Source organism: Halomonas sp. BC1 (assembly GCF_002078135.1).
GTDB classification, from domain to species: Bacteria; Pseudomonadota; Gammaproteobacteria; order Pseudomonadales; family Halomonadaceae; genus Vreelandella; species Vreelandella stevensii.
Window position 1 is genome coordinate 1 of record NZ_LFGS01000002.1, and the last position, 55,513, is coordinate 55,513.

At 60.2% G+C, this 55,513-nt stretch carries 56 protein-coding genes and 1 pseudogene (1 of these 57 cut by a window edge); 33 read left to right on the plus strand and 24 right to left on the minus strand.

Annotated features, from left to right (window positions below):
* The first annotated feature begins 170 nt into the window (after positions 1 to 170).
* Positions 171 to 1,238 (plus strand): 23S rRNA (cytidine(2498)-2'-O)-methyltransferase RlmM, encoded by a 1,068-nt coding sequence (rlmM, locus tag B7L72_RS00130; RefSeq protein WP_081191897.1) that lies wholly within the window; start codon positions 171 to 173, stop codon positions 1,236 to 1,238.
* Positions 1,239 to 1,268: 30 nt separating this feature from the next.
* Here the strand turns inward: rlmM and B7L72_RS00135 are convergent, their stop codons facing one another.
* A complete protein-coding gene (locus B7L72_RS00135; protein WP_016914310.1) occupies positions 1,269 to 1,556 on the minus strand; it encodes an antibiotic biosynthesis monooxygenase family protein in 288 nt (95 codons plus the stop codon).
* A gap of 28 nt (positions 1,557 to 1,584) precedes the next feature.
* On the opposite strand from B7L72_RS00135, the gene tusA reads away from it, so the two are divergent.
* Positions 1,585 to 1,836: a sulfurtransferase TusA gene (gene tusA / locus B7L72_RS00140; protein WP_039179343.1), complete on the plus strand. Its 252-nt coding sequence runs from the start codon at positions 1,585 to 1,587 to the stop codon at positions 1,834 to 1,836.
* 60 nt (positions 1,837 to 1,896) lie between these two features.
* Here the strand turns inward: tusA and B7L72_RS00145 are convergent, their stop codons facing one another.
* The 3 genes from B7L72_RS00145 to B7L72_RS00155 form a co-directional block, all read right to left on the minus strand.
* Positions 1,897 to 2,604, minus strand: coding sequence for a hypothetical protein (locus B7L72_RS00145; protein WP_081191899.1), 708 nt, complete (start codon positions 2,602 to 2,604; stop codon positions 1,897 to 1,899).
* Positions 2,605 to 2,716: 112 nt separating this feature from the next.
* Positions 2,717 to 3,730, minus strand: a complete 1,014-nt coding sequence (locus tag B7L72_RS00150) for a DUF3080 family protein (protein ID WP_081191901.1) — start codon at positions 3,728 to 3,730, stop codon at positions 2,717 to 2,719.
* A 4-nt stretch (positions 3,731 to 3,734) separates the two neighbouring features.
* A complete protein-coding gene (locus B7L72_RS00155; protein WP_081191903.1) occupies positions 3,735 to 5,153 on the minus strand; it encodes an MATE family efflux transporter in 1,419 nt (472 codons plus the stop codon).
* A gap of 136 nt (positions 5,154 to 5,289) precedes the next feature.
* Here B7L72_RS00155 and B7L72_RS00160 point away from each other — a divergent pair, with 136 nt between their 5' ends.
* Positions 5,290 to 5,871 (plus strand): elongation factor P hydroxylase, encoded by a 582-nt coding sequence (locus tag B7L72_RS00160; protein WP_081191905.1) that lies wholly within the window; start codon positions 5,290 to 5,292, stop codon positions 5,869 to 5,871.
* On the opposite strand, the gene B7L72_RS00165 is transcribed toward B7L72_RS00160, so the two are convergent.
* Both B7L72_RS00165 and B7L72_RS00170 read right to left on the minus strand, forming a co-directional pair.
* Positions 5,868 to 6,347, minus strand: a complete 480-nt coding sequence (locus B7L72_RS00165; RefSeq protein ID WP_016914304.1) for a hypothetical protein — start codon at positions 6,345 to 6,347, stop codon at positions 5,868 to 5,870. The two genes, B7L72_RS00160 and B7L72_RS00165, sit on opposite strands and share 4 nt — an antisense overlap.
* 14 nt (positions 6,348 to 6,361) lie before the next feature.
* Positions 6,362 to 7,222, minus strand: a complete 861-nt coding sequence (locus B7L72_RS00170; protein WP_081191907.1) for a TatD family hydrolase — start codon at positions 7,220 to 7,222, stop codon at positions 6,362 to 6,364.
* Positions 7,223 to 7,477: 255 nt separating this feature from the next.
* Between B7L72_RS00170 and B7L72_RS00175 the strand changes: the two genes are divergently transcribed.
* Genes B7L72_RS00175 through B7L72_RS00195 form a run of 5 tightly spaced genes read left to right on the plus strand, consistent with a single transcriptional unit; the run spans position 7,478 to position 14,343 of the window.
* Positions 7,478 to 8,707 (plus strand): ABC transporter substrate-binding protein, encoded by a 1,230-nt coding sequence (locus tag B7L72_RS00175; RefSeq protein ID WP_081191909.1) that lies wholly within the window; start codon positions 7,478 to 7,480, stop codon positions 8,705 to 8,707.
* Between the two features lie 6 nt (positions 8,708 to 8,713).
* Positions 8,714 to 10,288 (plus strand): fatty acyl-CoA synthetase, encoded by a 1,575-nt coding sequence (locus B7L72_RS00180; protein WP_081191911.1) that lies wholly within the window; start codon positions 8,714 to 8,716, stop codon positions 10,286 to 10,288.
* Positions 10,288 to 11,430 carry an acyl-CoA dehydrogenase family protein gene (locus B7L72_RS00185; protein ID WP_081191913.1) on the plus strand — a complete coding sequence of 381 codons (1,143 nt, stop codon included), beginning with the start codon at positions 10,288 to 10,290 and terminating at the stop codon, positions 11,428 to 11,430. Before B7L72_RS00180 ends, B7L72_RS00185 begins: the two co-directional genes overlap by 1 nt.
* 36 nt (positions 11,431 to 11,466) lie before the next feature.
* Complete coding sequence (bktB, locus tag B7L72_RS00190; RefSeq protein ID WP_081191915.1) at positions 11,467 to 12,651, plus strand: beta-ketothiolase BktB; 1,185 nt, start codon at positions 11,467 to 11,469, stop codon at positions 12,649 to 12,651.
* Positions 12,652 to 12,690: 39 nt separating this feature from the next.
* Positions 12,691 to 14,343, plus strand: coding sequence for a fatty acid--CoA ligase (locus B7L72_RS00195; protein ID WP_081191917.1), 1,653 nt, complete (start codon positions 12,691 to 12,693; stop codon positions 14,341 to 14,343).
* A 4-nt stretch (positions 14,344 to 14,347) separates the two neighbouring features.
* On the opposite strand, the gene B7L72_RS00200 is transcribed toward B7L72_RS00195, so the two are convergent.
* Entirely contained in the window at positions 14,348 to 15,361 is a 1,014-nt protein-coding gene (locus B7L72_RS00200) for an AraC family transcriptional regulator (RefSeq protein ID WP_081191919.1), read from the minus strand.
* 153 nt (positions 15,362 to 15,514) lie between these two features.
* On the opposite strand from B7L72_RS00200, the gene B7L72_RS00205 reads away from it, so the two are divergent.
* The gene (locus tag B7L72_RS00205) at positions 15,515 to 17,434 is read left to right on the plus strand and encodes an ATP-binding cassette domain-containing protein (RefSeq protein WP_081191921.1); all 1,920 of its coding nucleotides are present in this window, start codon (positions 15,515 to 15,517) and stop codon (positions 17,432 to 17,434) included.
* 64 nt (positions 17,435 to 17,498) lie between these two features.
* On the opposite strand, the gene B7L72_RS00210 is transcribed toward B7L72_RS00205, so the two are convergent.
* Positions 17,499 to 17,951 (minus strand): universal stress protein, encoded by a 453-nt coding sequence (locus B7L72_RS00210; RefSeq protein ID WP_016914281.1) that lies wholly within the window; start codon positions 17,949 to 17,951, stop codon positions 17,499 to 17,501.
* A 141-nt stretch (positions 17,952 to 18,092) separates the two neighbouring features.
* Here B7L72_RS00210 and B7L72_RS00215 point away from each other — a divergent pair, with 141 nt between their 5' ends.
* The gene (locus B7L72_RS00215) at positions 18,093 to 18,626 is read left to right on the plus strand and encodes a preprotein translocase subunit YajC (RefSeq protein ID WP_081135137.1); all 534 of its coding nucleotides are present in this window, start codon (positions 18,093 to 18,095) and stop codon (positions 18,624 to 18,626) included.
* 46 nt (positions 18,627 to 18,672) lie between these two features.
* Here B7L72_RS00215 and slyA read toward each other — a convergent pair whose 3' ends face one another.
* Both slyA and B7L72_RS00225 read right to left on the minus strand, forming a co-directional pair.
* Positions 18,673 to 19,125 carry a transcriptional regulator SlyA gene (gene slyA / locus B7L72_RS00220; protein ID WP_081191923.1) on the minus strand — a complete coding sequence of 151 codons (453 nt, stop codon included), beginning with the start codon at positions 19,123 to 19,125 and terminating at the stop codon, positions 18,673 to 18,675.
* A 71-nt stretch (positions 19,126 to 19,196) separates the two neighbouring features.
* A complete protein-coding gene (locus B7L72_RS00225; RefSeq protein ID WP_081191925.1) occupies positions 19,197 to 20,354 on the minus strand; it encodes a DUF5924 family protein in 1,158 nt (385 codons plus the stop codon).
* Positions 20,355 to 20,646: 292 nt separating this feature from the next.
* On the opposite strand from B7L72_RS00225, the gene fadB reads away from it, so the two are divergent.
* Together fadB and fadA are read left to right on the plus strand one after the other, a co-directional pair.
* Entirely contained in the window at positions 20,647 to 22,833 is a 2,187-nt protein-coding gene (gene fadB, locus B7L72_RS00230) for a fatty acid oxidation complex subunit alpha FadB (RefSeq protein ID WP_081191927.1), read from the plus strand.
* A gap of 24 nt (positions 22,834 to 22,857) precedes the next feature.
* Positions 22,858 to 24,036, plus strand: a complete 1,179-nt coding sequence (gene fadA / locus B7L72_RS00235; RefSeq protein ID WP_052196417.1) for an acetyl-CoA C-acyltransferase FadA — start codon at positions 22,858 to 22,860, stop codon at positions 24,034 to 24,036.
* A 78-nt stretch (positions 24,037 to 24,114) separates the two neighbouring features.
* Here fadA and B7L72_RS00240 read toward each other — a convergent pair whose 3' ends face one another.
* The 3 genes from B7L72_RS00240 to B7L72_RS00250 all read right to left on the minus strand — a co-directional run bounded on the left by B7L72_RS00240 (position 24,115) and on the right by B7L72_RS00250 (position 25,696).
* Positions 24,115 to 24,576 (minus strand): flavodoxin family protein, encoded by a 462-nt coding sequence (locus tag B7L72_RS00240; protein WP_016914275.1) that lies wholly within the window; start codon positions 24,574 to 24,576, stop codon positions 24,115 to 24,117.
* 93 nt (positions 24,577 to 24,669) lie between these two features.
* Positions 24,670 to 24,888 carry a hypothetical protein gene (locus tag B7L72_RS00245; protein ID WP_016914274.1) on the minus strand — a complete coding sequence of 73 codons (219 nt, stop codon included), beginning with the start codon at positions 24,886 to 24,888 and terminating at the stop codon, positions 24,670 to 24,672.
* Positions 24,875 to 25,696 carry a type IV toxin-antitoxin system AbiEi family antitoxin gene (locus tag B7L72_RS00250; RefSeq protein WP_016914273.1) on the minus strand — a complete coding sequence of 274 codons (822 nt, stop codon included), beginning with the start codon at positions 25,694 to 25,696 and terminating at the stop codon, positions 24,875 to 24,877. Before B7L72_RS00250 ends, B7L72_RS00245 begins: the two co-directional genes overlap by 14 nt.
* A 505-nt stretch (positions 25,697 to 26,201) precedes the next feature.
* Between B7L72_RS00250 and B7L72_RS00255 the strand changes: the two genes are divergently transcribed.
* From B7L72_RS00255 to B7L72_RS00300, 10 genes are all read left to right on the plus strand, one after another.
* Entirely contained in the window at positions 26,202 to 26,756 is a 555-nt protein-coding gene (locus tag B7L72_RS00255) for a hypothetical protein (RefSeq protein WP_081135122.1), read from the plus strand.
* Between the two features lie 53 nt (positions 26,757 to 26,809).
* Positions 26,810 to 27,286, plus strand: coding sequence for a YbhB/YbcL family Raf kinase inhibitor-like protein (locus B7L72_RS00260; protein ID WP_026001743.1), 477 nt, complete (start codon positions 26,810 to 26,812; stop codon positions 27,284 to 27,286).
* 94 nt (positions 27,287 to 27,380) lie between these two features.
* Complete coding sequence (locus B7L72_RS00265) at positions 27,381 to 27,722, plus strand: zinc ribbon domain-containing protein YjdM (protein WP_081191929.1); 342 nt, start codon at positions 27,381 to 27,383, stop codon at positions 27,720 to 27,722.
* 233 nt (positions 27,723 to 27,955) lie between these two features.
* Complete coding sequence (locus B7L72_RS00270; RefSeq protein WP_016914269.1) at positions 27,956 to 28,420, plus strand: SUF system Fe-S cluster assembly regulator; 465 nt, start codon at positions 27,956 to 27,958, stop codon at positions 28,418 to 28,420.
* 69 nt (positions 28,421 to 28,489) lie between these two features.
* On the plus strand, positions 28,490 to 29,932 hold the full coding sequence (gene sufB / locus B7L72_RS00275) for a Fe-S cluster assembly protein SufB (protein ID WP_016914268.1): 1,443 nt from the start codon (positions 28,490 to 28,492) through the stop codon (positions 29,930 to 29,932).
* Positions 29,933 to 29,971: 39 nt separating this feature from the next.
* Complete coding sequence (gene sufC, locus B7L72_RS00280) at positions 29,972 to 30,721, plus strand: Fe-S cluster assembly ATPase SufC (RefSeq protein ID WP_016914267.1); 750 nt, start codon at positions 29,972 to 29,974, stop codon at positions 30,719 to 30,721.
* Positions 30,718 to 32,058: a Fe-S cluster assembly protein SufD gene (gene sufD / locus B7L72_RS00285; protein WP_016914266.1), complete on the plus strand. Its 1,341-nt coding sequence runs from the start codon at positions 30,718 to 30,720 to the stop codon at positions 32,056 to 32,058. Before sufC ends, sufD begins: the two co-directional genes overlap by 4 nt.
* Before the next feature lie 14 nt (positions 32,059 to 32,072).
* Positions 32,073 to 33,338: an aminotransferase class V-fold PLP-dependent enzyme gene (locus tag B7L72_RS00290; RefSeq protein WP_081191931.1), complete on the plus strand. Its 1,266-nt coding sequence runs from the start codon at positions 32,073 to 32,075 to the stop codon at positions 33,336 to 33,338.
* Positions 33,339 to 33,346: 8 nt separating this feature from the next.
* Positions 33,347 to 33,916, plus strand: a complete 570-nt coding sequence (sufT, locus tag B7L72_RS00295; RefSeq protein WP_016914264.1) for a putative Fe-S cluster assembly protein SufT — start codon at positions 33,347 to 33,349, stop codon at positions 33,914 to 33,916.
* Between the two features lie 18 nt (positions 33,917 to 33,934).
* Positions 33,935 to 34,717, plus strand: a complete 783-nt coding sequence (locus B7L72_RS00300; protein WP_016914263.1) for a SanA/YdcF family protein — start codon at positions 33,935 to 33,937, stop codon at positions 34,715 to 34,717.
* 32 nt (positions 34,718 to 34,749) lie between these two features.
* On the opposite strand, the gene B7L72_RS00305 is transcribed toward B7L72_RS00300, so the two are convergent.
* The 4 genes from B7L72_RS00305 to B7L72_RS00320 form a co-directional block, all read right to left on the minus strand.
* The gene (locus B7L72_RS00305; protein ID WP_016914262.1) at positions 34,750 to 35,196 is read right to left on the minus strand and encodes a hypothetical protein; all 447 of its coding nucleotides are present in this window, start codon (positions 35,194 to 35,196) and stop codon (positions 34,750 to 34,752) included.
* A gap of 88 nt (positions 35,197 to 35,284) precedes the next feature.
* Positions 35,285 to 36,193 carry a 30S ribosomal protein S6--L-glutamate ligase gene (rimK, locus tag B7L72_RS00310; protein ID WP_081191933.1) on the minus strand — a complete coding sequence of 303 codons (909 nt, stop codon included), beginning with the start codon at positions 36,191 to 36,193 and terminating at the stop codon, positions 35,285 to 35,287.
* Between the two features lie 42 nt (positions 36,194 to 36,235).
* Positions 36,236 to 36,676: an ATP-dependent zinc protease family protein gene (locus B7L72_RS00315; RefSeq protein ID WP_016914260.1), complete on the minus strand. Its 441-nt coding sequence runs from the start codon at positions 36,674 to 36,676 to the stop codon at positions 36,236 to 36,238.
* Positions 36,677 to 36,740: 64 nt separating this feature from the next.
* Positions 36,741 to 37,790 (minus strand): DUF3549 family protein, encoded by a 1,050-nt coding sequence (locus tag B7L72_RS00320; protein ID WP_081191935.1) that lies wholly within the window; start codon positions 37,788 to 37,790, stop codon positions 36,741 to 36,743.
* A gap of 284 nt (positions 37,791 to 38,074) precedes the next feature.
* Here B7L72_RS00320 and B7L72_RS00325 point away from each other — a divergent pair, with 284 nt between their 5' ends.
* Complete coding sequence (locus B7L72_RS00325) at positions 38,075 to 38,407, plus strand: YqcC family protein (RefSeq protein ID WP_016914258.1); 333 nt, start codon at positions 38,075 to 38,077, stop codon at positions 38,405 to 38,407.
* Between the two features lie 99 nt (positions 38,408 to 38,506).
* Here the strand turns inward: B7L72_RS00325 and B7L72_RS00330 are convergent, their stop codons facing one another.
* From B7L72_RS00330 to B7L72_RS00355, 6 genes and pseudogenes are all read right to left on the minus strand, one after another.
* Positions 38,507 to 39,133, minus strand: coding sequence for an OmpW/AlkL family protein (locus B7L72_RS00330; protein ID WP_081191937.1), 627 nt, complete (start codon positions 39,131 to 39,133; stop codon positions 38,507 to 38,509).
* 254 nt (positions 39,134 to 39,387) lie between these two features.
* Entirely contained in the window at positions 39,388 to 40,878 is a 1,491-nt protein-coding gene (gene putP / locus B7L72_RS00335) for a sodium/proline symporter PutP (RefSeq protein ID WP_081135106.1), read from the minus strand.
* A gap of 354 nt (positions 40,879 to 41,232) precedes the next feature.
* Entirely contained in the window at positions 41,233 to 44,424 is a 3,192-nt protein-coding gene (gene putA, locus B7L72_RS00340; protein ID WP_081191939.1) for a bifunctional proline dehydrogenase/L-glutamate gamma-semialdehyde dehydrogenase PutA, read from the minus strand.
* A gap of 269 nt (positions 44,425 to 44,693) precedes the next feature.
* A pseudogene (locus tag B7L72_RS00345) lies at positions 44,694 to 45,532 on the minus strand (helix-turn-helix domain-containing protein).
* Positions 45,533 to 45,556: 24 nt separating this feature from the next.
* On the minus strand, positions 45,557 to 45,910 hold the full coding sequence (locus B7L72_RS00350) for a hypothetical protein (RefSeq protein ID WP_016914253.1): 354 nt from the start codon (positions 45,908 to 45,910) through the stop codon (positions 45,557 to 45,559).
* Positions 45,911 to 46,139: 229 nt separating this feature from the next.
* Positions 46,140 to 46,547: a CBS domain-containing protein gene (locus B7L72_RS00355; RefSeq protein WP_081191941.1), complete on the minus strand. Its 408-nt coding sequence runs from the start codon at positions 46,545 to 46,547 to the stop codon at positions 46,140 to 46,142.
* Between the two features lie 150 nt (positions 46,548 to 46,697).
* Here B7L72_RS00355 and B7L72_RS00360 point away from each other — a divergent pair, with 150 nt between their 5' ends.
* The 8 genes from B7L72_RS00360 (at position 46,698) to B7L72_RS00395 (ending at position 52,982) form a co-directional block, all read left to right on the plus strand.
* On the plus strand, positions 46,698 to 47,285 hold the full coding sequence (locus tag B7L72_RS00360) for a YqaE/Pmp3 family membrane protein (protein WP_081191943.1): 588 nt from the start codon (positions 46,698 to 46,700) through the stop codon (positions 47,283 to 47,285).
* Positions 47,286 to 47,364: 79 nt separating this feature from the next.
* Positions 47,365 to 48,234 (plus strand): carboxylate/amino acid/amine transporter, encoded by an 870-nt coding sequence (locus tag B7L72_RS00365; protein WP_081191945.1) that lies wholly within the window; start codon positions 47,365 to 47,367, stop codon positions 48,232 to 48,234.
* 108 nt (positions 48,235 to 48,342) lie between these two features.
* A complete protein-coding gene (locus B7L72_RS00370) occupies positions 48,343 to 49,275 on the plus strand; it encodes an NAD(+) kinase (protein WP_081191947.1) in 933 nt (310 codons plus the stop codon).
* A gap of 1 nt (position 49,276) precedes the next feature.
* Positions 49,277 to 50,263: a metallophosphoesterase gene (locus B7L72_RS00375; protein WP_081191949.1), complete on the plus strand. Its 987-nt coding sequence runs from the start codon at positions 49,277 to 49,279 to the stop codon at positions 50,261 to 50,263.
* Positions 50,264 to 50,462: 199 nt separating this feature from the next.
* Complete coding sequence (locus B7L72_RS00380) at positions 50,463 to 51,314, plus strand: rhomboid family intramembrane serine protease (RefSeq protein WP_039179472.1); 852 nt, start codon at positions 50,463 to 50,465, stop codon at positions 51,312 to 51,314.
* A gap of 25 nt (positions 51,315 to 51,339) precedes the next feature.
* Entirely contained in the window at positions 51,340 to 51,624 is a 285-nt protein-coding gene (locus B7L72_RS00385; protein ID WP_026001740.1) for a YeaC family protein, read from the plus strand.
* Positions 51,608 to 52,474, plus strand: a complete 867-nt coding sequence (locus tag B7L72_RS00390) for a DUF2797 domain-containing protein (protein ID WP_081135091.1) — start codon at positions 51,608 to 51,610, stop codon at positions 52,472 to 52,474. Before B7L72_RS00385 ends, B7L72_RS00390 begins: the two co-directional genes overlap by 17 nt.
* A gap of 82 nt (positions 52,475 to 52,556) precedes the next feature.
* Positions 52,557 to 52,982 carry a CopD family protein gene (locus tag B7L72_RS00395; protein WP_016914244.1) on the plus strand — a complete coding sequence of 142 codons (426 nt, stop codon included), beginning with the start codon at positions 52,557 to 52,559 and terminating at the stop codon, positions 52,980 to 52,982.
* A 21-nt stretch (positions 52,983 to 53,003) separates the two neighbouring features.
* Here the strand turns inward: B7L72_RS00395 and B7L72_RS00400 are convergent, their stop codons facing one another.
* Positions 53,004 to 53,462, minus strand: coding sequence for a DUF2231 domain-containing protein (locus B7L72_RS00400; RefSeq protein WP_016914243.1), 459 nt, complete (start codon positions 53,460 to 53,462; stop codon positions 53,004 to 53,006).
* 37 nt (positions 53,463 to 53,499) lie between these two features.
* Between B7L72_RS00400 and coxB the strand changes: the two genes are divergently transcribed.
* Complete coding sequence (coxB, locus tag B7L72_RS00405; protein ID WP_039179480.1) at positions 53,500 to 54,561, plus strand: cytochrome c oxidase subunit II; 1,062 nt, start codon at positions 53,500 to 53,502, stop codon at positions 54,559 to 54,561.
* On the plus strand, positions 54,558 to 55,513 hold the 5' end (the start) of the coding sequence (gene ctaD / locus B7L72_RS00410) for a cytochrome c oxidase subunit I (protein WP_081191951.1). Its footprint extends 1,570 nt past the window's final position; only the first 956 of its 2,526 coding nucleotides appear in the window; its start codon is at positions 54,558 to 54,560; its stop codon lies off the right edge, out of view. Before coxB ends, ctaD begins: the two co-directional genes overlap by 4 nt.

Here is a 55,513-nt window from a genome sequence, read left to right on the forward strand (position 1 = left end):
CGTGTTCGGGGCTTTTTGCGTTTGGCACTTGCGCAAAACCTTCATGGCTCAGGCTGTGGGGGGGGTATGCGTTGATAGGCTGCCTTGGGGAGCCGTTGTTGCTTCGCTGCGATGTTATCATGTGTTTTCGAGAGGGCAGTGACGGCTCCATGTTTACAGAGAGGTGAAAGGTGAGTGACACGATACCCACGGCGTGGCTGGTCTATTGTCGACCCGGTTTCGAGGGCGATACGTTGGCGGAAATGCAGCATCATGCCAAACAGCAGGGGGTGAACTGCGAACCAGCCCATGGGGCCGGATGGGTCAGCTTGACGCGACAGGATGGTGAGGCGATCAATGACCTGCACCGCCAGGCAGCTTTCCAGCATCTCATCTTTGCCAGGCAGAGTCTGGCAGCCCTGCCGCCCTTGGTGCTGTCCCGTGAGGATCGTCTGACCGCCATTCTCGATCAGGTCAAAGCCAGCCGTTGGAGCTTTGAAGAGATTTGGCACGAAACACCGGATACCAACGATGGCAAAGCGTTGTCGGGGTTGATCAAGGCGCTCACTCGCCCGCTGCAAAACACGCTGAAAAAGCGTGGGTCGCTGCGAGGCAAGGCTGGCGGAAGGCGGCTGCATATTTTCTGGACGGACGGAGACCGTGTGCAGCTCGGCATGAGCTTCCCTGACAATCGTAGCGAACTATTGAACGGAATCCGGCGGCTACGCTTTCCCTCCCGTGCGCCAAGCCGCTCGACGCTGAAGCTGGAAGAGGCCTGGCACGAATTCATTCCACGCGATCAGTGGGATACTCGCCTGGCGGAGCACATGCAGGCAGCCGACCTGGGGGCGGCGCCAGGAGGCTGGACATGGCAGCTGGTGCAGCGGGGCATGTACGTCTATGCCATCGATAACGGGCCCATGGACAAAGCCCTGATGGCGACTGGTCAGATCGACCACCTGCGTGAAGACGGCTTTACCTGGGAGCCACCTCAGCGTCTGGATTGGCTGGTGTGCGACATCGTGGACAAGCCTGTACGGGTATTGGCCATGGTAGAGCGTTGGTTGACGCGTAAATGGTGTCGTGAGGCTATCTTCAACTTGAAGCTGCCCATGAAGAAACGCTGGGATGAAGTGACGCGCTGCCTGACGACGCTGGAAGCCTCGTTGGCGTCAGCGGGGGTAAGCGCTAAAATAAGTTGCCGTCACCTCTACCATGATCGGGAAGAGGTGACGGTGCATGTCAGGTTGCTACACTGAGAAGGTGTGCTTGACTGGCTGAACGCTCGCCTAGTACCCCGGCTCATAGATACGAATGGCCTCATCTTCGGTGAGAAGGGGCAGAATGCGCTGCATGGCCATGGCGCGCGCTTCGCTGGCGTGCCACTCTTTCCAGGCGCGCAGGTCACGCCATTTGGTGATCATCAGCCGACGGTCGGTGTGGCCGCGCTCTACCAGCGTTTCACCACCAACGAAGCCACGAATGCCCAATGATACGCGCATGGCTTCGCGTGCGGCCTGCTCGTATTCATCTTCCAGGCCGGGCATGATGCGTCGTTCAATGATGACTTTTATCATAGTGTCTGTTTCCTAACCGAGAGAGTCGATGACTGATCCTACACAAGCCCCCAGTGCTTTCGATGCCGAATTGGACACCACCGGGCTGTACTGCCCAGAGCCCATCATGCTGATGCACAACAAGGTGCGTGACATGGCGTCGGGCCAGGTGCTGAAGGTGGTGGCGACGGACCCTGCGACGACGCGCGATGTCCCCAAGTTTTGTCAATTCCTGGGGCACGAGCTTATCGAGCAACAGGGCTCAGACGACCACTACGTCTACTTTATCCGTTTGGCGTGATACTGGGGAGCCCCGGCAAGGCATGCATAGACCATGGTGCAATGCCTTGCCGGGGTGGCTTCAAGAGCGATCGTCGCTGTCGGAGACCACCATCATGGCCAATGCTTCCAGTGTGGCGGGGTCCTCTTCGAGGATACGATTAGCGATGTGGCGCTGGAAGAAATAGACGGTGTGATGGCGCGAGTGGGCGTCATACAGGCAGTTATCACCCAGCAGGATCGGCATCAGAGTGGCTTTTTGCTCGTCAGCCAGCAGCGCGTCGACGCTGCCGTCGCTGTACAGGCGCCATCCGTAGACCGGCTTCATGTGCCAAGGAGCATTGGGCCGGTTCATGCACAATGCATGGGTTCCCAGGGTATCGGGAAGTTGCTGGATCAGCGTCACTTCACCGGACGCCTCATACTCGAAATAGCCTGCCGCCGCGACCAGTTCGTCGTACTTGTGGTCGGGGGGAACATCGAAGACTTCATCGGTTTCGGGGTCACGGTAACCGACGAAGCAACCGCTTTCCTCGCTGTCCAGCTCATGGCAGGCCGCCAGAGACTCCATCCAGGGTACCAGCCCGGTAATGCTGCCATCTTCTCTCAAGCCCCAGGCCAGAATGGGGAGACCATAGTAGGTGTCGGGACTCGCAGCGAGCTGGTAAACCATTTCCAGTCCGTCCAGCTCCGGAGCCAGACGAACGAGATATTTTCGCGCCTGCTGACGCTGACGCACGGTATCCAGGTCGATGACCTGGGCAGAGCGAGTTGACAGGGGTGAGCCCATGGTGTCCCTCCTTGTACTGCGTGGTCACGACATTGGCAGACAGTGATTTTCATCTGCCGCTACCTTCACCAATAGCACACCTTTTCTGGAAGGTTAAGCATGACGAGCATATTTAATGCTGTGTGCAGGGCGCCAGGGTAAGCGCCAACTGGCGATGATGCGCCAGAGCCCGTTGAAACTGCTGCCAGGGGGCCTCCGGGTTCTGCATGTCGAGCCAGGTCTGCTGGTAGTCAGACACCGCTGGCGGTGGGCTGACGGCATGGGTATCGAAAAGGCTATTCACCGACACCAGCCACTGCTCTGCGCGTTGCTCCAGCTGGTCTACCCAGTCAGGCAGGGCTTCTGACCAGCAGGTGCTCACTGCGTCTGGTTCGGCCTGCGCGATAGCCGCGTTTAGCTCGTTCAGGCGCTGCTCAGCCAGCAGCAAGGCGCGCAGCACTTCGGCAGTCAGCGGACGCTGCTGGAGCGTTTTGAGATGGTTTTCCAGGGTCGAGGAGTCGTGTTGCCAGGCCTGATTGAACTGCTGGGTAATCATCTGCTCAAGATAATCCAGTGCTGCCCGCTGTTCTGCCCAGACTTGATCGGGGAGCGTGTGCAGAGGGTGACTGGCGCGAGCGAAACTCTTCTCCCACTCTTCCGAGGCAAAGATGGCGTTCCAGGTTGCAAAGGGCAGCTGCTCGGTTTTGAGCTGGGTCAGCTGTGCCAGGCGATGGGCGTCATCGTCACCGAGCCGTTCAGGAATATCGCTGTTCCAGCAGTGATCCAGGCGTTGCCACAGCGTGCGCTCGTAGATCCATTGCTGGCTGGGCGGTGCGACACGGCCTAGCTGGTTGTTTCTGGCAGCAATCAGGGAGGTGATCTGACACTCGCGTAACGCATAGATATTGAGCATGCCTTCGCGTATCTCCGGCAGCTCGATCACGCGCTGGCGTCGGTCGGGAAAGGCGCCTATGTTACGGGGCTGGTGGCGTTCAGGAGCGGAAATGCCGAGCTCCTCGGCAGTCGAGCGCTGGTAGGCCGCCCAGGCCTCGTCCGCGCTGTTGTCGCCGCAGCCAGCCAGCACCAGGCTGGCCGACATGACGACGGGCATCACGAGGCATGAGCGGTAGAAACTTGAAGGCCGCATGGGGTCACTCCCGTTGACTGATTCGATGTAATCGCCAAGCCAGCAAGATGGCCGCTGTCGTGAGCCCTGCAATCAGGCCGATCCAATAGCCGTGTACCCCCAGCGGCTGTGACTCACCCCCCATGCCATAGGTTCCCAGCCAATGACCGCCCCCCAGCCCGACGATCCAGTAGGAAAGAACGGTGATCACCATGACGATGCGGGTATCCTTGTAGCCTCGCAGCGCGCCGGCCAGATTCACTTGCAGCGAGTCCGACAGCTGAAAGATGACCGCCAGAGCGATGATCGTGAGCGCCAGGGCCTGAATGTCGCTATTGGAGGTATACAGGCTGATGACCGGTGCGGCAGTGAACCAGAGCAGCGTGCTGTTGAACGCGGCGACGATCACGCTGATCACGACACCGTTCCAGGCAACCTTGCGGGCCAGGGAAAGGCGCTGCTGCCCCAGCGTATTACCGACACGCACCGTCAGTGCCATGCTCAGTGACATGGGCAGCATGAACAGGATCGAGGTGTAGCTCAGCGCGATCTGGTGAGCCCCCACGGTCACTTCACCAAGGCTGGCAATGAACAGGGCGATCAGCGTGAACAGCGTCACTTCGACAAAAATCGCGACGCCGATGGGCACCCCGACCACGAGCAGCTCACGCACGCCTGACCACTGTGGCCAGGTGGCGCCATGCCACAAGGAAACGCTGCGGTATACCGTGCCACGACGCGTGTAGAGAGCCATGGCAATGACCATGGTCCACATGGAGAAGGCCGTGGCAATGCCACAGCCAAAGGCGCCCAACGCGGGTAGCTGCTGCAGCGTATCCGGCAGCGCGGCGCCGAACAGGCTGACCAGCCCATCACCCCCGTAGATCAGTACATAGTTGCTGGGAATATTGACGGCCAGGCCAATCAGGCTGATCCACAAGGCTGGCCGGGTATGGTTCATGCCATCCGAAAACGCTCTCAATGCCTGAAATAGCGCGATACCTGGCATGCCGAAGGCCACCGCGCTCAGGTAAGCAGCCGACTCGCTGGCCACTGCCGGTGGCACGTTCATCAGCTCGAAGATCGGCATGACGGTCGTACGCAGCAGCAGGGCGGCCAACAAGCCCAGCGCCAGCGCCACCCAGAGCGCCTGATGTACGGCGGGACGAATGGCGCCGTTGCGTTGCCCTCCCAGCAGTTGAGCCACGATGGGCGTCAGCCCCATCAGCGTGCCGGTCATGAACAGCATCAGAGGCATCCACAGGCTGGAGCCTACCGACACCGCCGCCAGCGACGTGGCGTCATGTCGCCCGGTCATCATCACATCGACAACGCTCATGCCTGCCTGAGCAAGCTGTGCACCACAGATAGGCAGCGCCAGGGCCATGAGTGTGCGTGTTTCAGGCCAGTAAATTTTCTTGATATCGCTAGTGAAGCCGCCCAAGGATGGTTCCTATTTAGCAAAGAGACCCAGGAAAAGGCGATAGAGTAGCAGGAGTCGCTATACCTTGCGCTCTCCTCTTTAGCCAGGGATGGGTCCCTCGTTATACTAGTGCAACGTTCATGAATGAGATAACGGTGTGACTGACCCGCAAGAGCGCTGGACGCTCGACGATATTACTGCGCTGTTTGATGGGGTGTTTGCAGACCACTATCAGACTCGGCTGATTCGCGGTGGCGATGAGCCGCTTTACCGCCCGATGAGTGAGCAGACGCCTTACCATCAGGTGATCTTTGCACGAGGCTATTTTGCCAGTGCGTTACATGAGATCAGCCACTGGTGCATCGCAGGCGCAAAACGCCGCCAGTGGGAAGATTATGGCTACTGGTATTACCCGGACGGGCGCACGGCGGAACAGCAACAGGCATTCGAACAGGCCGAAGTGTCCCCTCAGGCGTTGGAGCAACTGTTTACCCAGGCGTGTGGCCGTACGTTCCATGTCAGTGTGGACAATCTGGGCGGCGCGGGCGAGGTGGACCGGGAGGCTTTCGCAAGACGCGTGGCAGCGAGGGCCGAGCGCTATCGGCAAGAGGGACTGCCCCTGCGCGCCAATGCGTTTCGGACGGCATTGGCGCGCTACTATCAGCACCAGGACACGCTGGAGCAGGCGATTCGGCAGGGGCACCGCCTGCTGGACGATGCTCTGATGAAAGTGGGTTAGTCAGCCTCGGACAACTGCTGATGCAGGGTCAGCATGACCTCGATTTCGTGCTCGGGGCGCATGGGTTCTAGGCCCAGGTCGTTGAAGGTATCACTGCGCAGGCGGTGCCATTCGCTTGAGCTGAGGGTTTCATACAGCACTTGTGCGGGTGCCAGCTCCACAAAAGGGTCCAGTCCGTAGGTGTCGAACAAGCGGGCAAGGGCGGCCTCATCTTCGCCGTTGTCGCTGGTGTACAGCGTGGCCGAGAAATGGTCGTTCTCCAGCTCGCGGATCACATCCAGCGGGCTGACCCCCAGACTCTCCAGCTCTTCGATGCTGTAAGCCCCCATGACATTGCTGTCTTCGGTAATCCAGCTGTCATCCGGCTGGATCAAGGTCTGCTTGATGCGCCCATCGGGCAGTGACCATGCAATCGACAGCGGCAAGCCATTGTCTTCACCTATCTCTATGGCAATAAAACCGGGGTAGTCGGCCATGGTTGTCGTTCCTTCTAGGTATCCGTGTCGATACGGAAAAATTGCAGGGCGGTCCGAGTGGTCGCCGCCGCGAGTTCAGTGTCACTCACCTGATGCCAACGAGCAATTTCCTGCACGATCCAGGGCAGCAGGGCAGGCTCATGGCGTCTGCCTTTCAGCTTGGCGGGCAAATTACGGGGCAGCAAGTAAGGGCAGTCGGTTTCGACCATCAATCGATCCAGCGGGATCTCGCGCACCAGGTCACGCAGGTGATGCCCGCGCCGCTCGTCACAGATCCAGCCCGTCAAGCCGATGTGCAGGTCCAGCTCCAGATAGCCCCGCAGCGTTTCACGGTCTGCGGTAAAGCAGTGGATCACCGCGTGGCTGATATCGTCGCGCCAGTGGTGCAGGATCTCACGCATGCGCTGGCCTGCATCACGCTCATGAAGAAACAGCGGTAGCCCGGATGCCGCCGCCAGGGCCAACTGCGCTTCAAAGGCGCGCTCCTGCTCCTGCGGTGTGGAAAAGTTGCGGTTGAAGTCGAGCCCGCACTCACCGACCGCGACCACCTCGGGCAATGTATAGAGGTCGCCCAGCGCCTGCGCCACGTCTTCGCTCCAGCCGCTGGCATCATGGGGATGCACCCCCGCAGTGGCGTACAGCCCTGCAAACTGCCGAGCCATCTCGACGGCCTGCCTGGCGTGGGCGATATCCGTTCCCGTGACGATCATTGTGGTCACGTTGGCGGCTCGGGCCCTGGCAATCACGTCGCTCAAGTCGCGCTGAAAGCTCTCATGGGTCAGGTTGGCGCCAATATCGACCAGCGGTGTGCTGGGGCGAAACTGTAGCGCTTCAGGTAACGCGTCGTGTGCTTGCTGAGTCGCCAATGTGCTCATCTCTTCTGTGGGCCAGTGGCCCCATTGTAACGCTGGAGCCGCTTGGCTCGCCAACGCAAGCTGCCATAAACGTGGCAAGTAATCACACTGCAAATGGCATGAATTGCAAAAAAACTGGCTCAATAGGTAAACAGTGCAGGCCTGTTTGCTCTTACCATGAAAATGAGTCACCGCCATGCCCGTGATTCAATGAGTGAAGGCGCAACGCCAGCGTTGTGATTTTCACCTCAATAACAACAATAGAGAGGTACCCTCATGCCGTTATCACGTCGTTTCACCCTGTCTGCGTTAGCCTCTGCAGTGGTTGCAGCAGGCTTCGTTCCGTTTGTCGCCGCCCATGAAGGGATTTCTGATAACGAAATCCGCATTGGCTATCTGGCCGATATGTCAGGCGTTTACCGCGATCCTATCGGTCCTCTGGGGCTCGATGCCATTCAGATGGCGATCGAGGATGTTGGCGGCAGTGTCAACGGTGCGGATATCGTGGTGTTCAGTGCCGATGATCGTAACAGCCCTGACGTGGGCTCCAGCGTGGTGCGTGAATGGATCGATGAGCGCAACGTCGATATGGTCACGGGCCTGGTGGCATCATCGGTCACGTTGGCGGCCGTCAGTCTGCTGCAGGAGGCCGACAAGCTGGGGCTGGTGAATGGTGCCGTCTCCTCCGGCGTGACCAACGAACACTGCTCTACGAATCATATTCACTGGGTGTATGACACCTGGGCAATGTCGAACGGCACCGCCAAAGCCATTACCGAAGAAGGCTACAAAAACTGGTACTTGTTGAGTGCCGATTACTCTTTTGGTCATGCGTTGGAAGCAGATGTCGAGCGTGTGGTCACTGAGAACGGTGGCACCATCGTAGGGCGTGCGCGTCATCCATTCCCCAATAACGACTTTTCATCGTTCATGTTACAGGCGCAGGCCTCTGGTGCTGACGTCATTGCGTTGAATAACGCGGGCGGGGACACCATCAACGCGGTTCAGACGGCGGGGGAGTTTGGTATTACCCAGGCCGGGCAAATCCTGGCGGGAATGGTGCTGTTCAGTACCGATGTGCGCAGTATCGGGCTGGAAAATGCCCAAGGGCTGCAGTTCACCAAAGCCTGGTATTACGACTTGAACGAGGAAACCCGCGCCTGGGCAGAACGCTTCCGGGAGCGTACGGGCAGCATGCCTACCATGGTGCACGCTGGCCTCTACTCCAGCACTCGCCACTACCTGGACGCCATCGCTGCCACCGGGACAGACGATACCCAGACGGTGCGTCAGCAGATGGCCGACACGCCTATCAACGATATCTTTGCCCAGAACGGCTATATCCGCGAAGACGGCCGTATGGTCCACGACATGTACCTCGTGGAAGTCAAAACCCCAGCAGAGTCAGCAGATGAAGACGACTTGTTCCGGGTGGTCCGCACCATTCCTGCCGAGGAAGCGTTCCGGCCACTGTCTGAAAGTGTCTGCCCACTCGTAAAGGGTTAAACAGCCATGACGTCTGTTGATAACATTCATCGCAATACGATTGGCGCTGCGCTTAACCGCAGCGCGCGTAAGCATGCCCAGAAGCGGGCCTTGACGTTCGGCGAGCGTACGTGGAGTTATCAAGCGCTCAATAACGCGGCCAACCAGGTGGCAAATGCGCTGCTGGGAGCAGGGCTGGCGCCGGGCGACCGCCTGGCGGTATACGGTAAAAACTCGGATGCCTATGTGATCGCGTGGCTGGCCTGTAGCAAGGCGGGCCTGATTCACGCCCCTGTCAATTTTGCGCTGAGCAGTGACGAGCTTCGCTACATTCTGGAGCAGTCGGGCGCAAAAGGGGTACTGAGCGACGCGGTGCTAGGTGACAAGGTTCGCGCTGCCGTCGCGGGGCTGTCGCTGGTCGTCAACGGTACCCTGCAGGCGGAGGAGGCATCGCTTCAAGAAGACGCCTTCGACGTACTGGCGTGTACCCACGGGTTCCATGCTTCTCTGACTCATGCTGCCCATGAGCCAGACGTCGCGCTGGAGGGGGCCAGCGTTGCCCAGTTGCTATATACCTCTGGTACCACGGCAGCGCCCAAGGCTGCCATCATGAGCCATCAAGCGCTCATGGCCGAATACATGGCGTGCATGGTGGCGTTGGATATCCAGGCAGATGACGCCGTGCTGGCAGCGCTGCCCTTGTACCACTCGGCGCAAATGCACGTGTTTCTGATGCCTGCGCTACTGCTGGGAGCGCCCGTCATTCTGCTGGAAGCCCCCCTGCCGGAAAGCTGCCTGGCTGCCATTTCACAGCACCAGATCAGCTCTTTTTTTGCCCCTCCTACCGTGTGGATCAGTTTGTTACGGCACCCTCACTTCGATCAGTACGATCTCTCGAGCCTCAGAAAAGCCTATTACGGGGCCTCCATCATGCCGGTGCCGGTACTCGAAGAGATGCAGCAGCGCTTTGATGGTGTCGGCCTGTACAACTGCTACGGACAGAGCGAAATAGCGCCCCTGGCGACTGTTTTGCGACCAGAAGAGCATGCCGAACGGCCGGCCTCTGCTGGACGACCGATTCTCACGGTCGAAACGCGCATCGTCGATCTGGAGGGCAACGATGTTCCGCCTGGAGAGCATGGGGAAATCGTCCATCGTTCTCCGCAGCTCATGCTGGGCTACTGGGACAAACCCGAGATGACCGCGGAGGCATTTCAGGGAGGCTGGTTCCACTCTGGAGACGTGGGGTATGTCGATGAAGCGGGCTATTTGTACATCGTCGACCGTATCAAGGACGTGATCAATACCGGCGGTGTGCTGGTCGCCAGTCGAGAAGTGGAAGAGGTGCTGTTCAAGCACATGGCGGTTTCAGAGGTGGCGGTCGTGGGGCTGCCCGATGACAAATGGATCGAGGCGATTACCGCAGTGGTGGTGCTCAAGGAGGGGCAAAGCGCCAGTGAAGCGGAGCTGATTCGACACGCCAAGGGCCTGATCGCCCCTTACAAGGTACCCAAGCGGGTGATGTTTACCGACGCACTGCCCAAGAGCACGGCAGGTAAAATTCTCAAGCGCCATCTGCGCCAGGCGCTGGGAGAGTCATGATGGACGACCAGGAGCTGGGGCTCTTTCAGCCCATGATTACCCGCTGTTTAGCGCAGGAAGTAGCGCCTTTTTACCAGCAGTGGGAGGAGGCAGGAGAAATACCACGCTCCCTGTGGCTGGCGCTGGGGGCGGCAGGGCTGTTGGGTATTGACCTGGCAGAAGCGTACGGTGGCTCAGAGGCCGATATCGCCATCACGCAAAGGGTGCTCGAAGAGATGTCTCGTCAGGGCTTTGGTGGCCTCGCCAGTGCTTACAACATCCACGCCAATATCGTCATGCCGTATGTCCAGAAGCTGGGGACACCTGAGCAGAAGGAAAAGTGGCTGCCGCGCATGGCCTTGGGGGAGTGCCTGGGGGCCATTGCCATGAGCGAACCCCACGCCGGGAGTGATTTGGCCGCGATGAAAACCCGCGCCACGCGGGTAGAGGATGGCTGGTTGCTCAACGGTGGCAAGCTGTTCATCACCAATGGTCAGGTGGCCGATCTGGTGATCGTGTGCGCGAAAACCGATCCCAGTGCCGGCGCCAAAGGGGTCTCGCTATTTTTAGTGGAAACGTCGCTGCCCGGCTTTTCCCGAGGTAAACCGATCAAGAAAATTGGCCAGCATGCCAGCGACACTGCGGAGCTGGCCTTTGATCAGTTGAAGTTGCCCGCAGACGCGCTATTGGGCAACGAGGGCGAAGGGTTTCGTTACCTCATGCAAGAGCTGCCTCGTGAGCGTTTGGGGGTGGGCGCCCAGGCCCTGGGGGCGATAGAAGGGGCGCTAGCGCTAACCCTCGAATACGTCACCCAGCGGGAAGCCTTCGGCCAGCGGATTGCCGATTTTCAAAACACCCGCTTTACGCTGGCGCAGCTCAAAGCCCAGCTTGACATGGCCCGGGCTTACTTCGAGCAGTGCATGGAGCGGTATCGGCAAGGCAGCATGAGCAGCACCGAGGCGGCGATTCTTAAATTACAGCTGAGCGAACTGCAGTGTCATGCGGTGGATCGCTGTCTGCAGCTGTTTGGTGGCTATGGCTACACTCATGAGTACCCCATTTCGCGCTTTTATCTCGATGCTCGGGTACAAACCATTTATGCCGGCAGCTCCGAGATCATGAAAGAAGTGATTGCGCGCTCGCTGCTGGGCAAAGCCTCTTGAGCAAGAGGTCCAAAAAACGGTCGACAAGGAGTCTATATGCAGTTGGATAGCGTGGTGATTGTAGGAGGCGCGCGCACCGCCATCGGAGGGTTTGGCGGTTCGCTATCCGCCTTCGCCCCCCATGAGTTGGGCACCATCACCGCCGTGGAAGCCCTGCGCCGGGCCGGGGTGGAGGGCGCCGACATCGATCATTCGGTTTATGGGCATATCATCACCACTGGCCCGCAGGATGCCTATCTGGCCCGCCACATCGCACTCAGTGCAGGCGTTCCCAAAGAGGCCGGTGCCTTCAACGTTAATCGCCTGTGCGGCTCTGGCGTCCAGGCGGTGGTGTCTGCGGCTCAGCAGATTGTCCTGGGCGACAGTCGCCTCGCCTTGGCGGGCGGTGCCGAAAGCATGTCTCGCGGAGCCTACGTGTTGGCCCCGCAGGCGCGCCACGGTATTCGCATGGGGGACACCCGCATCGAGGATTTGACGCTTGGCGTGTTGAGTGACCCGTTCGGCAGTGGTCACATGGGGATCACCGCTGAAAATATCGCGCAGCAGTACGGTTTCAGCCGCGAGCAGTTGGATCAATTCGCCCTCGAGAGCCATCAAAAAGCAGCGCGGGCACTATCGGAAGGCCGCTTCGATGAGCAGATCGTGCCGGTAGAGGTGACCCGGGGCAAGCAGACGCTGACCTTTGCCCGTGATGAGCATGTCCGGGAAGACGTGGTGCTCAGTGACCTGGCTCGGCTGAAACCGGCTTTCAAGCGTGAAGGGGTCGTGACCGCAGGCAATGCTTCAGGGATCAACGATGGCGCCGCTACCCTCGTACTGGCCCATGCTGAAGAGGCCCGGGAGCGCGGGCTCACCGTGCGTGCGCGGTTGCGGGTGGCCACCACAGCGGGCGTGGAACCATCGCTGATGGGGTTGGGCCCCATTCCTGCCGTCAAGCGTTGCTTGCAGCAGGCTGGATTGACCATCCACGATATCGATGTGATCGAATCCAATGAAGCCTTTGCGGCCCAGGCCATGGCGGTGGCCAGCGCGCTCGATTTTCCGCTGGAAAAGCTCAACCCCAATGGCGGTGCGGTCGCTCTTGGGCATCCGGTGGGGGCCACCGGCGCTATTTTGATCCTTAAAGCGTTGCATGAGCTGGAGCGCATTCAGGGGCGCTTTGGACTGATTACGCTGTGCATTGGTGGCGGGCAAGGTATCGCGCTACTGATCGAGCGTTAAGTTGCCCCAGACATCCAACAACAATCAAAGGTACGTTTTATGCCGACGATAACGCCAAAACTGCTTCCTTCGACATCCTCCGCCACCAACCCTCCCATGCTGATCAAGGATCTGTTGGAGTCTGGCGTTCGCATGGCGGGCAATAATCAGATCGTGTACCGCGATCAAGGCCGTCACGACTACCATCGTTTTCAAGAGCGGGTCCATCAACTGGCTCATCTGTTGACGGCGCAGGGAGTGCAGGCAGGAGATGTGGTGGCGGTGATGGATTGGGACAGCCACCGCTATCTGGAATGCTTCTTCGCCATTCCCATGATAGGTGCGGTGCTGCACACGGTGAACGTCCGCCTGGCACCCGAACAGATTCTCTACACCATGCAGCATGCGGAAGACGTCTTCGTGCTGCTGCATGAGGACTTCGTGCCTCTGCTGGAACCGCTGACGCAGCAACTGCCCGATATTCGTGGCTACGTGCTTTGTCAGGAAGAGCGCCGTGACGTCTCGACGTCGCTGCCACTGGTGGGGGAGTACGAGGCCCTGCTGGCTGACCAGCCCAGCCATTATGATTTCCCCACGTTCGATGAAAATGGCGTGGCCACGCTGTTCTACACGACCGGCACGACCGGCAACCCGAAAGGGGTGTTCTTCACTCATCGTCAGCTGGTGTTGCACACGCTGGGCGAGGCCAGCACGTTCCAGGCGCCTGGCTTCGAGCTGTTGAACCGAGACAAGGTGTATATGCCCATTACGCCGATGTTTCACGTGCATGCCTGGGGCGTCCCTTACACCGCCACGCTGCTGGGCGCGACGCAAGTGTACCCGGGCAAATACGAGCCGGAGATGCTGGTGAAGCTGCTGGTTAGTGAAAAGGTCGATTTTTCTCACTGCGTACCGACACTGCTCAATATGGTGGTGAGCGCGGAGGCCGTCGCGACGAAAAAGGTCGATTTGACCGGCTGGAAAGTGCTGGTCGGAGGCAGCGCCTTGACCCAGGCGTTGGCAAGCCGTGCCTGGGCGCTGGGGATCGACACCCGCAGCGCTTACGGCATGTCGGAAACGTGTCCTCTGCTCACTGCCGATATCTTGCCGAAGGAGGTCGCGGAGGCTGACTTCGAAAGCCAGCTTCCCTGGCGCTGCAAGGCCGGTCTTCCGGTGCCGTTCGTGCGGCTGCAGGTGGTCGATGTGGACGGTCAACCGCTTCCTCATGATGGCCAGAGTGTGGGGGAAGTACGCGTACAAGCGCCCTGGCTCACTCAGGCTTACTACAAGGAAGAGACGCGTAGCGAAGAGCTATGGCGAGAGGGGTGGTTACACACCGGGGATGTGGGGTCGCTGGATGCGCATGGCTTTTTGGCCATTAGTGATCGCATCAAGGACGTCATCAAGACCGGCGGCGAATGGCTGTCCTCCCTGGAGCTGGAAAGTTATATCAGTCAATGCCCCGGCGTCGCTGAAGTGGCGGTCATCGGCGTGGCGGATGACAAGTGGGGGGAGCGCCCCGCAGCGCTCGTCGTGCCCAGCGACCTCAATCGGCCGCCTACCGTCGAGGCGATTCAGGGTTTCATGGAGCAGTTCGTGGCGCAGGGCAAGCTCAACCGTTGGGGAGTGCCTTCATTGATACGTTTCGTCGATGAAATACCCAAGACCAGCGTAGGCAAGCTGGATAAAAAACGTATCCGTACGGAGATCTAGCGGCTCAGAGCGCGGTGCCTGCTGTCTGCGCTTTGCGGTAGGCGGCAGGCGAATTGCCGGTCCATTGCTTGAAGGCTCGGCTGAAGCAGGCCTGGTCCTCGAAGCCGAGGGTTTCGGCCAGCGCGGAGAGCGGCTCCCTGCTGCGGGTCAATACCTGAATGGCCACGTCCCGCCGATACTCGTCCTTTACCGCCTGAAAGTGGGTGCCCTCTGCCTGCAAGTGGCGCGACAAGGTACGGACGGACACGTGCAGCGCATTGGCCACGTCGTGAATGGTGCTGGAAGAGAGTCGGTGGCGGTGCAGGTACTCCCGCACGCGATGGGTGGCGATACGGTCTTCGAAAGAGACATAAAACCAGTCTGCTGGCGCACGCTGCAAAAAAGCCCCGAGGTGCTGCTTACGTTGTCGGACGGGATGTTCCAGAAAAGCCGTATCGAAATAGACCGCCGTTTTCGGCTGGTTGAAGGTCACCTTGCCTGGATAAAAATAGAGATAGTCAGCTTGATGGGCGGGTTGCGGATAGCTGCACTCCATCAATATGGGCGGGATTTTTCGCGCGATCAGCCAGGAAGCAATGCCGTGAAAGAGCTTCAACATCAGCTCATGCACCAGAATGTGGCTACCCTGAAGCGGTTTGTGCTCCTCGAGGGCCATACGAGCCAGGTCGCCCTCCACGGAAAAACAATAGCCAAAGTCATCCAGCACAATACGAAAAAACTGGGTGTAGCGATGTAGTGCGATACGCAGCGTGGGAGCATCCAGCATGCTGAGGCACAGCAGCTTGAGGGTGCCGCAGCGCAGCGGCCGAGAGAAAAAACCGGGCGTCTCATCGTCGAACTCCACCGCCAGAAGCCGATAAAGCTGGGCAAACTGTTCCACCGTTACACGGCCATTGGGAGCCTCGAGCAAGAACGGGGAGATGCCAGACAGCATCAAATAACGCGTGGCCGCTTGCCCGGTGGGAGCCAGGCCACGAAACAGCTCGTTGACAAAGTGCATGGAGACGGTAACGGTCACGCTTTTCCACCCTGTAAGTGCCACAAGACAGCCGTAGGCGTTGCCCCTTTCACGCTGGACGTTAGCACGTTGTACCGTCGGGCTCTATATGAGTGCACCGTTACAGGGATCCATGCGTTACACTGTGCGCCTCACGACGAAGGAGGACACTGCGTGACCCTGTTACGACTCGAACAGCTGCAACTCGCTTACGGCACCCAGGTACTATTGAATCGCGCCGACCTCACGGTTGAAAAGGGCGAGCGGTTGGCGCTGGTCGGGCGCAACGGCACCGGTAAATCCACCCTGTTGAAACTCGTGGCAGGCGACATCCAGGCGGACGACGGCACCATCTGGCGCGCGCCGGGGCTGAAAATCGGCGTGCTGGCCCAGGAGCTGCCCGAATCATCGGGCATGACGATTTTTGACATGGTGGCCCAGGGACTGCCCGAAGCGGGCGAGCTGCTGTCGGAATACCAGCATCTGATCAACGACCCCGACCCGGACATGAACCGCATGGCCACGCTGCAAACGCGGCTGGAAGCGATTGATGGCTGGTCGTTCCATCAGCGTATCGACGTGGTGCTGACGCGCCTGGGCCTGCCGCCCGAAGCGGAGATGAGCGCGCTTTCCGGTGGCTGGCGTCGTCGCGTGGCGCTGGCCAGGGCGCTGGTGTCGGAACCGGACTTGCTGCTGCTGGATGAGCCCACCAACCACCTGGATCTGGATACGATTGCGTGGCTGGAAGAGCAACTGCTGGCGTTCAATGGCGCCGTGCTGCTGATCACCCACGACCGTGCCTTTCTGTCGAAGTTGGCCACCCATATTCTGGAACTGGACCGTGGCAAGCTGGGCCGCTACCCCGGCGTGTACGCGGAGTATCAAGAGCGCAAGCAGCACGAGCTGGAAATCGAATCGCGTGAAAATGCGCTGTTCGACAAGAAGCTGGCCCAGGAGGAGACCTGGATCCGTCAAGGAATCAAGGCGCGCCGAACCCGTAACGAAGGGCGCGTGCGGGCTCTGGAAGCGATGCGCAATGAGCGCAGCCAGCGCCGTGAGCGCCAGGGCACGGCCAACCTGACCGTGGACAGCGGCGAGCGCACGGGCAAGCGGGTGGTCGAGCTCAAGGGCGTTAGCCAGTATTTTGGCGACGACACCATCTTGCGCAACGTCAATCTGGAAGTCATGCGCGGCGACCGTATCGGTTTCCTGGGTCGCAATGGCGCGGGCAAAACCACGCTGTTGAAAATCCTGCTGGGAGAGCTTGCTCCAAGCGAAGGCAGCGTGCAGCTGGGCACCAACCTGAAGGTGGCCTACTTTGACCAGCTTCGGGCGGGGCTGGAGCTGGAGAAAACCGTTTACGACAACGTGGCGCAGGGCAGTGATCGGGTCTCTGTCGGCGGCAAGGACCGCCATGTGATGAGCTACTTGCAGGATTTCCTGTTCACGCCGGATCGTGTGCGTCAGCCGGTCAAGGCGCTGTCGGGGGGCGAGTCCAACCGCCTGCTGCTGGCCAAGCTGTTCACCCAGCCTGCCAACGTGCTGGTGCTCGATGAGCCCACCAACGACCTGGACATGGAAACCCTGGAGCTGCTCGAAGAGCTGCTGCTCGACTTCGATGGCACGCTGCTGCTGGTCTCCCACGACCGTACCTTCATGGATAACGTGGTGACCAGCATGCTGGCCTTCGAAGGGGAAGGGCGCGTGCGCGAGTACGTGGGTGGCTACACCGACTGGATTCGACAAGGTGGCAAGCTGCCCCCGGCCCCTTGGGAGGGTGCTGCCCGCCAGCAGACGGAGCCGACATCGGCACCTGCACCAGAAGTGGTCGAAAAACCTGTCAACGAGCCTGCCAGGAAGTCCGTGAAGCTCTCCTACAAGCTGCAGCGAGAGCTGGATGCGCTGCCTGCCGAAATAGAGCGGTTGGAGCAGGCAGTCGAGACGCTTGAGCAGGAAGTGGGCGATCCGGGGTTTTACCAGCAGGAAGCTACCGCCGTGACTGCCAGGCTGCAAGCCCTGGAAAAAGTGCAGCAGTCGCTAGAAACGGCAATGGAGCGCTGGATGGAGCTGGAGGCGATGGCGAACGGCGAATAGCCTTCAAGGCGCTACAAAAAAGGCCCCGTAAGGGGCCTTTGGCGTTAGGGTCGGTCATGGCCGATCACTCGTCGCTTTTTTCGCCTTTCTTGCCGACGCGCACGGCCAGCACGTCGCACTGGGCGCCATGTAGCACGCCGGTGGACGTAGAGCCCAGTAGCAGGGCAAAGCCGTGGCGGCCGTGGGAACCCACCACGATGAGATCCACATTGTGCTCATCGGCAAAGCGATGGATCTCGGTATCGGGCATGCCCACCACCACGTGCTGGTCGGCGGGCTCGACGTGCGGAGCGGCAATGTCGGCCAGACGCTTTTTCGCGTGGTCGTCCAGCTGGTCCTGAATGCTGGTCAGGTCCATGGGTATGTCGCCACCGTAGGCGAAGCCCAGCGGCTCCAGCGTGTGCATGATCGAGAGCTTGGCGCCGTTATTGCGTTCGGCAATCGCCACGGCGCGTTCAAGGATCTTGTGCGAGTCCTTGGTGAGGTCGACGGCGACCAGAATGTGGTGATAGCTCATGGCGTATCTCCTTGGTGGTATTTAACAAAGAGAAGCTTCGTTAGATAACCTTACTTTAGGCCGGGTAGTGGCGCTGCACAACGACCTGGATCATGGTTTTTTGCAATCGTTGCCCTGCACGGCAATGCAAGAGGTGGCTAAATGGAATGGTTGGTGATTGTTCTGATTCTGCTGTTCGTGATGGCGCCGGTGATGTGGCTCAAGCCCAGCCCCCGCCAGAAGCGCCAGATGGCGCTACGCGACAGTGCGCGGCAGCAGGGGGTGACCATCAAGATGGCCGTGCCGCCGCTGCATCATTTCAAAGGCACCATGCCAGCCTATCGGTGGCGGTTTGGCCAGGAGACGCCGGGGCCGGATTTCGTTCTGGTGCGCGATAGCCATGCCAGCGCGGCACTGGAAGCCTTTCATGCTGGCTGGCGGTGGCGTATTGCGCCGCTGCGACCGCTACCGGAGAGCGCCGACGCCACGCTGCGCACCTTGCTGGAGCGTTTGCCCCAGGATGCGCTGGTGCTGGAGTGCAACTCGTACGCCTTGACGCTATGGTGGTGGGAATCACAAACCGCCGAACGCTTTACCAGCTACCTGGGCGATATCATGACCTTGAAAGTGTCGCTGGGCGGCCTGTCAGACCGCCCCCCAGGCAAGGCGCTGTCGTCAGGCGGTCGACCCTCCTGACGAGATAGCTGTCCTGACGAGATAGCTGTTCGCGGCCGCCGGGGGATCATACCGACGGCTTGTCCTGGTCTCTGGCCTGCATGGCCAGGCCATTGGATTCGATTTGCGCCAGCCACTGGTCCAACTGGATCAGGTCGCTGTCGCTCAACCCGGCGAAGATCTCCTTGCGGGCGGCGAGCACTACGCTGTCGATCTGTTCCAGCAGCGGCATCGCCGCCGGGGTGAGATAAATGCGCTTGCTGCGACGGTCAGTGTCACAGGCGCGCCGCTCCACCAGCCCCTGCTCTTCCAGCTGCCCCAGCGTGCGCACCAGCGAAGGTGCCTCGACGCCAATGGCCCGCGCCAGATAGCACTGCGGGTTGCCTTCGCCGAGCTTCCACAAGTGATAAAGCGTGACCCAGCGCGTTTGGGTCAGCCCCAGCGGTGCTAGCCTGCGGTCGATGATGGAGCGCCATAAATGGGGCAATCGGGCAATACGAAAACCAATAGTTGAAGCCATAGTCGCTAGCTACCAGAAAATGTGAGTGGGCGAATTGTCATAAGCTGCGCCGCTGAATGCAAGGCGTTATGCTAATCGGCGGCGTCTGGGGCCTGCTGGTCAGAACGGCTGCCTGCCACGAATCGCCGTAAATTGAGCGCGCTTAATCCGCTGCGCTGAATGGTGCTGTCGGCCATGGAGGCCTGCTGCTCGTCATCCGAGACCGTGAAGCGGATCAGCCCCAATCGTTGTCCTCCTTCGGTCATGATGTCGACTCGCCAATCCCCTGCGGGGTTTTCAGGGAAGTTGCGTTTATGGCTCCAGGCGCGATACCCCTGTTCACGGCCGCCGTTGATAGTCAGGGCAATACGGTCCATGGGCGTACCATTATGATGCCAGACATGATAAATGGTTTCGCTCAAGCCGCGTGGTGCGCGAATGGCGGTATATACATAGAGCCCATGGGTGCGCAGGGCCTCAGGAGTCAGCGGAGTGGCACCCTGGGGCACGCGCTGCTGGGTATCGAAAGCAGGCGATAGCGCGCTGCCCGTCATCCACAGGCTGGCGGGGGGCACCCAGACGCGGCCAAGCCAGGCGCCGTAGGCCAGCACCATGGTCAAGGCAAGAAAACCACACCAGCGCGCCAGGCTGCGTTGCTTCAGCAGATGCCAGAAGCTGGGCAGGGCCACCAGGACGGTGAGCACCAGCGCCAGCAGCAGGCTTTGCCGGGTGGTCAGATGCAGCATGATCGGCAAGATCACCAGCAGCACCAGAAAGACGCATTGCGCATGAAACATGAAGTACAGGCTGCGCCATCGTCCGGCCAGCTTGTAATACAGTGGGTCGATGATCGATAGCACGGCCATGGCCATGACCAGCAGGGCAAACAGCGCCTGCCCGCTATTCCACACCGTGGTGATCAGGATGAACGGCAGGGTGAAAAACAGCGTCTCCTGGTGAATCATCTGGGCAATGAAAGAGGCAATGCCCTTGGGCAGGGTAGGGTGGCCGCGGCTGGCCAGCAGCCGCCCGATCAGGCTTTCCGACAGCAGCAGAAGCCAAGCCACCAGCAGCCCCACCGCCAAGGCCACTCCCAGCCACTGCTGACGATCCACCAGAAAAAAACTGCCCAGGCCTGCTGCAAATGCCATGGGCGGCCACAGCCAACTCCATGGTTTCAGGCGCTCTACAAGACGCTCGACCCAGGCCTGTACGGCCCGTGTCCGGGCGGGATTCAATAAAGTGCCCATCGTGTGATCGCTCGATTCAATCGTGAAGTGTGATGATTCCTTAGCATACGCACTCATTTCCGCATCCGTCGCAGTCTGCAGGACAAAAACGCAAAAATGATGGCAGCCACTCATGCGCTGCCGAGATTCATGTAAGGTCCCCACAAGGACTATGCTGAGGGCTGGATTAGCCAAAAGTCAGGGGTTGACGTACTCGAGCAACTCCACCAAGCTAAGGCAATCAAACGACCGTATGAATGCGCGGCGGGTTCGCCGAAGCTAACCTGCCCGACACTATGTGGAGAGAGCGCGAATGATCTATCAAGGCAATGCCATCACGGTGGAGCGTCGTGACACCCAAGGTGGCAATGATGTCGCAGTGCTCACTTTCGACCTGAAAGATGAGTCCGTCAACAAGCTTTCCAGTGCCGTGGTGGCGGAGCTGGGAGACGCGGTCAAGGCGCTGCAGGCCGAAAGTGGTGTGCAAGGTCTGATGATCCGCAGTGCCAAGGACGTGTTTATCGTCGGTGCCGACATTACTGAATTCCATAGCCTGTTCGACAAGGGCGAAGCGTACCTGGTGGAGATGAACCTCAAGGTTCACGATATCTTCAACGCCATCGAAGATCTGCCGTATCCCACCGTGACGGCGATCAATGGTCTGGCGCTGGGCGGCGGCTGTGAAGTGCTGTTGACCACCGACTATCGCGTGATGAGCGAGAAAGCCAAGATTGGCCTGCCGGAAACCAAGCTGGGCATTCTGCCAGGCTGGGGTGGCTGCGTGCGCCTGCCGCGTCTGATCGGGGCAGACAACGCCGTGGAGTGGATTGCCGGTGGCACCGAAAACCGTGCCGATGCCGCCTTGAAAGTAGGCGCCGTTGACGCTGCCGTTGCCCATGAGCTGCTGGAAGAGGCAGCGCTGGACATCCTCGATCGCGCCAATGCCGGTGAGCTGGATTATCAGGCCCGCCGCGAAGAGAAAACCTCTCCGCTGAAGCTCAACGCCATCGAGCAGATGATGGCCTTCGAAACCGCCAAAGGCTATGTGGCCGGTAAAGCAGGCCCGCACTACCCGGCGCCTGTGGAAGCCATCAAGGTCATCCAGAAAGGGGCCGGAGAAACCCGTGCGCGTGCCCAGGCCATCGAAGCCAAGTCCTTCGCCAAGCTGGCGCTGAGCAGCGTTGCCTTCAACCTGGTGGGGCTGTTCCTCAACGATCAGGTGGTCAAGAAGAAAGGCAGCAAATACGAGAAGCAGTCTCAGCCGGTCAAGCAGACTGCCGTGCTGGGTGCTGGCATCATGGGTGGCGGTATCGCCTACCAGAGTGCCAGCAAAGGCACTCCGATCCTGATGAAAGACATCAAGGATGATGCCATCGAGCTTGGCCTGAAAGAGGCTCGCAAACTGTTTTCCAAGCAGGTAGAGCGCAAGAAGCTCACCACTGAGCAAATGGCCGAGAAACTCTCCAACATCCGCCCGACGCTCTCTTACGGCGATTTCGGCAATGTCGATCTGGTGGTCGAAGCGGTGGTGGAAAACCCCAACGTCAAGGATGCGGTGCTGACCGAAGTAGAGGGCATGGTGGGTGAGAACACGATTCTTACCTCCAACACGTCCACCATTTCGATCAACCGTCTGGCGAAGAATCTGAAGCGCCCGGAAAACTTCTGCGGTATGCACTTCTTCAACCCCGTGCACCGCATGCCGCTGGTGGAAGTCATTCGTGGCGAGAAAACCTCCGACGCCGCCGTGGCCGCCACCGTGGCTTACGCCCGCGCCATGGGCAAAACGCCCATCGTGGTCAACGACTGCCCTGGCTTTTTGGTCAATCGCGTACTGTTCCCTTACTTCGGCGGCTTCAGCTTCCTGGTAGAGCAAGGGGCCGACTTCCAGCGTGTCGATAAGGTCATGGAGAAGTTTGGCTGGCCCATGGGCCCGGCCTACCTGCTGGACGTGGTCGGCATGGATACCGCCGTGCACGCCAACGAGGTGATGGCCGAAGGCTTCCCTGACCGCATGGCGCGTGAAGGCAAAACCGCCATCCAAGTGATGTATGACAACCAGCGCCTGGGCCAGAAGAACGACAAGGGCTTCTACGCCTACGAAGAGGACAAGAAGGGCAAGCCGAAGAAGGTCAGCGATGAGCAGGCCCATGCCCTCGTGAAAGACGTCGTGAAAGAGCAGAAAGAGTTTTCCGACGAAGACATCGTGGCGCGCATGATGGTGCCGCTGTGCCTGGAGACCGTACGTTGCCTGGAAGACGGCATCGTCGAGACGCCCGCAGAAGCCGATATGGCACTGATTTACGGCATTGGCTTCCCGCCCTTCCGCGGTGGCGCGCTGCGCTACATCGATGCGCTGGGCGTGGCCGAGTTCGTCGCCCTGGCCGACCGTTTGGCCGAAGAGTTGGGACCGCTCTACGCACCTACCGAGAAACTGCGCGCCATGGCTCAGAACAACGAGCAGTTCTACGCGGGCAACACGGCAAGCGCTCAGGCCTAAGTCACCACCCACAGGAGAAATATGATGAGTTTGAATCCGAGAGATATCGTGGTGGTGGACGGTGTTCGTACCGCCATGGCAAAAGCAAAGAACGGCGCTTTCCGTAACGTACGTGCCGAGAACCTGTCCGCTGCCGTGATGCAGGCGCTGTTCAGCCGGAACCCCAATCTGGACCCGTCGGAAGTGGACGATGTGATCTGGGGCTGCGTCAACCAGACCCTGGAACAGTCCATGAACATTGCCCGCAACGCGGCGATCATGACCGGCATTCCCCGTAGCGTGCCTGCGCAAACGGTGAACCGTCTGTGTGGCTCCTCGATGACCGCGCTGCATATTGCGGCGGCCAACATCAAGGCCGGCATGGGCGACTTCTATGTGATTGGTGGCGTGGAGCACATGGAGCACGTGCCCATGGCCCACGGCGTGGACGTGAACCCGGCAGCCAGCAAGTACGCTGCCAAGGCGGCCATGATGATGGGCCTGACCGCCGAACTGCTGGGCAAGATGCACGGCATCTCCCGTGAAGACCAGGACAAGTTCGGCGTACGCTCGCATCAGCGCGCCCAGGCAGCCATGGAGAAGGGCTACTTCGATAACGAGATCATCGGTGTCGAAGGCCACGACCAGCGCGGCTTCAAGGTATTGGTGAAGAACGACGAAGTGATCCGTGCCGATGCCAGCCTGGAGTCCATGGCGAACCTGAAGCCGGTGTTCGACCCTCGCAGTGGCACCGTCACGGCCGGTACTTCATCGGCGCTGTCGGTGGGGGCCTCCGCCATGGCAGTGATGAGCTACGAGCGTGCCCAGGCGCTGGGGCTGGAGCCGATTGCCCGCGTGCTGTCGACCGGTGTGGCAGGCTGTGATGCCTCCATCATGGGCTACGGCCCGGTACCCGCGTCCAAAAAGGCCTTGAAAGCCGCTGGCCTGTCGGCAGCGGATATTCAAACCGTCGAGCTCAACGAGGCGTTTGCTGCCCAAGGGCTGCCGGTGCTCAAGGACCTGGGCTTCCTCGATGCCATGGACGAAAAGGTCAACCTGAACGGCGGTGCCATTGCCTTGGGCCACCCGCTGGGCTGCTCCGGTTCGCGGATCTGTACCACGCTGCTCAACGTGATGCAGCAGCGCGATACCACCTTGGGTTTGGCGACCATGTGTATCGGTATGGGCCAGGGCGTTGCCACGGTGTTCGAGCGTTTGAAATAACCGCCCGGCAGCCATGTGATCGCAAAACGGCACCTTAGGGTGCCGTTTTGCCGTTTGGAAGGGGGCGCTAATACGGCATCAAAACATGCCGCTATCCAGCCCGGCCGCTAGCGTCATGGCCAGCTCCTCGACCTGTGTGGCAAATGTCTCCTGCCACTCGCCTCGTAAGACCACCGGTTGCTGAACCCAGCGCCAGCGCAGCCCGGTCACGATGCTTTCCACGGCTCGCTGGGTGCCCGTGCCGTCGTGGCCAGCGCGAATGTAGAGCGCACAGGGCAAGCCCTGCTTCTCATCCAGTACTGGGTAGTAGCTACGGTCGAAAAAATCCTTCAGGGCACCGCTCATGTAGCCGAGGTTTTCGGTGGTGCCGAGCAGAACGGCGTCGCAGGCCAGCAGGTCGGCGGGCCCTGCTTCGAAGGGAGTTTTCACCGTGCAGACGACATGCTCGAGATCGGGGTGCTCTGCACCTCGCCTGGCAGCTTCCCTCAAGGCTTGGGTATTGACGGAAGGGGCGTGAGCGACGATTAATAGCTGTTTCATGGCAAAGACCTGCGCAGTGGCGATTGGCGATGTACAGGGATGACAGAATGGCAGGCCGGGAAGCCAGAGCTTCAAGATTCCGCCCTGCACTCCTTATCCCAGCAGCACTTTCAGCTCATGACGCTGTTCGGCATGTTTGGCCGCGTTTTCGTTTTTCAGCTTTTCCAGATTAACGAGCTTCCAGCGCACAGCTGGCAGGCCCGCCGCCTGAGGGCGATCAATGGCATCAAAATCGGGCGCACCGTCATGTAGGCTTAGCAAGAATCGCACGAGGAGCGCGACCTGCGCTTCATAGGTTTCACGCGCCATCATTTACCTCCGCCTTTACAAACGCTTCCGGCACCATGATGCGATAGCGCGGATGTATCTTGCCCCCTTTTAACAGTGCGCGGTCGCCACTGCCAAGGTTGAACTCTGCAGGATCGAGACGCTTGCGCCAAGGGTGGTCATGGCGATCCGCAAAGACAAAGAACAACCGCTTGACCTTGATCTTCTTGCAACTGTGCAGCAACGCTGCCACTGTTTTTGGCCGCAGTGTCGTCAAGCTCTCGAATAGCATATCAAGGTTATGAAAACTCTCATGGTCGGGCAATTCGTCCATGGCTTCCATAATCGCCCGTTCGGGTGCCGACATGTTGAGCATCCAGTCCCATGGCAGCGTGTCTTCGGCGTTGATGTTGTTTCTGGCAAGCCCGACGGACGGGTCAGCGAATAGTGAAGTGTTGCGAGTCACGATGGGGGCGTTCAGTGGCAGTTTGCTTAGCCAGTTGGGTGTGGCGTTGCCATATACCCAGACAGGCGCACTGCTACCTAGACGCAGGTAGTGATCGTAGCCCTGTTGGGCAAGTGCCGTTGTGCCACCCACATGGATGTTATGGCGCATAATATGCTGCATGGAAAGCAGGCAAGTTTTCCAATCGATTGCGCCAGAGGTTGTTGCGTTCGGCGCAGGGCGCCGGAAAACGCCGCGGTTAACGCGCTCAAGCCAGCCGTTAACAACGTACTTCCGCGCAAGGAAACGGCTGATACCGTGGCGTTCGAGCCATGCGGTATCGACCATGAACCCTGACGGGATGGCTTCAAGCACTTTCTTTAGCTTTTTTTCTTTAGGTGTACTCATGGTTTACAAATTAGCATTTTGCTAAATTCTTTGCGATATGTCGATTTTGAATTTTTAAAAACAATTGTACTATAAGGTCACAAAAAACATGTTTTTTAAATAGTTGCGGCGGCAAGGTGAATTGCCAGCTGGACCGCCGTTAAAGTCAGCGCCCGTCTGTACCCTGGATCCCACCGAGCGCTGGGAACGCAGGGCACCCCGCCTTTTGGCATTGCTTCATCGCCGTGATCGGCGATTGATGATGCAGCGCTTCTACCGTGTGATTTAAAGTGCTACGTTTATTTTATGAATCCAGGCTTCTCGCATGCCGTGAGCGGCCGTGGCGTATGGGTAAACTATCTGAGCTATGGATTCTCCTCGGGCAAGAGCTCATGCCAGGATTTACTTCACTCCGGGTCCAGGCATGGGACGAGTATCAAGATAAAGGGACAATCTGTTGAAAGCTCAACAAGGGAAGCGAGTCATGTATCTGCAGGCCAGGAGCGTGGGGAAGAGAGTAGGGAAGGTGGCGGGGAAGCGCGTGGGGAAAGCGGCAGCATGGGCAGCCGTGCTGCTGTTGGTGGGGTGTGCAGGCCAGTCCTCGCCCTCCAGTAGCGCAGGGGAGTCTCCTTCGACGATGGAGCCTGCGGTATCGCCCGTGACACCCTCGGCCACGCGTGCGTCCACCTCGCCGGTCACGGATTGGGTGCCGCCGCTGCTGGCCAGCCCTGAAGAAGAAGCGGCTTACTATGTCAGCCGCTTGGCAGACCGCAGTTTCGTTTCGCAATATGGTGGTCCGGATAACCCTCGCCCCTGGTACATCGCCGCTGAGCGGCTGGGTGAGATCGGGGCGCCCGCAGTGCCACTTCTGCTGGCCAGGCTCAATACTCAGGATGCCTACGAGCTGATGCTGGTGCTATATGCCCTGCACCTGGCCACGCAAGATCCGCTGATCACTTTCAAGACCCGCGGCGAGTCCGTGCAGCTGCCGGGGGTGCTGGACGAGCGCATGAATGCCGACAATCGGCGCCTCGTCGAAGAGTGGCAGCAGCGTCATGCGGCGGCGTTGGATTTAGGTTAAGGGCCTGGCTACATTGATGAGTTGAACCTACGAACGACGACTTGGAGATGACAATGGGATTTGCACTATCTTCCATGCAGGTCAGCAGCACCGCCTTTGGCCAGCATCAGGCCATTCCCGCCAAACACACCGGTGAAGGCGAGGACATCTCACCCGACCTGGCCTGGCAGGGTGCACCTGAAGGAACCCAGGGCTATGCGGTGATCTGTCACGATCCCGATGCCCCGTTGGTGAAAGAGGGCAGCTACGGTTTCGTACATTGGGTGCTGTATAACTTGCCGGGCGATATGACGTCGCTGGAAGAGAATACCACCCAAGGAACCGTGGGCATGTCCGATTTCGGCAAGCCCGGCTATGGCGGCCCAATGCCCCCGGAAGGCCATGGTAGCCACCTCTACTATTTCTGGGTACTGGCGCTGGACCAGGCAACCACGCTTCCCGAAGGGCTGACGCTGCCCGAGCTGCTGCGTGCCGTCGAGCCGCACCTGCTGGGCATGAATCGGCTGGTCGGTACCTACCAGCGCGACTGACCTCTCTCTTCAGGCTGGAGCATTGTGCTCAAGCCGTGTAGGCTCCACCGCTTTCTACGCCCTGTAGATATCCTGATAGCGATGGAGCCTTTTCATGAGTGACTTTCCCAACTGTCCCGCCTGCGCCTCTGAATTCACTTATGACGACGGCCTGCAATTCGTGTGCCCGGAGTGTGGCCATGAGTGGTCGAAAAATGGTGAAGAGGAAACCGAATCAGCCAGCTCCGGTATCCGGGATGCCAACGGTAACCCGCTAGCCGATGGCGACACGGTGACCGTGATCAAGGATCTCAAGGTGAAGGGCAGCTCGCTGGTGGTCAAGGTGGGCACTCGGGTCAAGAACATCCGCTTGGTGTCCGGTGATCACGACATCGACTGCAAGATAGATGGTATTGGCCCGATGAAATTGAAGTCCATGTTCGTCAAGAAAACCTGACCCCCAACGCCTGCGATCAGTTCGCGGGCGTTTTCTTGACAGGCTGTCATAGCTTTTCTGAATGAGAATGATTGGCTTTTTTGATGTTATCAGCGGCGAACGTGTCAGGAAGTGGTGACTTTTGCGAAGGATTTTGCAGAAGGGCTTCACATCATTTTTATACAGGACTAAAATGGTCCCCAATTGACGGGTAAGCCTTTTAATCACACGGGTCATCACACACGGGAGTCACCATGCTCAAGCTTTCTCGGCTGACCGACTATGCGGCGGTAGTGATGGCGCAAATTGCGCGCCATCCGAACACCTCCCATGCCGCCGCCGATCTGGCCGAAGCCGTTCAGCTGCCGCACCCGACTGTGAGCAAGACGCTTAAAATGCTGGTTAAAGCCGGGTTGCTGGAGTCCCAGCGCGGTGCTCAGGGCGGGTATCGGCTGGCACGCCCTGCCTCGCGGATTACCGCCGCCGATATCATCAGCGCCATCGAAGGCCCCGTGGCCATGACCGAGTGCAGCCAGGCGGAAGGCGAGTGCGACCTGGTGGCTACCTGCGGTGTGGCCGACAACTGGCAGCGCGTATCCCTGGCCATTCGCACGCTGCTGGAGAGCGTCACCCTGGCGCACCTCGCCGACACCGCTCCCATCAAGCTGCCCGTTCAGCTACCCATTCAAAGCATTACGCTATCGGCGGCTTCCGCGTAAGTCGCAACCACATTCACTCATATTGACGGCGAGCTCAACTCGCCACCCAACTGCCCGGAGGGTATCACCATGGCAAGCGAAGAAATGGAACAGTTGGTTCGTCGCGAGTACAAAGATGGCTTTGTCACCGATATCGAAAGCGACACACTGCCACCTGGCCTGGATGAAAACACCATCGCCTTCATTTCCAAAAAGAAGGGCGAGCCGGAATGGATGCTGGAGTGGCGTCTGGATGCCTATCGTCAGTGGCTGAAAATGGAAGAGCCCTCCTGGGCACACCTCAACTATCCGCCCATCGATTATCAGGCGATCTCCTACTTCAGCGCGCCAAAGCGCCCGGAAGACCGCCCTCAAAGCCTCGATGAGGTAGACCCCAAGCTGCTGGAAACCTATGAGAAGCTGGGTATCCCGCTGCATGAGCGTGCTGCCCTGGCAGGCGTGGCGGTCGATGCGGTATTCGATTCGGTGTCGGTAGCTACCACGTTCAAGAAAGAGCTGGCGGAAGCCGGGGTCATTTTCTGCTCCATCTCGGAAGCCATCCGCGACTACCCGGAGCTGATCAAGCAGTATCTGGGCACCGTCGTACCGGTCGCCGACAACTACTTCGCTGCGCTGAACTCTGCGGTGTTCACCGACGGCTCGTTCGTCTTCGTGCCTGAAGGCGTCACTTGCCCGATGGAGCTGTCCACCTACTTCCGTATCAACGCGGCCAATACCGGGCAGTTCGAGCGCACTTTGGTAATTTGTGAAAGCCGTGCCCAGGTCTCCTATCTGGAAGGCTGCACGGCGCCCATGCGCGACGAAAACCAGCTGCACGCGGCGGTGGTCGAGCTGGTGGCGCTGGATGATGCCTACATCAAGTACTCTACCGTTCAGAACTGGTACCCCGGTGATGAAGAGGGCAAGGGCGGTATCTACAACTTCGTGACGAAGCGCGGCGACTGCCGTGGTGAGCGCTCGCGTATCAGTTGGACACAGGTGGAAACCGGCTCGGCGATTACCTGGAAATACCCCTCTTGCGTGCTGCGCGGCAAGGACAGCATCGGTGAGTTCTACTCGGTGGCCGTGACCAACGGGCGCCAGCAGGCGGATACCGGCACCAAGATGATCCATATTGGTGAGGGCACACGCTCCTACATCGTGGCCAAGGGCATCTCGGCGGGCAAGAGTGATCAGTCCTATCGCGGTATGGTCAAGATCGGCCCGCGCGCCAAAGGCGCACGTAACTTTACCCAGTGCGATTCGCTGCTAATTGGCGACAAGTGCGGTGCCCACACTTTCCCGTACCAGGAAATCGGCAACAGCACGGCGACCATCGAGCACGAAGCCACCACGTCGAAAATCGGTGAAGACCAGCTGTTCTACTGCCAGAGCCGCGGCATCTCGGAAGAAGATGCGGTGAGCATGATCGTGAACGGCTTCTGCAAGGATGTCTTCCAGGAGCTGCCGATGGAGTTTGCGGTAGAAGCGGAAGCACTGTTGAACGTCACTCTTGAAGGTGCGGTGGGCTAACCGCGCAGGCATCCCCCTATTTTTTAAAAGGCGATTACTATGTTGCAAGTGAATGATTTACACGTCACCGTCGACGGCAAAGAGATTCTGAAAGGCCTGACGCTCACCATCAATGCCGGTGAAGTGCATGCCATCATGGGCCCCAACGGCGCGGGTAAATCCACCTTGTCAGCGGTCATTGCGGGCAAGGATGGCTACGAAGTCACCCAAGGCACCATCACCTTCGAAGGCCAGGACGTGCTGGAAATGGAAATCGAAGAGCGCGCCCAGGCGGGCCTGCTGCTGGGTTTCCAGTACCCCGTTGAGATCCCGGGGGTGAAGAACATTTACCTGCTGAAGTCGGCGCTGAATGCGCAGCGCGCTGCCCGTGGTGAAGGCGAGATGCCCGCCCCAGAGTTCATGAAGCTGGTCAAAGAGAAGCTGAACTTCATGAAAATGGATGCCAGCTTCCTGCAGCGCGCGGTCAACGAAGGCTTCTCCGGCGGTGAAAAGAAGCGTAACGAAATCCTGCAGATGCTGGTGCTGCAGCCCAAGCTGGCCATGCTGGACGAAATCGACTCCGGTCTGGACATCGACGCCATGAAGGTCGTGGCCGATGGGGTCAACAGCCTGCGCGCCGAAGAGCGTGCCATTCTGCTGGTCACGCACTACCAGCGCCTGCTGGACTACATCGTGCCCGACAAGGTCCACGTCCTGATGGATGGTCGTATCGTCAAGACCGGTGACGCGGCGTTGGCCAAAGAGCTGGAGGCCAACGGTTACGAAGGCATCGAGGAGTCCGTGGCATGAGCGAGACACAAACCTTTCTGGATACGCTGGCGGCGCGCAGCCAACAGCGTGGCGCAGAGCCCAGCTGGATGGCCGCACGCCGCCAGGCGGGGGCTGCACGCTTCGAGGCGATGGGCTTTCCTACTCGTCGCGATGAAGAGTGGAAATACACCGACGTACGCGCCATTGCTCAGGGAAATTTCGCCCTGGCCGATAACGCCGAGTTCTCTCAGGCGCAGGCGGCTGCGCTGACACTGCCACTGGAAGCCTATCGCCTGACCTTCGTCGATGGCGTATTTTCGGCGGCGCTGTCTGACCTGGAAGGCCTGCCTTCCAGCGTGCAGGTCATGCCGCTCTCCAAAGCGCTCAGCGACAACCATGAAGCGGTGGGTGGCCCGTTGGGTCGTTTGACCGGCGTGGAATTCTCGCCCTTCTCGGCGCTCAACACCGCGTTCGTGGAAGAAGGGGCCGTGGTGCGTATTGCGCCCGGCACGGTAGTGGAAAAGCCGATTCTGCTGCAGTTTCTCTCACGGGCCGGGGCGCCGGTCATGAGCCACCCGCGGGTGCTGGTCGAAGCGGCTGGGCGCAGTGAGGCCACGCTGATCGAGCACTACGTGGGGGAAGCCGATGCTGCCAACTTCACCAACGTGGTGGGTGAGCTGATGCTGGACCGTGGTGCGATCCTCAACCACTACAAGCTTCAGGAAGCTCCGCTGGGCGATCTGCACATTGCCAGTATCCACGTGGAGCAGAGTCGCGACAGCCGCTACACCTCCTACAACCTGAATCTGGGCGGTGCGCTGGTGCGCAACGACCTGATTTGCGAGCTGGACGGCCAGGGCGCCGAAAGCAACCTGTACGGTCTGTTCTTCGGTCAGGGTCGCCAGCACGTGGATAACCACACCAAGGTCAACCACAACGCGCCGCTGACGTTCTCCAACGAGAACTACAAGGGCATTCTGGATGACCGCGCGCAGGGCGTCTTCAACGGCCGGGTATACGTCAAGCGCGACAGCCAGAAAATCGAAGGCTTCCAGAGCAACCAGAACCTGCTGCTCTCCGACCGCGCGCAAATCAACGCCAAGCCGGAGTTGGAAATCTACGCCGATGACGTCAAGTGCTCCCACGGCACCACCACGGGCCAGCTGGATGAAGAAGCCGTCTATGCGCTGCGTACACGGGGTATCGACGAAGCCACGGCGCGCGGCCTGCTGACGCTGGCCTTTGCCGGTGAAGTGCTGGAACAGGTCACGCTGGATGCCATTGCCGAGCGAGTCGAGCTGGCGGTGGCAGGCAAGCTGCCCGAGCGCTTCAACCTGGCAGGGCTGGTGGAAGCAGCGGCTGCGCTGAACGATTAATCAAGGAGTCCCCCATGCCCCAGAGCGTGATTGAGAAAGCGACCACGGCCAGCACCGCCGCCTACGATATCGAGGCCCTGCGCCGCGAATTCCCCGTGCTCCAGCGGGAAGTGCACGGCAAGCCGCTGGTCTATCTGGACAATGCCGCTACCAGCCAGACTCCCCAGGCGGTCATCGACGTGTTTGGCGACTACTACGCTCGCTACAACGCCAACATCCACCGTGGGCTGCACACCCTGGCGGATGAGGCCACGGCCGCGTTCGAAGCGACACGTCATCGCGCCAGGGACTTTCTCAATGCCGAAGATGCTCGCCAGATCATCTTCACCCGGGGCACCACAGAGGCGATCAATCTGGTCGCCCAGAGCTGGGGCAGAAGCCAGCTGCAGGCGGGCGACGAAGTGCTCATCTCTATGCTGGAGCACCACTCCAACATCGTGCCCTGGCAATTGTTGGCCGCAGAGCGTGGTTTCACCATCAAGGTGATCCCGGTAGACGCTCATGGTGCGCTGGACATGGACGCCTATCGAGCCCTGCTCAACGAGCGGACCCGGCTGGTGGCGGTGAATCATGTGTCCAATGCGCTGGGGACCATCAACCCAGTCAAGGAAATGGCCGCGTTGGCCCATCAGCAGGGCGCACTGATTCTGGTCGACGGTGCCCAGGCGACGCCGCATCAAAAAGTGGATGTTCAGGACATCGACGCCGACTTCTACGCTTTCTCTGGCCACAAGGTGTATGGCCCCACGGGCGTGGGCGTGCTGTATGGCAAGGCGGCGTTGCTGGAGGCCATGCCGCCCTGGCAGGGTGGCGGTGAGATGATCAAGACCGTCTCGTTCGACGTGGGCACGACCTTCGCGGACATTCCCCACAAGTTCGAGGCCGGTACGCCTGCCATTGCGGAAGTGATTGCGTTGGGGCGTGCGCTGCAGTGGATGGAGGACGTAGGGGTCGAGGCCATTGGCGACTGGGAAGCCGTGCTGTTGACCCATGCCACTCAGGCCGTCAGCCATATCGACGGACTGCGCATTCTAGGCACGGCGCCGCACAAGGCGGGGGTGCTGTCGTTCGTGGTGGACGGTGCCCACTCCCAGGATATCGGGCTATTGATCGACCAGCTGGGTGTGGCGATTCGTACGGGGCATCACTGTGCGCAGCCGCTGCTCCACCATTTTGGCGTCGAGGCTACCTGTCGCGCCTCGTTTGCAGCGTATAATACCCTGCAAGAGGTCGATGCGTTCGTTGCGGCGCTGAACCGTGTGATCCAAATGGTACGCTAAGGACATCTATGGATATCGAGCAAGTGGCCAGCCTCGAACGAGGCCAGAAACTGCCGCTACAGCGTGATGTAGAAGCCATTGCCATTCCGTTCGGCAAGACGGATACGCTGGCAGAAGATAGCGTTGTCAGTGTCATGCAGGCGAAAGGCAGCACGGTCAGCGTAGGGTTCGAGGGGCGGCTGTATCTCATCGAGGGTCGCAATCTCGATGCGCTGGGGCTGGAACCATTGCCGCGGCCCACGCTGCCCGAGTCAGCCAGCGATGACGAGATCGAGCAGTTCGTCTGGGATCAGCTGCGTACCTGTTTCGATCCGGAAATTCCGGTCAATATCGTCGATCTGGGGCTGGTATACGGATGCCGTATCGAACGCTTGATCAGCGGTGAGCGCATCGTCACCATCCGCATGACGCTGACCGCGCCTGGCTGCGGTATGGGCGACGTGATTGCCGCTGATGCGCGCAACAAGATTCTGGGGGCGCCGCAGATCAGCAAGGTGCATACCGAGATCGTCTTCAGCCCCGCCTGGAGTCGTGACATGATGAGCGATGAAGCCAAGCTTGAGCTCGGCATGTTCTAACCCCTGCTGGGGAGCTGGATGCACAGCCTGTTATTTCGTTGGGTAAAGCGTTTTCTGCTGTCGCTGGTTGCCATGGTGCTGCTGGCGGCTTTGCTATTGGCGGCAGGCAACGCTTGGGTATTGCTGAGCACCTCGCGCTATATCCATACGCAAGTGCCCGAGTGCCGTCCAACGGATGTCGCTATCGTGTTTGGCACCTCTCACTGGACGCGTAGCGGGCTGCGTAACCCTCATTTTCATGCGCGTATGCGCACCTCGGCGCGTCTGATAGCCGATGAGCGCGTGCAGCATCTGCTGCTCTCCGGGGATAACCGCACCCAGGCCTACAACGAGCCCCGAGCCATGTGGCGCGACCTTTATCGGCGAGGAGTGCCTGCCGACAGGTTGACCATGGATTTCGCGGGCTTCAGCACTTACGACACCATGGTGCGTGCGCGGCATGTCTTTCAGCTGGAGCAGGCGCTGTTGGTGACCCAGAGCTGGCACTTGCCACGGGCGATATTCATTGGCCGTTCGCTGGGGATGGATGTGACGGGCTGTGTAGCAGAAGAGCAGCCCTCGGCGGGCGAGTGGCGGCTCAAGGTGCGTGAGTGGTTAGCGCGCATGGCGACGCTGGGAGATCTTTACCTGTGGGGCCGGGAGCCTCACTTTCTGGGGCCAGCGGAGCCCATCGTGCTGAGCCGTGATCGGCTGCCCCTGGAGCCGCCATCTGCGACTTCTGACGTGCTGATCGATCTGGAAGGCGTGCGCCTGCTCTATCCAGAGCTCCCCGTGTTTAACGAGCCGTTTGACGAGCCGTGACGGCCGCCAAAGCTGTCGACGCCTTGACGCGGTTAGCGGTGCGCCTTGCGCTTTTGCAGGCTATACAGCTCGCGGATCAGTTTACGGCAGCCCTGCATGCACTCTTCCACAACGGGTTCGATGGGGTCGGGCAGCGGGTGGGTAAACAGGGTCGAGAGGGCTTGCATCAGGACGCGCTCTTGTTCCAACAGTTCATTGATCAGAACCTGACTATCGTTGCCCACGAAGCTTTTCAGGCGGCTCCACAGCCACAGAAAGTCATCGCGCTCCACGTCGGCATCCCTGGGAAGCATTTTCAGATGGGCACGGGCCAACTCCTGCAGCTTGCGCATCTGTTTCAGTCGAGCCGTGTAGTGAGGCTTCAGCGCGTCGCGCAGCGAGGGGCGCAGGCGTTCGATATTGTCCTGGAAATAATCAATGCTATCGGCCAGCGCTTCCAGCACGCTGTCCATCGCCACTTGGCGATTGTCGAGAAACATGAGCGTCTACCTCCTTCGGTGACGCAGATTGTGGGGGTGGCAGCGTTGATTTGCCACCCCTAATGCGGATTATTTTTACCTTTGGGCGTTAGCCTTTAGGCTTGGGGGGTGCTTTTCGGGAAGGCGTTGCGTTTTTTTCGATATGTTCGATGATCATGCCCGCGATGTCCTTGCCCGTGGCGCTCTCGATCCCCTGTAAGCCAGGCGAAGAGTTGACCTCCATGATCACCGGCCCATGGTTGGAACGCAGCAGATCGACACCGGCAACGCGCAGCCCCATGGCCTTGGCTGCACGGATAGCGGTGGAGCGCTCTTCCGGGGTAATGCGAATCACGCTGGCCGTGCCGCCACGGTGGAGATTGGAGCGAAACTCGCCTTCGGCCGCTTGACGCTTCATGGACGCCACGACTTTGTCGCCAATCACGAAGCAGCGAATGTCGGCGCCTTTGGCTTCCTTGATGTACTCCTGCACCATGATGTTGGCCTTCATGCCCATGAACGCCTGTACCACCGACTCGGCGGCCTGGTTGGTCTCGGCCAGCACCACGCCAATGCCCTGAGTGCCTTCCAGCAGCTTGATGACCAGCGGCGCCCCCTTGACCATGGTGATCAGGTCGGGAATGTCGTCTGGCGAGTGGGCGAAGCCGGTGATGGGCAGCCCCAGCCCCTTGCGGGAAAGTAGCTGCAGCGAGCGCAGCTTGTCGCGTGAGCGCGTGATAGCGACCGAGTCGTTGATCACGTAGGTGCCCATCATTTCGAACTGGCGCAGCACGGCGCAGCCGTAGAAAGTCACCGAGGCGCCGATGCGGGGGATGACCGCATCGAAGGGCTCGATCTCAGCCCCCTTGTAATGAATCGAGGGGTGGTGGGAGGCGATGCTCATGTAGCAGCGCAGGGTGTCCACCACCCGGGCCGTATGGCCGCGCTGCTCAGCGGCTTCCACCAGGCGGCGGGTCGAGTATAAATTGCGGTTACGCGAAAGTAGGGCAATATGCATGCAGGGCTCCGGGCCAAAACAGAAAAGGCGTATTAAGTGTATTCAAGGCTCGCCGTGCAAAAAGGCAGCGCCGGGTGCGACTAACAAACGACGCATGGCGCGCCTGCCCAATAGCATGGGGTGGCGCATATTGCTGCGGTCGGTCAAGGTAAGTTCGACGGGAAAGCTGAGCTGGCCCAGTTCCATCTGTGTGCGAATGACGTAGCGCCATTCGCTGTGCCCATTCGAGCTGGTCACCCGTCTTCTATCATGTAAATGTAGACGATAACGATGCCCCGGCGTCTCGGGGCCGCCACTGTGGGTGACGAAACTGACCCACAGCTGCCCATGGGCATCTTCTTCCGTTTCGATCTCTTCGGCATGCAGGGCAGAGGTGCGCGCGCCGGTATCGGCCTTGCAGCACAGGTGAAGCCCCAGGTCGGTCAGCGTGACCATTTCACGGCGGCCAATCACGGCCTTGGCCTGATAGGGTAATTCCTTCACGGGTGACTCCTGAGATAATAAGAGCAGAAGAACAGCATGATGATGACCGTCACCTGTTACGAATTTATGCGCGGCGTGGCATCAGGCCTGCCAGACGTGCCTGCATGGGTGAGTCGACAGGTGCGTCACGCAGGGTCAGCATGACCGGTAAGCGCAGCCTGGGAACGAGGGCAATATCACGCACGACGGCCGCAAAATCGGCACGCTCGTCTGCGGCCAGCCTGTTCAGGAACAGCGGCAGGCGTCTCTCGTCTTCCAGCAGTTGCCAACCGCGCCCGGCCATGGCGGCCATCAGATCAGGGCCGCAGGCAGCGCTATCCTGAAGTAAACTCGTGTACCAATCGCCTGCCGTGGGTTCTGGTGAGCTGCCCACCGCTCGCACGCAGGCGCACAAGGTTTCCACGTCTCCTTCACTGGCGGCCTGCTCGCCGCGGGCCTGCAGGGCCACCAGCAAGCACGTTTGTAAAGGCCGATGTTCAAGGCAGTAGCATAGCGCATGGATAACGTTGACAGGCAACTCGGAAAACCGCTTGGCCAGCGCCTCGGCGGCATCGTCGTCCATGCGAACCGTGAAATCGGCCAGACCCTGCACGCCCAGCGCTTGCCAATCGATCGATTGCTGGCCGCTCAAATACGCTTCTACCGGCTCCAGATGCTGACTGGCAGGTAACCCCAGCTGCAGCGTCGCACGGGCATTGAGCATGGCCTGAAAGGTGACGTCGGGCGTGAAAGCCAGTGGGTTGTCCTTCATCAGGTCGTCTACGCCAGCGCTGGCGTCAGCTGTCAATGTCTGCTGCTCTGACGCCAGGGCATTACGCCCTAGGGTTTCCAGCAGGCGATTGATGAAGCCATCCCGCTGTGCAGGCGAGAGCATGCCCTGCTCGTCCAGCGGCAGGGCGAGAAACCAGATGGCCGGTTCAGGCATGGCGCCCAGCCTAAACACGATGCCCAGGCGCGCCTGCCCCTGCCAGGGCTCGGGCCAGGCGTGCTCGGCCTGCTCGAAGCCGCGCAGGGTATCCCGCGAGCAAGGCACGACACGACGCCCCATATGGTAGAGCGTCACGTCAGCACCGCTGCGGGTAAAGAACTCATCGAGGGTAGTAATTGGTTGCATGACATCCTTCCGAATTTCAAGCGTGCACTCTACCTTGATGCTCGGTCACTGTCAGCCGTAACCATTGATAAAGCCATACCTTATCGTCGAGGTGGTCAAAAAGTGAACAACATTCCCCGGGCCCCGTGGGAGTAGCCGTTGCGACACCTTTCCATAGTTTATCCACAGCCTCTTGCAGGTTTTCTGTGAATCTGTGCATAAACGCGTTGGCCATGCCTCTCGGTGGCAAGTTACCCACAGAGTTGGGATAATCACGCCGACCATTCCTTATGAGTAGACTGTTTATGAGCGTCCATCAACAGCTTCAAACCGCGCTTCTCGAGCTTGAAGCCGCGATGAAAGCCGCCAACCTATGGCGCACCCCCCTTCCAGAGGCGAGCGCGTTTGCCAGTCAGGAGCCCTTTTGTGTGGATACCATGTCGCTGCCCCAGTGGGTGCGCTATGTGTTTGTGGCCCGATTGACCGCGCTGGTCGAGGCCCAGGCGACCATGCCCGCCAAGTGTGAGGTAGCGCCCGCCATGGCCGCTTATCTGATGCAGGAGAAAGTGCGCGCCAGCGACCAGGTGCTGGTCATTCGCGCCATGGAAAGAGTCGACCAGCTGGTGACGGACAACTGAACAGGTAGCCGCCAGTGCGGCGCTGCCGTGCTTCTCAACCAAACAGGCCCGGAGCAAATGCCCCGGGCCTGTTTGGTTGGATGGGTAGCCCCGCATCTTCTAGAAGCGGTAGCTGAGACCCGCCATGACCACAATGGGGTCGATTTCGACGGTGCCCGCTGCGGCGCCATTCACCGTGGCGTCCGTATCGATGTCCAGATACCAGGCGGCGGCATTGAGCGCCCAGTTACCGTCGATCAGCAGGTCGATACCCAGTTGGCCTGCCAGTCCCCAGGAGTCGTCCAGGTCCAACTCACCAATCGCCAGCTGTTCGTCCGAGAAGCGCGTGTAGTTGATACCGGCGCCAATGTAGGGCTGAACCCGTGCCTGGGTGCCGCCCAGCGGGTAATACTGCAGCGTCAGGGTGGGTGGTAGGTGCTTGGTCGAGGCAAGGTTCTCGCCGTTCAGAGCAATGTCGTGCTTGAAGGGCAGTGCGGCTAGCAGTTCGATGCCCACCTTGTCATGAAAGCGATAGCCCAGCGTAAAGGCGAAGTCGGTCTTGTCCTGAACGTCTACCGACAGGGCGCCATCGGCCAGAGCGCCGTTGTCGCTTTTGGGTGACACTTGTGCCACGCCCACGCGGGTAAAGAAATCACCTGCGCCGTAGGCAAACGCTTGGCTGCTGGCGGCCAGCGTTGCAGCGGCCAGACTGGCAGCGATGAGAGTAGAGGGTTTGAACGGGCGCATAATGTTGCTCCTGACCATGATGAGGGTGAGTGGTTCGTGATCCATGGCGCCACTATAACCAGCCAGAAGCGGTGGGTTATTGACCTGAGGCAAAGAGCGCTGCGCAAGCGGCCAACAATGCAAGAGACCTCCTGCAAGGCGGGGCCTTGACGAGGAGGTCTCGGATGCGTGCTTGCCAGTGCTCACCGCCTGCCGAAGCAGGTGGTGAGGTTGGCAAAAGGGTCAAGAGTAGGGGGTAAGAGTCATCGCCAAAATCAGCGCTCGATGTGCTGGTATTCACCGGCATCGGCGGTCATGTTGCTGACGACCAGGATGGCGATGAAGGAAGCGATGAAGCCGGGGATGATTTCGTAGACGCCCGGGCCACCCAGGAAGGAGCCGCTCCAGCCCAACGAAATCCAGATCATGACGGTGGCGGCACCGACGATCATGCCCGCCAGCGCGCCAGCACCGTTGGTACGCGGCCACATCAGCGAGAGGATGATCAGCGGACCAAAGGCGGCGCCAAAGCCTGCCCAGGCGTTGCTGACCAGCCCCAGCACCTGCGAGTCTTCATTGGAAGCAATGATGGCGGCCACGATACCCACCAGTACGACGCACACACGGCCCACCGCGACGCACTGCTGCTCGGTGGCATTCTTGTGCAGGAACAGGCGGTAGAAGTCTTCCGTCAGCGAAGAGGAGGAGACCAGCAGCTGGCTTGAGATGGTGCTCATGATGGCTGCCAGCAGCGCCGCGTACAGGAAGCCGGTGATCAGCGGATGGAAGAGCAGGTTGGCCAGCACGATGAAGATGGTTTCAGGGTCCTGGATGTCCATGCCGTTACGCACTGCGAAGGCGCGGCCCGCCAGGCCCAGCGATACGGCACCGATCAGCGAAACCAGCATCCAGCCCATACCGATGTTACGCGCTACAGGCACGTCTTCTTGTGAGCGAATGGCCATGAAGCGAACGATGATGTGCGGCTGACCAAAATAGCCCAGGCCCCAGGTCACCGCCGAAAGCCAGCCTACGAACGTCAGCCCCGTGGTCCAGGAGAGCAGCGTGGGATCGATGCTATTGAGCGTCACCGAGGCCTGTGAGAAACCACCGCCGCCGTCACCGAACAGCACTACCGCAGGCATGATGATCAAGGCCAGCATCATGATGCAGCCCTGCACGAAGTCGGTCATGCTCACGGCCAGGAAGCCGCCTACCACGGTATAGATCAGCACCACGCCGAGGGTAATGATGACGCCCATGGCGTAGTTGCTCATGTCGCCAAAGTTGTACACTCCGGTGAAGGCCGTTTCGAACAGCTTGCCACCGGCTACCAGGCCCGAGGCGGTATACACGGCAAAGAAGATCACGATCACGATGGCCGACACGGTGCGCAGTGCCAGGGCACGGGTCGGGAATCGGTTGGCCAGAAACGCCGGAATGGTAATCGCGTTGCCGTAATGAATGGTCTGCTCGCGCAGGCGAGGCGCGACCAGTATCCAGTTGAGCAGTGCGCCCACCAGCAGGCCAATGCCGATCCAGGCAGAGCCCAGCCCAGACACGAACATGGCCCCGGGCAAGCCCAGCAGCAGCCAGCCGCTCATATCGGAGGCCCCTGCCGAGAGTGCCGCGACCTGCGGGCTGAGAGTACGGCCCCCCAACATGTAATCTTCCGAGGAAGAGGTCGCTTTGCGCATGGCATAGATGCCGATGGCGATCATGAGCGCAAAATATCCAAGCAAGCTAATCCAAACACCAGTAGCCATAACACTTCTCCAGTTCGTCAGAACGGAGTCAGGTCACCTACGAAAGCCCGCGCATGCTGGCCGCTCTTTCGTACATCCCTGGCTCCGACAGCGTTAGCGCCTTGGCAGTGCGTGACCAAGGCACGTTGATCTTGTTGTTAATTCCCCTGCCGGTTCGGCGTGGCCAGTGGCTGGCCACGGCTCGAGCCGTCGAGCAGGGCGCCGGAAAAGTCATGGCGGTGTATCGATGTCGAGTTCCCTGTGCCCGGTGCACGGCCTGGGGGGACCGTGGCTGCGCAGGCAGTCACGCTATTATTGTCAACCATGAGACGGATCCTTTTCAGGAGTTCAGGTTAGTTTATGTCGATGAGCGTTCTACTCATCCCCTAGCGCCAATAGCGACGCGTTGCCACCCAGGGCGGCGGTGTTGTTGGTGATCGTCTTTTCAGTCACGAAGCGCTGCAGGTAATGCGGGCCACCCGCTTTGGGGCCGGTGCCCGAAAGGCCCTGACCGCCGAATGGCTGCACGCCGACCACTGCGCCGATGATATTACGGTTGATGTACACATTGCCTACTCGAATTTTCTGCGCTATTTCAGCGGCAAAGGATTCGTTACGGCTATGCACGCCAAACGTCAGGCCATACCCCCGTCCGTTGATGTCGTTGATCACCTTGTCGATCTCGCGGGCCTTGTAGCGCACGATGTGCAGCACGGGGCCAAACTGCTCGCGGGTCAGCGCATCGATGCTGTCGATGGTAAAGGCGACCGGGGCCACGAAAGTGCCGTGCTGTGTGTGCTCGGCGGTCATCGAGGTTTCGGCGACCAGCCGGTTCTCGCCCTTGAGCTTGTCGATATGTGCCAGCAGCCCTTTGCGCGCGTCTTCATCGATGACCGGGCCCACGTCGGTGCCCAGGTCTCGCGGGTCACCGATCCGCAGTTCGCTCATGGCGCCCTTGAGGATCTCGATGACGCGGTCGGCCACGTCATCCTGCAGGTAAAGCACACGCAGGGCAGAGCAGCGCTGCCCGGCGCTCTGGAACGCTGACTGGATCGTGTCCATGACCACCTGCTCGGGCAGGGCGGTGGAATCCACGATCATGGCGTTCATGCCGCCGGTTTCCGCGATCAGGGTTGGCAGCGGCGCGTTTTCGCGGGCGGCCAGGGCGCGGTTGATGATCTGAGCCGTATCGGTACCGCCGGTGAACACTACCCCGGTGATGCGCGGGTCGGAGGTCAGTACGCTACCCACGGTGGGGCCGTCGCCCGGCAGCAGCTGCACTACATCGCGGGGCATGCCCGCTTCGTAAAGCAGTTCGATGACGCGATGCGCGACGATAGAGGTCTGCTCGGCGGGCTTGGCCAGCACGGTGTTGCCTGCCACGGCGGCTGCGACGATCTGACCGCAGAAAATGGCTACCGGGAAGTTCCAGGGGCTGATGGCGGCAAACACGCCCTTGCCGCCCATGGACAGACGGTTCGATTCACCGGTGGGGCCAGGCAGCTCGATGGGCTCGCCGAACGACTCTTCGGCGCGCATGGCGTAATAGCGGCAGAAATCCACGGCTTCCTTGATCTCGTCCACGCCGTCGGTGAGCAGTTTGCCACCCTCCCGGGAGCAGAGCGTCATCAGCTCGGCCATGTGCTCTTCCATCAGATCGCCCAGGCGGCGAATGATGGCCGCGCGCTCGGCAACCGGCGTGGCATCCCAGCGCGGGAACGCTTCCCAGGCAGCGTCCAGTGCCTTGGCCGCCTGCTCCTTGGTGGTCCACTGCACGCTGCCCACGGTTTGGCGACGGTCAAAGGGCGATGTCACGCTGTGGGTATTGCCCGCAGCTTCGGCCACGTCGAACGCCAGCAGCGGCCGGGTGGGGTACTGCTTGTCCATGAACGTGGCCATCTTCTCCATCAGCGGGTAGTACTGGCTGCGGATATTGAGGTTGACGCCACGAGAGTTGCGGCGTTTCGCACCGTAGATGTCCTTGGGCAGCGGAATCCGCTTGTTGTAGAAGCTCTTCTGCTGGCGCAGGGTTTCGATGGGGTGCTTGCAGAGCGACTCCACCGGCACTTCGGGATCGACGATCTGGTGCACGAACGAGGAGTTGGCGCCGTTTTCCAGCAAGCGACGCACCAGATAGGGCAGCAAGTCCTTGTGGGCGCCCACCGGGGCGTAAATGCGGCAGTAGGTGCCTTTGGGGGCTCGGGCCAGGGCGGCGTCATACAGCGCTTCGCCCATGCCGTGCAGGCGCTGGAACTCGAACGGGCGGCTGTCCTGGTTGGCCAGCTCCAGAATCGTGGTCACGGTATGCGCGTTGTGGGTGGCGAACTGCGGGAAGATGCGCCCGCGAGTGTCGTCGGAGAGCAGGAACTGGGCGCAAGCCAGGTAGGCCACATCGGTACACGCTTTGCGCGTGTAGACCGGGTAGCCATCGACCCCCAGCTGCTGCGACTCCTTGATCTCGCTGTCCCAGTAGGCGCCCTTCACCAGGCGCAGCGGAATTTCGTCGCCTTGCTGGTCGGCCAGTCGGTTCAGGTAGTGCAGCACGGGCAGCGCACGCTTCGAGTAGGCTTGCACCACCAGGCCGAAGTGGCCCCATCCTTTGGCAGCACTGCTTTGGTAAATGGCGCGGAAGACCTCCAGCGAGAGCTCCAGGCGGTCTACCTCTTCGGCGTCGATGGTGACGGCCACGTCCAGCTCGCGCGCCTTGGTGACCAGCTTGATCACGGTGTCTACCAGCTCGGCCAGCACCTGCTCGCGACGGCCAAACTCATAGCGCGGATGCAGGGCCGACAGCTTGATGGACACCGACGGGGCGGGGGTCTTGTCGCCCAGCGTCTTGCAGGCTTTGCCCACCTGCTCGATGGCGCGGGCGTAGTCGTCGAAGTAGCGCTTGGCATCGGCGCGGGTGCGGGCGGCTTCCCCCAGCATGTCGTAGGAGTAGGTGTAGCCCTTGTTGAACAGCGGCTTCGAGCGCTTGAGCGCTTCGTTGATATCGCGGCCCAGCACGAACTGCTTGCCCATGATTTTCATGGCTTCCATCATCGCCCGGCGAATCACCGGCTCACCCATACGGTTGACCATGCGATTGATGAAGTGAGCAGGCTGGCCCTCTTTGGGGTGGTCCAGTTTCAGTACCTTGCCGGTCATCAGCAGGCCCCAGGTAGAGGCGTTGACCATCCAGGACTCGCTCTTGCCCACGTGGGACTGCCAGTCGGCCGGGCCCAGCTTGTCTTCGATCAAGGCGTCGGCGGTGGCGGTGTCCGGGATGCGCAGCATGGCTTCGGCCAGGCACATCAGCATCAGGCCTTCATGGGTGTCCAGGCTGTACTGCTGCAGCAGCTCGTCGATGGTGTCGACGGCGGTGTCCATGTTGCGTACTTCTCGCACCAGCGCGGCCGTGTTGGCTTCGATGCGGGAGAAGTCGTCCGAGTCGGCGTTCAGTACCTTGATCAGCTCGCTGACGTAGGCGTCCTCATCCACGATGTAGTGGTCGCTAATACGCGCCATCAGCGTATCAAGGTCGGTTTGCCAGATGGCTGGGTCACGCATTTTCTTGGCATTAAGCATTGAGGCCCCCGTAAGACAGGTCTGAAACAGGCTGCTGAAGCGAATGGCTGGATTCACTAGCGTTTAAAAACAGTGATAGCAGGGCAGGCGCCCAGTATGTTGTCGAATGTAGAGCGCGCGCCCGTCAGTTGTATGTCGTTTTCATGGCAAAACGTGTCAAATTCTCGGCAAGAAGGATCGTTTTACGACTTTAGTAGAGCGGCTGGCCACTTGCCAGCGCAGCTCTCAACGCTGCCGGGCGGTCGAGGGGGGGAGTGTCTCGTGCTGGCCTAGCGGCAGGGTGAGACCAGCGGGGCGGCAGGGGACGACCCCGAGGCTGGGTTGGACGTAGCGAGCGTAGTGCAGGCACCGCCCTGGCGTAGCTGACGGGGCGACGCGCCGTAACTGCGTCGAAAGGCATGAGAGAGGGCACTCTGGTTGGCAAAGCCGGTCTGAATGGCAATATCGGTCAAAGGCAGACGGCTTTGCAGAATCAGCTGCCGAGCGGCGTGCAGGCGCTGTCGACGCACGTATTGCCAGGGCGACAAGCCTGTCTGGGCACGGAAGCGTTCCGAGAAGTGGGCCTCGCTCAGGCAGGCCAGCCTGGCCAGGTCGGCAACGCGCAGCTCGTCGGCCAGATGGCGGCGAATGAAACGGTCGATCTGGTGCAGGTTGATGCGCCGTTGGGCAGCGGATGGCTCGGCCCCCAGGCGGGCTTTCAACGACCCCAGCAGCGTCGCGGCCAGACGGTCCTGTTGAAAGGAGGTGGCCGAATTGTCGAATCCTCGGGCCAGCTCGCTTTCGACGAAGGTCAGGTAGTGGCGTAATGCGCTGTCCAGTGCAAAAAACGCGGCGCATCGAATAGCGCCACCAGCTCACGATGCTCTCCCGTCAGTGCGGGGGCGTCTTCCGGCAGGTCCAGAATTAGCTGGCGGTTATGGCCGCTGCCGGAGTAGTAATGCTCGTGATTGGCGGGCACGATACAGCCGGAAAATGCATTGACGCGTCCGCCCAAGCCCTCGATCTCGAACTCGGAAGAGCCGCACAGGGTAATGACGATCTGGTGAAAGTCATGGGCGTGGTGGCGGGTAGCGCTCTCCAGCGGGATTTGGCGGATGGTGCTGGGCATGAAGATCTCCTCGACGACGCAAGGCTAGCGCAGCGCGGTATGGGCCGCCAGGTGGTCGCGCAGGGCCTGCAGCTCCTCCTGACCGGTGGCGTTGAGCAGCGGTTTGCCCTGGGCGATCTGCCAACGCCTGCCGTGGCTATCCATCAAGTGGGATGCGCGACGGCGTATGTTATCCAGGTATTCGTCATGCCGAATGGGGTAGCCAATGATGGTGTTCCACTCGGTTTCGCTCACCTGACTGGCCAGGGCCTTGTCGAATAGAGCGAGCAGATCCTGAGGCTCGGTGCGATAGCGCGGTGTGCTGGCGGTCATCAGCGCCAGCAGCACGCCGCCAATCACCACGACGCAAACGCCAAAGACCAGTAGATAGAGTGCCATGTCACGCTCCCTGTGTCGCGGTGAGTAGGGGAGTGCCCAGTATACGCGTACCCCGGGGAAGACGAAAATTTTGACCTTTGTGCGAACTTTTCCTCTGGGAAGTGTCTGAGTGTACAGGCAACATCGCGATGGCAGTCGCTAATAGTGTTGTTCTGGCTATTGTTTTCGATCCCTTGCTTCCGCTGCTTTTTCAAGCAGCGGTTTTTTTTGCGATCAAGAAAATATCGGCTCAATGACGGCGAATGGTCAACAGGGCGATCAGGATGTCGCGGCGGGTGACGATGCCAACCAACCGCTGTTGTTCGACCACCGGATAGATCTTGGGCTTCTTGCCCAGCATCTCCTGAGCCAGGTCGGTGATGCTCTGGTTGGGCGACGCGGTCAGCACATCCTGGCGCATCAGCTCTTTGACCAGTGGGGCTTCGTCGTCATGGTATATGCTGTCCAGTACGCGGCCAAGCACGTCCTGTTCGGAAATGAAGCCGATCAGCCGGTCGGCTGCATCGACGACCGGTGCGCCGGGCAGGCGATGCAGCGCCAGGCCTTGCGCCAGGTTGGTGATGGACGTCTCCCCCGAGACGCGGTAGCAATCGCGGGACATGATGTCGCGTACGGTATCCGGAATCTTGTTGTTCATGGGCAGTCTCCTCGAGCGTGACGCAGTGGCCGCCAGGCACGGCCAACTCTTTTACTGTAGGAGATTTAACTTGCCCTGCCTTGCCCTCATACTTCAGACATTCAACGGTTGACCATGGTCGAATCGTCAGCGACGTAGTCAGGAGCTTTTATGGACGCACGTGAATACCTCAACCGCAAGGGAGTCGGTCTGGAGCGAGAGCCGGAGCGCCCCAATACCCTGGAAGAGAAGGCCTGGGAGCGGGCGCGCGGCTCCGGTAACCAGCGCCCCAAGGCGGGTACGCCCCATGACTGGGAAGACTGGGAGCGTTTTCACGATGACCTGACCGAAGGCGTCGAGACCCTGGAGCAGAAAATCAACAAGGAAGCGCACCGCAAAGCGCTGGCCCGCGCTCAGGAGAAGGCCGAAGCGTCAGAGGCGAAGGCCCCAAATACGCAGGTCACAAACACGCCAGCCCATGCCCCGGACCCGGTAGGGCACTACACGCCGCCAGCGGTGGCGCAGCCTGCTTCTTTGAGCGCATCGCAGGCATCACCGGGGCAGCCCCCCGTGCAGGGACCGGCTGCCTTGCGCCTGGCCTATCGCGCGCTGGCCATATTGCTGCCGCCTTTGGCGGTGGGGCTGACCGATGGCGGCGGGCAGCGGGTGACCATGGCGACGCTCCTGACCCTACTGGGTTGGCTGCCCGGGGTGATCTACGCCTGGCGCTGGCTTGGCAAACATCACGCTGAGCGCTGATTTCCTCGCCGTGGCCATTGGCAGCCAACGATAACTGCGTATAATCTCCGTCAACTTTTATGTTTTTCGGGGTTTACTGATGAGCTATCTGGTTGGTGTCACGGCGCTTTGGGCCTTCTCTTTCTCCTTGATCGGCGTCTACCTGGCGGGGCAGGTGGATAGCTACTTTGCCGTTCTGATCAGGGTGGCGCTTGCCACACTGGTGTTCCTGCCGTTTCTACGGCCGGGCTTGCTGCAGGGTAAGCAGCGGCTGGCACTGATGGCGCTGGGCGCCATTCAGCTGGGCGTCATGTACACCTTCTTCTACCAATCCTTCCTGCTGCTGTCGGTGCCGGAAGTCCTGCTGTTCACCATTTTCACCCCCGTGTATATCGCCCTGCTGGATGACCTGATGTTCAAGCGATTCACGCCTATTTATCTGGTCACTGCGCTGCTGGCGGTGCTGGGTGCCGGGGTGATCCGCTACGACGGCATTGACAGCGGCTTCTGGCTGGGCTTTCTGGTCGTTCAGGGGGCCAACCTGTGCTTTGCGATTGGTCAAGTAGGCTATCGCCGTTTAGCGGCAGACCTGCCGCCCACCCTGGCCTGGCACAACGTGTTTGGCTGGTTCTTCATCGGCGCCATGCTGGTGGCGCTGCCTGCCTTCCTGCTGTTCGGCAACGTGTCAGCGCTACCCAGCACTCCGGTGCAGTGGGGCGTGCTGGCGTGGTTGGGTCTGGTGGCCTCCGGGGTGGGCTACTTCGCCTGGAACCAGGGCGCCACCCGGGTGGATGCGGGCACCCTGGCCATCATGAACAACGCGCTGGTGCCTGCTGGGCTGGTGGTCAATCTGGTCATCTGGAACCGCGATGCGGATCTGGGCAAGCTGTTGCTGGGCGCTGCCATCATGGGGGCGTCTCTGTGGCTCAACCACTGGTGGTTGCAGCGCCGCAAGATTGCCCTGGCCTGACTCAAGCTGCTGATTTTACGGCGTGGTGAGGGTCATCGCCACGCCGCCGGATTTGCCCGATACCCCATGACTCCCCATAATGTGGGCTGATGCCAGCGAGAGTCGCCCATGTCTCATACCTCAACCTCACAAACCGCCGCCGGGCGCCAGCGTCCAGCCACGCCGCCGTTCAAGACCATTGGCCTGATTGGCCGCCTGGGCAGCGACAAAGTGCTGGACTCGCTCCAGCGCTTGGTGGATTACCTGGTTGGCCATGGCTACAAGGTGCTGATCGAGGACCGTACCGCCACCGCGCTGCCGCATCATGGCCAGCCGGAAGCCAGTCGTCGCATGCTGGGCGAGCTGTGCGATCTGGTCATCGTGGTGGGCGGCGACGGCAGCTTGCTGGGCGCCGCCCGCACCCTGTGCCGCAGTGGTACGCTGATTCTGGGCGTCAATCGCGGGCGGCTCGGCTTCCTGACCGATATCTCCCCCGACGAGCTGGAACAGCGTGTGGGGGAGGTGCTGGCAGGCGAGTTCGAAATAGAAGAGCGCTTTCTGCTGGATGCCGTGCTGTACCGCAATGGCGTGGCGGTGGGTAACGGCGAAGCGCTCAACGAAGTTGTCGTGCACCCAGGCAAAGCGGTTCGCATGATCGAATTCGAGCTGTTCATCGACGGCCAGTTCGTCTACAGCCAGCGCAGTGATGGATTGATCGTCGCCACGCCGACTGGCTCGACGGCCTATGCGCTTTCCGGTGGGGGCCCCATCATGCACCCCAAGCTGGATGTGGTCACGCTGGTGCCCATGTTTCCGCATACCCTCTCCAGCCGACCGATCGTGATCGATGCCGCCAGCGAGATTCGTATACACATCGGCGAAACCAACCAGACCTACCCGCATATCAGTTGCGACGGGCTAACCCGCGCGGTGGCCAAGCCCGATGATGTGCTGGTGATCACCCGCAAACCGGAGCGCGTTCAACTGGTACACCCCTTGGGGCATAACTTCTATGAAGTGCTGCGCAGCAAACTCGGTTGGAGCCATCGGCTAGGAGATTGACATGGAGGGCTACGATCTCATTGGCGATATTCACGGCTGCGGTGCCACCCTGGCCGCGCTGCTGGAGAAGCTGGGCTACCATCAGCGCAAGGGCGTGTATCGCCACCCGCGCCGCAAGGTGATCTTCCTGGGGGACCTGATCGATCGCGGCCCACGCATTCGGCTGGCGGTGTCCATCGCGCGGCGCATGGTCGAGGAGGGCGAGGCGCATATCGTCATGGGCAACCATGAATACAACGCCCTGGCCTATATGCACCCGGCCCCGCCAGGCAGCGCCAAGCGCTGGCTGCGCGAGCATACGCCGCGCCATAATCGCATCATTCAGGATACCCTCGACCAGTATCGTGACCATACCAACGAGTGGGAAGATACCCTGGCATGGTTCAAGACCATTCCGCTGTGCCTGGAACTGGACGGTATCCGGGTGGTGCACGCCTGTTGGGACGATGAGCTGATTCGCCAGCTCCGTCAGCGTTCACCGTCTGCCCAACTGGACGACCGCTTTCTGGTGGAGTCTACCGACCCCTCGACCCAGGCGTTCCGAATTCTCGACCGCCTGACCCGTGGCCCGCACATTCGGCTACCGGAAGGCGTGGCCATCCACTCGGGCGACGGTTTTACCCGGCAGACCTTTCGCGCGCACTTCTGGTCGGCCAACCCGCAGCAGTGGGGTGATGTGGTATTCCAGCCGGATAACCTGCCGGGCGACCTGGAGACGCGGCCATTGACGCTGCAGGAGCGCGAGCGGCTCAGCTATTACGGCCCGGAGCAGCCGCCGCTGTTCATCGGCCACTACTGGTGCGAGGGCATTCCCGCCTTGCCCGCCGCCAATATCGCTTGTCTGGACTACAGTGCGGTAAAATTTGGTCGACTGGTGGCCTATCGTTGGAGCGGTGAACAACAGTTGAATGCCGATCATTTCGTCTGGATTCAAGTGCCTAGAGAAGAGCGGGCATTGCCCAAGCCCTGGGAGATCGATTTTGATTGACCCTTTTGAGCAATTATTACAATTGGTTACATAATTTTTGCAAAACTGCTGAACTAACCCTGCTGCCGGCTATCAGAGTAAGTGTTCCCTTGAATGATCCCTTGCTTTTATCCGGCGGCCCCCTCCGCCGGATTTTTTTGCGTATCCGATGGCAAACGTGCGCGTAAGCGTCATGACCACTGGTTAAAAGGAAGATGTCATGCACCCCGTCATGCTCTTGCCCCCCGATGCAGACACTCAAGCGCTGCGCAAGGCCCTATGGCATTACCGGATAGGCCATCGCATCACCGATGAAGAAGACGGCCAGCTCCTCTGGGTGGCTGACCCGCGCCAATACGATGAGCTCCGTGCCCTGGTGGCTCGCTGGGAGCGAGGCGACGAGCTGATCAGCGACGCGGCGCCACCCAAGCGCTCGCTGCCCACCCAAGGGCTGGTCGCGACTCTGCGACAAGTACCGGTGACGGCGCTGATGATTCTGATCAGTCTGGCCGTATTTGCATTGACCGGGATCTGGGGCGATCTGCTGATCGTCTCTTTGACCATCGTGCCGGTGGGTGTCTCTGGGGGGCAACTGGTCTACGGTTCGCTGCCCGATACCTTGCTCAGTGGTCAGGTGTGGCGCCTGCTGTCACCGGCTTTTCTCCACTTTGGCTGGATGCACCTGATCTTCAACCTGATGTGGGTGTGGTATTTCGGCCAGCAGATCGAACGGCGCCAGGGCAGCAAAACGATGCTGCTATTGCTGTTGCTGGCGGGCATCGGTGCCAACCTTGCCCAGTACATGACCGGCACGGTGCTGTTTGGTGGCATGTCCGGGGTCGTCTATGCGCTGCTGGCGCATGTGTGGCTGATGTCCCGGCGTGCCCCAGGCAGCGGTTTTTTCGTGCCGCAAATGCTGGTGGTCTTCATGCTGGGCTGGATGGTCTTTACCATGACCGGCATTGCAGGCACCGTGGGCTTTGGCAACGTTGCCAACGAGGCGCATTTGGGTGGCCTGCTCGTGGGGCTGGCAACCGGCTGGTATTATTCTTCCCGCTTCAAAACGCTTTGAGCAACCCGCAAAAGAGGTGCTGACCGTGAGTGACATGACGTTCGACAAGATGATTCATCAAATGACGCCCACCATCTATGAAAGCCTCAAGCAGGCGGTTGCCCTGCGCAAGTGGCCGGATGGGCGTCGCCTGACCGCCGAGCAGACCGAGCTCTGCCTGGAGGCGGTGATGCGCTATGAAATGGAAAACAACGTGCCCGAAGCCAACCGGGTGGGTTACCTGGAGCGCCGCACCTGTGGGGCGGGTGCCACGGGAGCGGGCGTCAGCCCGGAAATGGCAGGCCTGGCGCGGGATGCCACCCGTGACTGATGATTTGTTTGCCACCGATGCTACGCCGGTGCAGGGGTGTCTGCAGAAAATGGCGGCCAGTGTGCCAAGCCGCAAGGATGCCGAGGTGGTGTACCACCTGCGTGCCGGGGAGCATCGGGTTGGCCTGAACGAGCGGGTAGGGTCGTTCATACGCCTGCACTGGAGCGGGGCCATTGCCTGCACTCACTGCGGGCGCGCCACCAACAAGAGCTTTGCTCAGGGATATTGCTACCCGTGTTTCAAGCGCTTGGCCCAGTGCGATACCTGCATCATGAAGCCGGAAACCTGCCACTACTACCAGGGCACCTGCCGCGAACCCGAGTGGGGCGAAGCCCACTGTTTCCAGCCCCATATCGTTTATCTTGCCAACTCCTCGGGGCTGAAGGTGGGCATCACCCGCAAAACCCAGATGCCCACCCGCTGGCTGGATCAGGGGGCCATTCAGGCGCTGCCTATTCTGGAGGTCAATACGCGGCAGCAGTCCGGCATGGTCGAAATGCTGTTCAAGGAGCAAGTCGCCGACCGCACCAACTGGCGGGCGATGTTGAAAGGCGAGGTGGCCACGCTGGACCTGTGTGCAGAGCGAGACCGTCTGTTGAGCGTATTGGCCGATGGGCTGGCGCAACTGCGCCAGGTGCACGGTGAGGATGCCATTCGTGAACTGGATGAAACGCCTTACCACTTCCACTACCCGGTGGAGGCTTTTCCACGCAAGGTGGTGTCGCACAATTTCGATAAGCAGCCACAGGTAGAGGGTGTCTTGCAGGGCGTGAAAGGGCAGTACCTGATACTCGATACCGGCGTGATAAATCTTCGTAAATTCACGGGTTACGAGATTATCGTTAGCTAAACGGCTAGCCAGAGTGGCCAGTGTTGTCTAAGGTTAACGGAGTTATTTCTCCCCCTGCCCAATGCAACGCAAGGAAGCCGCAATGCCCTGGCTAAAATTGCTTCACATTGCCGCACTGGTTATCTGGTGCGGTTCGCTGCTTTACTTACCTGCGCTGCTGAGTCACGCCCTTCAGCTGCGCAAGGACGCTGGCTTTGCGCAGGGCTCACCGCCCATGCCGCGCTACTTCTACAACTCCGTTGCCACCCCTGCCGCGCTGCTGGCCATTGCGTCGGGCACGCTGCTGTTCCTGCTTCACGGGTTAATGGGGGGGTGGCTGATCTTCAAGCTGGCCGCGGTGGTGGTCATGGTGGCTGCCCACGGCTGTTTTGGCTGGCTGATTCTACGCCTGGAAATGGGCATCTATCGCGGTGTGAAACCCGCCAACCTGCTGGCGCTGTTGCTGGCAGTGGCGGGTATTCTGGCCGTACTGGGCTTCGTGCTGGCCAAACCACTTGATTGGAGTTAGCCGATGCCCATGAGCAGGTGGTCAGTCGACATCCACGCCCACGGCGTGTTCATAAACCAGTTGGCCGCCCAGCCAGCCGGCCAGCGCAATCAGCCCTCCGGTCAGCAGCGATACCGCCAGCCCCCAGGGCAGGATCGCGTCGGGCTCGTTGAAGCGCAGCAGCCAGTTGAACGACGCCAGCGAGAGCATCACCACCGCCACGATGGCGTGGCTCCAGCCGGTAATCAGACGCCGAATGCGCGACACCGTGACCAGATCGATGATACCGGCTATCGAGGCGACCCAGCCGCCAAAGGCACCGACGCCCGCCAGCCACAGGCCGCTGCGCATCCAGAAAGGGTCTTCGGTATACCAGTAGGCCAGGTCGCTTGCCACCAGGGCCATCAGGGCAGCAACGGGGAAGTGAATCATTACGGGGTGCAGTGGGTGGCCAGCCAAAGAGGCTCGGCTTTTGATCGAACGTTGGGGAGTTGGCGCCATGGTCACTTCCTGTGGGCAGACTAAAGGGAAACAGCAGATGAGGGAACGCAACAGCAATATAGCCTCGCCCAACATTCAACGCGTTACGGGTCGGCGGGTCAACCGGATAGCCATTTTGGCGGTTCTCGGACTGGCCCTGTTGACCGCTGGCTGTGCGGGCGATAAGTCCATTCTAGACCCCGCTGGGCAGGCTGCACGAGATGTTGCCCTGATTTGGTGGATCATGTTGACCTTCAGCACCGTGGTGCTGGCGGTCATCACAGCGTTGTGGCTGTTTGCCTTCAAGCCCAGGGACGTCACCCGCACGCCTTCCCAGGAGCGCAAGGTGGCTCGCCACTGGATTCTGGGTGGCGGTATCCTGCTGCCCGTGGCCAGCATCGTGGCGCTGCTCGCCTTTGGCGTGCCCGCCGGTCAGCGCATGCTGGCCATTGGCGAACCCGGCGAGGTGATCGAAGTCATCGGCCACCAGTGGTGGTTCGAAGTGCGCTACCCTAATGCCGAAGGCGGCGAGGTGGTCACGGCCAACCATCTGGTGATGCCGGTCGGCGAGCCGGTGGACTTCCACGTGACCGGCGCCGACGTCATCCATGGTTTCTGGATTCCGCGCCTGGGCGGCAAGGTCGACATGATTCCCGGCCGGGAAAACCGCATTCGCCTGCAGGCAGACATTCCTGCCGTCTTCGGTGCCCAGTGCGCCGAGCTGTGTGGCATCGGGCATGCCCACATGCACCTGTTCGTCGAAGCCCTGCCCCGGGAAGAGTACGACGCCTGGCTGGCCGAGCGCCAGCAGGATGCGCTGGCAGCAGCGGCCACGGCCAATGCCGCCGACGACGAGGCGCGCAGCGCGTTCATGACTCACTGTGCCAGCTGCCATACGGTGGCCGGGGTCAGTGGTGGCACGCTGGGGCCCGACCTTTCCGACGTGGGCAGCCGAGCGACGCTGGGCGCTGGTGTGATGGCCATGGATGATGGCGCCATCAGCCAATGGCTGCAGCATCATCAGACGCTGAAGCCCGGTAACCTGATGCCGTCCCACGATGATATCGACACGGACACCCTGGACAGCCTGGGTGCTTGGTTGGAGACCTTGAACCCATGAGTAGCGTTAGTCAAAAAGCCGTTGAGCAGGACCCGAAGCAGCTCCACGAAGACCTGCACGATATCTGGGGCAACCCCAAGGGGTTGAAGGCACTGACCATCGTCAACCATACGACGCTGGGCCTGCGTTTCATGATCACCGGGATGGTGTTTTTCCTGATCGGTGGCATCCTGGCCATGCTGGTGCGTACCCAGCTGGCCATGCCCGATCAGGATTTCATGTCGCCGGATATCTACAATCAGGTCACGACCATGCACGGCACGGTCATGATGTTCCTGTTCGCCATCCCCATGCTGGAGGGCTTGGCGATCTACATGATCCCCAAGATGATCGGCGCGCGGGATCTGGTGTGCCCCCGGCTGACCTCGCTGGGCTACTGGTGCTACCTGTTTGGCGGCATCATCCTGACCTCCAGCCTGATTCTGGAAATCGCACCTTCCAGCGGCTGGTTCATGTATACCCCGCTCAGCAGCAGCGAGTTCTCCCCTGACCTTGGCCCTGATTTCTGGCTGTTGGGGATTACCTTCGTGGAAATCTCAGCGCTTTCTGCCGGGGTGGAAATCGTCGTCTCCATCTTGCGCACCCGCACCCAGGGCATGGCGTTGCATAAAATGCCGCTGTTTGCCTGGTATATCCTCGCCATGGCGCTGATGATCGTGGTGGGCTTTCCGCCGCTGATTCTGGCCAGTGTCATGCTGGAGCTGGAGCGCGCCGTCGGCATGCCGTTTTTCGAGGTGGCCAGTGGTGGCGATCCGATTCTGTGGCAACATCTGTTCTGGCTGTTCGGGCACCCGGAGGTCTACATCATCTTCCTGCCGGCGGCGGGGATCATTTCGACGCTGATTCCAGTCTTCGCTGGCAGGCCCATCGTCGGCTACGGCTGGGTGGTCTTTGCCATTATCGTCACGGGGTTCATCAGCTTCGGTCTGTGGGTTCACCACATGTTCACCGT

Coding starts and splice junctions, on each gene's coding strand:
- B7L72_RS00135 (WP_016914310.1), bottom strand. CDS start 1,556: ATGATAAAAGTCATCATTGAACGACGCATCATGCCCGGCCTGGAAGAT.
- tusA (WP_039179343.1), top strand. CDS start 1,585: ATGACTGATCCTACACAAGCCCCCAGTGCTTTCGATGCCGAATTGGAC.
- B7L72_RS00145 (WP_081191899.1), bottom strand. CDS start 2,604: ATGGGCTCACCCCTGTCAACTCGCTCTGCCCAGGTCATCGACCTGGAT.
- B7L72_RS00150 (WP_081191901.1), bottom strand. CDS start 3,730: ATGCGGCCTTCAAGTTTCTACCGCTCATGCCTCGTGATGCCCGTCGTC.
- B7L72_RS00165 (WP_016914304.1), bottom strand. CDS start 6,347: ATGGCCGACTACCCCGGTTTTATTGCCATAGAGATAGGTGAAGACAAT.
- B7L72_RS00170 (WP_081191907.1), bottom strand. CDS start 7,222: ATGAGCACATTGGCGACTCAGCAAGCACACGACGCGTTACCTGAAGCG.
- B7L72_RS00175 (WP_081191909.1), top strand. CDS start 7,478: ATGCCGTTATCACGTCGTTTCACCCTGTCTGCGTTAGCCTCTGCAGTG.
- B7L72_RS00180 (WP_081191911.1), top strand. CDS start 8,714: ATGACGTCTGTTGATAACATTCATCGCAATACGATTGGCGCTGCGCTT.
- B7L72_RS00185 (WP_081191913.1), top strand. CDS start 10,288: ATGGACGACCAGGAGCTGGGGCTCTTTCAGCCCATGATTACCCGCTGT.
- bktB (WP_081191915.1), top strand. CDS start 11,467: ATGCAGTTGGATAGCGTGGTGATTGTAGGAGGCGCGCGCACCGCCATC.
- B7L72_RS00195 (WP_081191917.1), top strand. CDS start 12,691: ATGCCGACGATAACGCCAAAACTGCTTCCTTCGACATCCTCCGCCACC.
- B7L72_RS00210 (WP_016914281.1), bottom strand. CDS start 17,951: ATGAGCTATCACCACATTCTGGTCGCCGTCGACCTCACCAAGGACTCG.
- B7L72_RS00215 (WP_081135137.1), top strand. CDS start 18,093: ATGGAATGGTTGGTGATTGTTCTGATTCTGCTGTTCGTGATGGCGCCG.
- slyA (WP_081191923.1), bottom strand. CDS start 19,125: ATGGCTTCAACTATTGGTTTTCGTATTGCCCGATTGCCCCATTTATGG.
- B7L72_RS00225 (WP_081191925.1), bottom strand. CDS start 20,354: ATGGGCACTTTATTGAATCCCGCCCGGACACGGGCCGTACAGGCCTGG.
- fadB (WP_081191927.1), top strand. CDS start 20,647: ATGATCTATCAAGGCAATGCCATCACGGTGGAGCGTCGTGACACCCAA.
- fadA (WP_052196417.1), top strand. CDS start 22,858: ATGAGTTTGAATCCGAGAGATATCGTGGTGGTGGACGGTGTTCGTACC.
- B7L72_RS00240 (WP_016914275.1), bottom strand. CDS start 24,576: ATGAAACAGCTATTAATCGTCGCTCACGCCCCTTCCGTCAATACCCAA.
- B7L72_RS00245 (WP_016914274.1), bottom strand. CDS start 24,888: ATGATGGCGCGTGAAACCTATGAAGCGCAGGTCGCGCTCCTCGTGCGA.
- B7L72_RS00250 (WP_016914273.1), bottom strand. CDS start 25,696: ATGAGTACACCTAAAGAAAAAAAGCTAAAGAAAGTGCTTGAAGCCATC.
- B7L72_RS00260 (WP_026001743.1), top strand. CDS start 26,810: ATGGGATTTGCACTATCTTCCATGCAGGTCAGCAGCACCGCCTTTGGC.
- B7L72_RS00265 (WP_081191929.1), top strand. CDS start 27,381: ATGAGTGACTTTCCCAACTGTCCCGCCTGCGCCTCTGAATTCACTTAT.
- B7L72_RS00270 (WP_016914269.1), top strand. CDS start 27,956: ATGCTCAAGCTTTCTCGGCTGACCGACTATGCGGCGGTAGTGATGGCG.
- sufB (WP_016914268.1), top strand. CDS start 28,490: ATGGCAAGCGAAGAAATGGAACAGTTGGTTCGTCGCGAGTACAAAGAT.
- sufC (WP_016914267.1), top strand. CDS start 29,972: ATGTTGCAAGTGAATGATTTACACGTCACCGTCGACGGCAAAGAGATT.
- sufD (WP_016914266.1), top strand. CDS start 30,718: ATGAGCGAGACACAAACCTTTCTGGATACGCTGGCGGCGCGCAGCCAA.
- B7L72_RS00290 (WP_081191931.1), top strand. CDS start 32,073: ATGCCCCAGAGCGTGATTGAGAAAGCGACCACGGCCAGCACCGCCGCC.
- sufT (WP_016914264.1), top strand. CDS start 33,347: ATGGATATCGAGCAAGTGGCCAGCCTCGAACGAGGCCAGAAACTGCCG.
- B7L72_RS00300 (WP_016914263.1), top strand. CDS start 33,935: ATGCACAGCCTGTTATTTCGTTGGGTAAAGCGTTTTCTGCTGTCGCTG.
- B7L72_RS00305 (WP_016914262.1), bottom strand. CDS start 35,196: ATGTTTCTCGACAATCGCCAAGTGGCGATGGACAGCGTGCTGGAAGCG.
- rimK (WP_081191933.1), bottom strand. CDS start 36,193: ATGCATATTGCCCTACTTTCGCGTAACCGCAATTTATACTCGACCCGC.
- B7L72_RS00320 (WP_081191935.1), bottom strand. CDS start 37,790: ATGCAACCAATTACTACCCTCGATGAGTTCTTTACCCGCAGCGGTGCT.
- B7L72_RS00325 (WP_016914258.1), top strand. CDS start 38,075: ATGAGCGTCCATCAACAGCTTCAAACCGCGCTTCTCGAGCTTGAAGCC.
- B7L72_RS00330 (WP_081191937.1), bottom strand. CDS start 39,133: ATGCGCCCGTTCAAACCCTCTACTCTCATCGCTGCCAGTCTGGCCGCT.
- putP (WP_081135106.1), bottom strand. CDS start 40,878: ATGGCTACTGGTGTTTGGATTAGCTTGCTTGGATATTTTGCGCTCATG.
- putA (WP_081191939.1), bottom strand. CDS start 44,424: ATGCTTAATGCCAAGAAAATGCGTGACCCAGCCATCTGGCAAACCGAC.
- B7L72_RS00350 (WP_016914253.1), bottom strand. CDS start 45,910: ATGGCACTCTATCTACTGGTCTTTGGCGTTTGCGTCGTGGTGATTGGC.
- B7L72_RS00355 (WP_081191941.1), bottom strand. CDS start 46,547: ATGAACAACAAGATTCCGGATACCGTACGCGACATCATGTCCCGCGAT.
- B7L72_RS00360 (WP_081191943.1), top strand. CDS start 46,698: ATGGACGCACGTGAATACCTCAACCGCAAGGGAGTCGGTCTGGAGCGA.
- B7L72_RS00365 (WP_081191945.1), top strand. CDS start 47,365: ATGAGCTATCTGGTTGGTGTCACGGCGCTTTGGGCCTTCTCTTTCTCC.
- B7L72_RS00370 (WP_081191947.1), top strand. CDS start 48,343: ATGTCTCATACCTCAACCTCACAAACCGCCGCCGGGCGCCAGCGTCCA.
- B7L72_RS00375 (WP_081191949.1), top strand. CDS start 49,277: ATGGAGGGCTACGATCTCATTGGCGATATTCACGGCTGCGGTGCCACC.
- B7L72_RS00380 (WP_039179472.1), top strand. CDS start 50,463: ATGCACCCCGTCATGCTCTTGCCCCCCGATGCAGACACTCAAGCGCTG.
- B7L72_RS00390 (WP_081135091.1), top strand. CDS start 51,608: ATGCCACCCGTGACTGATGATTTGTTTGCCACCGATGCTACGCCGGTG.
- B7L72_RS00395 (WP_016914244.1), top strand. CDS start 52,557: ATGCCCTGGCTAAAATTGCTTCACATTGCCGCACTGGTTATCTGGTGC.
- B7L72_RS00400 (WP_016914243.1), bottom strand. CDS start 53,462: ATGGCGCCAACTCCCCAACGTTCGATCAAAAGCCGAGCCTCTTTGGCT.
- coxB (WP_039179480.1), top strand. CDS start 53,500: ATGAGGGAACGCAACAGCAATATAGCCTCGCCCAACATTCAACGCGTT.